The sequence below is a fragment of the uncultured Muribaculum sp. genome, from assembly GCF_910583865.1.
In the GTDB taxonomy this organism is placed as follows: Bacteria; Bacteroidota; Bacteroidia; order Bacteroidales; family Muribaculaceae; genus Muribaculum.
The window spans coordinates 1-57,671 of record NZ_CAJTYX010000017.1 but is presented as its reverse complement, the minus strand read 5'-3'; the positions used below and the strand labels follow the sequence as shown (position 1 = coordinate 57,671).

Below are 57,671 nucleotides of genomic sequence, written 5' to 3'. Positions count from 1 at the left end.
ACACCCGTGTCACCTCCGTGATTGCCGGATGCAGCTCAATCGACCAGCTCGCCGATACAATCAAGGCCATACGTGCGCCAAAATTCACCGCCGAGGAATTATCGCTTATCGACAATGCCATCGGATAGGATGACACACGTCCGCGACCTTCACATAACGGCATAAAAAAATCGTGATTCATTCACGATTCTCTGTGGGGAGCCTTTCGGCTCCCCTGTTTCTTACTGTAGAATTCGAGAGTATTGTTTACTTATACATCTCGGCGGCATTCTCGAAATACCAACGGAACACCTTCTTAAAAATATTCAACATAACACTGACTTTTTGGGGGAGTCATCGCCGATCGGCAGACACACGCCGGCGGCGGCATCCACATCCCGGCTCCTACTCCGGATTATACTTCTTGTCAGACTACATGTTCTTGCGGCTCTGAATATCCTGCCGCTACAATGTCCCCACCTCTGTGGGAGACAATTCAAATGCCCTTAGTTACGCTCCGAGATCATCGGGGTGCAGTCTCCCGTCACGCGGAAGTAGTTGTGGGCACCAAGATGACGAGTATAAGCACTTACCTCTTCTTTGAAAAATTTGATCATCTTGTTCATACCATTAAAATTTTAAATTTCCCGGAGCGGCAGTGAAGCGCTCCGACCTAAAACAATTTACTTGCCGGCTCTCCGGCGTTTTCACTTTTATATACGCTTAAACACACTGCAAAGTTAGATGAAAATCCCGAAAACATGCAACAAAACTATGTTTTTTAACATAAAAATTCCATCAATCAATTGATTGCCAGCAATATAAAATTAGCACACCAATAGCGTTAAAATTGGTGTGCTAATGTGAATATATGTATATTGTCCGTATATCGTCTGTCAGCCCTGTTCAAAAACGACCAATTAATCTCCCTCATCCGTACGGAAGGGAAGCAATGGCAATCCGGCCACATTGTACACCGAAGGCTCGGGCACATTCTTGTAGCAATATCTTACCGCCACAGGCTCCGGCACATCCTTGGAGCTCACAGCCAGACGGCATGTCTTTTCCTCGATTTCGGCAAATGCCGGATAAAATTTTTTGTCGGCACCGGCTATCTCAAATCCCGTAAGCGACGTCCACATCGGGCAAAGCCCGGAAGGCGCATCGGTCACGTTGATATAGATCTTCCCATCTTTCACTTCCATCGACTCATAGCGGGGAGAATGAGCGCCGAACCCTTTCATTCCGTAAGTATCGGTCAAAGCAAGCCACGCCAGGCGCTCCGCAGGCGTATCCTTATCCACGGGATGGATAAAATTATAGTTGCCGGCATCGAGAGTCGACGCGATACCGCTGTTCGGAATCAGCCTCAAGGCATTCGCCTGTGCCTCACGCAGCTTGGCCGCCGACACGCCATCCTCTCCTTCATATCTGAACGGGGCTATCTCCACGAAATAGAACGGCATGGACTCGCCGCCGCCCCAACGGGCACGCCAGTCTTTCACCATCGCAGCCATCAATCGGTCGTACATGTCAGCATTGTGTCGGTTGCTCTCGCCCTGATACCATAGGAAACCTCTCACCGGGAATGATGTGAACGGCGACACCTTGCCGTTGAACAGCAGGCACGGATCATTCCAGGCGTTCTCCTTGGCGTCCTCTTTAAGATGATCGTAACTATATCCGGGAAATTCCGCCATCGCCTCACGCGACATCCAAGGCTCTATACGGCTGCCACCGAGGCTCGACACTATTATGCCCACCGGCACGTCGAGCACCTCATTGATATACCGGGCGAACAGGTAGGCCACGGCGCTTGTGTTGGCAACATTCTCAGGGGTGTTGTCCCACCATTCGCCACCGACGTCTGTCTGCGCGGTCTTGGCCGATGTGCGCACCCAGTGGCCTTTCCGGCTGTCCGTAGTAAATACACGCACCGGCGTTGTAGGCTTCGCCTTGGCTATCACGCCGTTCATACCTTTCAGCGGCTGACGGTCGAATCCCTTCATGGGCATCTCCATGTTGGACTGTCCCGCGCAGAACCACACCTCACCCACAAGCACGTCCTTAAGCACTACCGGACTTCCGTCGCCATCGGAAATCCTTATATCATAAGGTCCTCCGGCTGAAGGTGTCACTATCTCCATGCTCCATAGGGAGTCATTGCCCACTTTGGCCTCGCTCCGCACACCGTTCCACGTCGGGACGGCAGTCACCTTGTCGCCGGGGATGCCCTTGCCCCACAGCTTCACGTCAGTACGCTGCTGAAGCACCATCCCGTCCGACAACACGTGGGGAAGCGTCACTCGCGCCGACATCCATGTCGATGATCCGGCGACTCCCATGGCCGCACACAGTGCGACACGACCTAATAGGCCTATAAAACCTGTTCTGATCTCCATTTTCAATAACTGTTTTCGGAAGTTGAAATTACATTTATGCAAATGTAGACTTTCCATCCCACAAATCCAAGACAAAACCAACCAAACATCTTCATTGTTAATCAAGAGACATCACACTATCAACAACACCATCAGTTCATCATATGAAGTCGAAGCCCGATTCCGCATCAAAAGCCTGCAATCGCTCCGTACAAAAGTCCCTGAAGGGATTCTCGGCGATGGGACTGCTCGTAGCCGTAGGCATAGTGTTCGGCGACATAGGCACATCGCCGCTCTACGTAATGAAAGCTATCACGGGAGTGAACCCCCATTTCACTCCCGACTACATAATAGGCGCCGTATCGTGCGTGATATGGGTGCTGACCCTACAGACCACAGTAAAATATGTCATCATTGCCCTTCGTGCCGACAACAACGGCGAGGGTGGGATACTCGCCCTCTTCTCCCTCCTCAGGCACATCCCGCGCAGGCATCTGTATCTGGTAGGGGCCATCGGCGCGGCGGCCCTTATTGCCGACGGAGTGATAACTCCGGCCATCACCGTGACCTCGGCCATCGAAGGATTGGAAATCATAGCCCCCGACATGCCCGTACTCCCGCTATCGGTGCTCATCATAATCGGTATATTCATCCTGCAGCAGTCAGGCACCGGCAAGATCGGGCGCATATTCGGCCCGTTCATGCTCGCATGGTTCATGATGCTCGCCCTGCTCGGCATAAGCAACCTCCACCACGCTCCGCGCATACTCGCCGCGTTCAATCCCTGGTATGCCATAAACCTGCTCGCCCACTACCCCCAATGGTTCCTCATACTCGGAGCCGTGTTCCTGTGCACCACCGGTGCCGAAGCCCTCTACTCCGACCTCGGCCACTGCGGGCGATGGAACATATCCGTCAGCTGGATATTCGTCAAGCTGTCACTCATAGCAAACTATCTCGGTCAGGGAGCGTGGCTGATTGCAGGAGGAGATGCCGGAAATGTCAATCCGTTCTATGGAATAATGCCGACATGGTTCACACCCATAGGCATAGTCATGTCGGCAGGAGCGGCCATCATAGCGAGCCAGGCACTTCTGAGCGGTTCCTTCACGATTTTTTCAGAGGCCATCAATCTCGATTTCTGGCCGAGGTTAAGGATAAAATATCCCTCCGACAGAAAAGGACAGCTATACATACCCTCGGTCAACTGGCTGCTCCTTGCCGGATGCCTCGTCACCGTACTCATCTTCCGCGACTCAAGCCATATGGAAGCCGCCTACGGTCTGGCAATCACCGTGACCATGCTGATGACCACCGTGCTGCTTGCCATATATCTGCGCCATAAAGGACATGCCCTGTGGGTATGCCTGCTGTTCACCATATTCTTCGGCGCTCTGGAGACCCTGTTTTTCGCCGCAAACGTCATGAAGTTCGCCCATGGCGGATGGTTCACCATCCTTATCGCCGGAATGGTGGGCATCGTGATGGCCATATGGTACAATTCCACCCGCATCCGCGACTCCTACATCGAGTTCAACGACGTGGAGAGCAAGCTTGGACTCATCGCCGACCTGAAAAACGACACGGAAGTGCCGCTCTACGCCTCCAACATAGTCTATTTCAGCCGGTCATCCGACTCAGGCAAGCTTGAGAACAAGCTACTTTACTCAATAGTGAGCCGGCAGCCCAAGAGAGCCGACCACTATTGGATAATCCATATCGAGAAATCCGACGATCCGCGCGTGCTCGACTACGCCATCGAGGAGCTGATTCCGTCCACCATGTTCTTCATCACCTTAACGGTGGGATTCCGCGTAGAGCCGAAAATAAGCCTTTACCTTCGACAGATTGTCGAGGACCTTGTCGCCGAACGGAGAATAGACCTCATCTCCACCTATCCGTCGCTCCGACGCCACGGCGTGCCGGGCGACTTCCGCTTCATAATCATCAACCGGCTCTTTTCAGAAGAAAACTCATGCCCTCGCATAGCGACCATGCTTATGCGCATGCACGACCGCCTGCGCCATATAGGCATCAGCGACCTGAAAGCAATGGGACTCGACACGTCCGGGGTGGTGATGGAAAGCGTGCCGCTCATCATATCCCCGCCGTCAGGACGCCGCATCCGGCGCTCACAGCAGATAACCGCGCGCCAGTAGCAGCTCCCTGAACCGGGAGTCCTTCTCCATGTCGACCAGCACGCGGAAGCCCTGCGCGCATATGGCTACGTCGCGCATCTCCGGACTCATCGCAAGATATCTTTGCAGCTCCTTGTCTGCCGAATTTATCCTGTACACGATATAATCCGACCGGTCCTCGCTAACAGCCGAGGCGCGCCGCTTCATCTCCTCGAAGAATTCAAGCCATATCTTCGGAGGATCCGTACACACGAAATTATATATCAGCCCTATAGTGCGGTTTATGTCGGCGATGTCACGGCAATGGCGCAAAAAAGTGGAGGGGGTGACGGCATAGCGGTTGGCCGAGACCGGCTTGGCGAAGCGGTCGAGAAGCCCGCGCATGGAGGTATTGCCGTTGCTCACGGTAATTACCAGATGACTGTCATCAAGCACGAAATCATTCACCGACGATATCTCCACAGTGTTCTCGTAACGGTCGTCAAGACCGAGCACGAAACGCCCCAGACGGGTAAGACGCCAGTACACCAGCCCTCCGAACGGACTACAGCTCACCGGTTCGCGGCTGTCATACGCCACCTCCAGACACCCCGCCGCGGCAAGCATGAACACCGTCCCCTGGATCAACGGCACGATCAGATACGCGAACCTCTCGTCAAGAGCCACACGGTGCAGCTTGCCGTCCGTTCCCGACTTGACATTTATGTCACACCGGTCAAAACCGTAATTGTCGATCAGCATCACATCGGCCTGGTTTCCGTAAAGGAGTTTGAAGAAATTGATGAATCCCTTGGCTTCCACCCAGAGTTCTCCGTCCGAATGGCGCCCGATCATGCGCATCACGGTCTTTACGATGTCATACGCGGAATAGTCAAACGGCGTATGGGCGAATTTCCCCCTAACCTGAGGCATAAGAGCCCGCCTTACAATATCAGGCACTGTGACATAGACATTATTGACGGCATACCGCCAACGCTCCGCACCCGACATCGACGACAGCGTGGAGGCATCGCGCAGGCATGTGAGAAGATTCGCCACGATACGGCCGCGTGCCATGGCCTTGTACTTGTTGCCGGCATCTTCCGGGAAAAATTCCTTAAGCTCAATAGCGGCTGACACCTTGCGAATGACAGCCATGGTGACATTGGACGAGGTGGAGTCGAACATTCCGGCGCCTGCCATCGCCTCATAGCGGGCTACTCCACGGATCGCACCATCCTCGTCGCCGAATGCCGACAACCCCTCGGGAAGCGTCTCAAGCCGGGGAAAGTCCGACGCCTCGGGAAAAAACACCGCAGCGAGATACGGGCGTATGACACCGTCTATCACAAACTCAAGTTCAGGCTTGCGTGCCCCCCAGCTCCAGCGCGACTGTTGCACCGACCATGCCGTGGGATACATCCACGAATAGCGCGCGTTGTCGACAAAAGTTTCCGACGAACCGCCAACCTTGAACGCGGCACGCACCTCGTGCTCTTTCACACTACCGTCGATCAGACACTTGCGCCACAAGGAACGCTCCTTGTCGGTAAGCTTTCCCACCAGCCACCGGATATTGCGCACGTCCGAAAGGAACACGGCCAACGCCCCCATCACGATCTTGCTCTCCTTTTCAGCTCCGCATGCCACCCTCCACAACTGCTCGTCAGTAAACAGCGGTTCGGCGCCATAGGCGCTCCAGTCGACTTTCGGCGCCGAGAGTCCCGAATCGATGAATACGAAATGAAGCAGTCGCGACGGATAGCCCGTGCGATAATGCATCAGTTCCTCAATCACAGGATCGACATACTCCTTCTTCCCCGCATATATGATTTTCTCAATAGCGGGTAACGGCAGCACTGCCTTCTGCGTATCTCTGTATCGTGCCATTCTGTGTCCGGATTTATGAGAGTATGAAATTTATGTCCTCCTGCGATATCTGCTTCGAGAGGGTCGGGTCAGCCGAGACAAGGCCGTCGAAAAGTTCCGCCTTGCGTTCCTGGAGCTGGCGTATGCGCTCCTCGATAGTATTGCGCGTTATCATAGAGTAAGACGTGACCTTCATCTTCTGCCCCATGCGGTGAAGGCGGTCGATGGCCTGCTTCTCTGCCGCGCGATTCCACCACGGTTCGTAGATGAACACCGTGTCGGCGGCGGTAAGATTCAGTCCCACGCCTCCCACCTTGAGCGTGAGCAGCAGTACACGGCACTCCGGATCGGTCTGGAAGCGCCTTATCACACTGCGCCGGTCGCCGGTCGAGCCGGTCATGGTGGCATAGTCGATGCCCAGGCGCTCCAGACGCTCGCCCACCAGCTCTATGCCGGCTATGAAGTTGAAAAACACCACGCTCTTATGCCCGTTGGCGGCTGCTTCCGAGATGGTCTCCACGAGCGGATCAAGCTTAGGCGACGTCACCGTGCCGTCGGTGAGCACGTTGGGTATGGATGCTATGCGCCGCAGCTCGCTCAAGGCCTGGAATATGACGAACTGGCTCTTCTGCACCCCATCCTGCTCTATCGACTTGTTTATAAGCCCTTGATAATAGAGGCGGCGCTCCTCGTAGAAACGCGCGTGGGCAGGCTCCATCTCGGTATAGATGGTCTGCTCCGTCAGGTCGGGAAGCTCGGTTAGCACATCACGCTTGAGCCTGCGCAGCATGAAGGGATATATCTTGCGCCGCAGGGCCGTCATGGCGTCGGCGTCAGCCTCGTTCTCTATAGGCACGGCATAACGGCGGCTGAAATCGGCGGGATCGCCGAGCATCCCCGGATTGAGGAAACGGAACAGCGAATAAAGTTCCATTATATTGTTTTCCATCGGGGTGCCGCTCAAAGCCAGGCGATGGTTGGCCTTGAGTATAGATGCCGCCTTGGCCGTCTGCGAATCCATGTTCTTTATATTCTGCGACTCGTCGAGCACCACATACTCCCAACGGCAGCGGCGCAACGTGTCGATGTCGTTTCGCAGCATCCCGTAGGTGGTGATCACCACATCGGCCTTGCATGCCTCGTCGATATCACGCTCGGCGGCATAGTAGGTATAGGTCCTGAGCCAAGGCGCGAATCGTTTTATCTCACTCTCCCAGTTGAATATAAGGCTCTTCGGCATGACTAAAAGCGATGGTGCCACATTGCGTTCCGCCTCCGTCCTCGCTCCCCCCTGCTTGCGCGGGCGGCCTCGACGGCGTGGTGCATCCTCCGGATGCGATGTCCCGTAGACCATCGTGAGAAGGGCTATCGTCTGCACTGTCTTACCAAGGCCCATGTCATCGGCCAGACACCCGCCCATGCCGTTCTCGCCCAGATAGGCCATCCATTTCACGCCTTCGAGCTGATAGGGGCGCAGCTCGGCATTCAGCCGGGTCAACGGCAATGCTCTGGAGCCAAGGGCATTGAACCCTTCAAGAAATTCACGGTAATGCTGTGGAGCCTCCCCCTCGACCCCTTCCTGTAGGAGAGCCTCTATCTCTGGGATGTCGAAATACGACACTTTTACCGCAGCCTCATCCCCTTTCCCCTCTACCTTGAATATCCTCTGTAGACGGCGCATATAGCGGTCGTCAAGTATTCCACGGTTCCCGTCGGAAAGCATCACGAAGCGCTGCTCACGATACTGGTTGAGCAGCTCGGGCAGACCAATCTTCTCGTCGCCTACGCTTACGGAGGCCTCCGTGTCGAGAAAATTTATCCCCGACGACATGCGCACCTTTATCTTCGGGAACACGGGCTGTATCTTGTATTCGCGCAGCTTCTCCGAACCTATGAGGCTGAAATCACGCAGCAGCGACGGAAGCCCGTGAAGCAGAAACGGGCCGGCGATTTCAGGCGGCACGATGAAAAACGTCCCGTCGCGGTACACGTTCTTGTAGGCGGCGCGGCTCGGTGTATAATATCGCAGCTTGCCATCCACATCGTCGGCATCGGCTTCCGCTTCATGGCGCGCATAGGGGAGCGTGCGGCATATCATCGGACGGCCGTCGGCATCATCCACGGCCACCGCCGTGAGCTGCAGCCGTCTCTGGAGGTTGAAGTCTATCCCCGGGAGCACGCGTGCGACCTCCATGTTGAGCGAGCGGTCGGCATCGACCTTTGTAAACACTATTGCGGGCACGTAGCCGACCTCATGGCTGCCCCATTCCACAGGTCGTCCGTCGAGCCACACCTCCACATTGTCGATGTATGTGAAAAACAGGCTCAGCCACTGGTTGAGGCCGGCGGCAGGTATGCGGTCAAGAAACATGCCTGTAGCATTGAAATTTTCCCCGAGGTCGGCCACGCCGCACAGTTCGTTGCCGTCAAGCACGATTTGCCTCGACAGTATCATTTCCGGCCTGACCCCGCGTGACATCCCTGCATCGTCGCCCGGCTCCTCGCCGCCGTCCGACAGCATCGTCAATACAGGCTCGAAGCGTAACGTGGCCCCGTCCTCCCCTTTTACCCGGTCGAGTGTCAGCCTGAGCCGCCACATATCCCTGCGGACAGCGACAGGCCCTCTTCCATCCACCTCTATATTGTTGCACTCCATCAGCAGTTGGCCGAGCATAGGGTAGCGCGTAAGGCTCATGTTGTTGTCGACGCCCTCCCAGCCGAGCATGAACCCGGAGCCGGAACGCACCTCTGCCATTGCGTCCAAAAGCCGTCCGGCCGCCGCCGACACTCGTCCACGATCCGGAATGGTCTCATTGCCGGCATTGTCGACAACCGAAAGATACGCTTCGGAAGCCGCGTCACCATTGCCGCGCGCGATGCTTATGCGGAACCGGAATTCATCGCTTCCTCCCATGCCCGACCGCACAATCCTCCTAACCGGCTTCAGTCCCGAAAGCCTTGACGCAAGGCCGCCCGACACCGCGCCCTCCGACACTCCGTTATAGCCGCCAATCCCTGACGCCGTATCACCGGCGGCTGTCACTACATTGCCGGACATTGCCGTATCAGCGGCCTTACGACTATCGTCAGACACCGCACTGCCATGAAGCATCGACGCGTCATCTGACGACACTACCCCGTCAAATGACATTGCCTTCTTATTTTTCTCAGCCAATTTCAACTCTTTTTTCACAGTTAGCAAACTGCAAATATAACAATTCCCCGCCAAAATCCCTTAACAAAATATTCAATATTCACAATTAAAAGACACATTAAAGTCCCACACAGGTTCCACAGATTCGGGAAAACTTTTTAATTCGTTTATCGTTAATATTTTGTAGAGTTAGAGAAAATCGCTAACTTTGCAACGTCATCGATCGAAGAACGAAAGACTTGGTTGGCCGCATTACCGTAAATGCGGTTTTTTTATACTTTGTTCTGAAGTTTATTCATGTAGTATGCGTGATTGGTTTGGTCAACACAAAAACCAGTAATTAACGCAAAATTAGGGTTGATATACTCTACCACGACCATATAGCCTTTTGCCCTATACCAGAAATATTCACGTTCTCGACCTGAGTTTTCAATATATCTGAATCGGGTGATGCGTTTGTCAGAAGCATTTTCTAATATTGGCTTAATCCAATGAACGCGTACGGCTCTCTCCGAGCGGAACTCTCTCACTGTTCTGGATATTTTACGCCTGTCCTCTTTGGCATCGCGTGTTATGACATGTACAAATTTTTCAAGCAATCCGTCAAACCAATCAGGCAATCCATCCTCATGTGAGTGACTGTATGGATAAGGCTTTATTATCAATTCAGCCCCATCGAGATTTACCTTTTGTATTAAGACATCGCTCTTAAATCTTTCATGCAATTCCAATATCTTGTCCTTGTCATCAACCGACAATTCGCAATCAAAATATGGCTGCAACATCCCTAATATATCGTTATCAGCCATTTCTTTTTTTGGGTTGAAAATCGTAAATTGCAAATTTGTTATCTCCCGGTTCCGTGCCTTCATCAAGATGATAACCTGACAATTTTTCAATAAGCTCCACGATACGCGACTTAGCCTCGCTTCCGCTAAGTCCCCTTGCCCTGTAGGTTATCGCCCCGATAATTATATCGGCAAGCTGGATAAACTGCGATTCATGTGAACGGATATTCTGCAATGATCGTATGTCGTCATCCGTCCCTATCATACTTGTCAATTCATTGTGTATGGAGGCAAGTTTGATTTTACCATTATTGTCTTTAAGATCAAGGAAAATTCGGTAAGAATCAACACTGTCGGAGTTATGGCGAATCGAAAACCTGATAAGGCGTTCTATGACAGAGTAATAAAACCTATTATACTCATTGCGGCCTAAAGAATGGGCCTGAATATTCGACTTATTCTTTATAAGCACGCTACGGAACACCATTGACGACTCAAAAAACAATCGCAAAATATCGTCATACATGGCAAGATGCGTACGGCTTACGGTATTCCATTTTAACTCATGGAGAATGCCATATTTGCGCTTTATGCACTTTATTTCAGACTTATAGGTATCAAGGTCGGCATCAGGTACAACTATTGCGCCGATGCACATGATGTCGCTATTATCAAATTGCAGATGACAACTCTCATCACAGAATATTGAATATGCCTTTTGTGGTTGTTCCATTGTTCGTATCCATAAAAAGGGTTTTACCCCCAAAAATTAACGAAATGACGGTACTTCAGAACCTGTTTAATCAATTTAATAAGCGGATTGACTTATTTAGCAAAAGTAAATTTATCAAGTGTGATAACTGTCTGTTTTAATTTTCCGCGGTTATCTATCATCGTTGTGTTTTGCCTCACAACATAGTAAGGCCACCCACCGGGCATATAATCTACCCGCATGTAGTCCTCAATCGTACCGTCTACATTGACCTGCGAATCAAAGTTTTCGTTGAACTTTTCCATAATACTGTCATTGACCATATTACCGACAACACCACCAATCATGGCTTTCAACTGATCTTGCGGTAAAATACATGTGACATCATAAATTATATGGTAGGCATCGGCATCCTTGAAAACCGACCTATAGGTAGTGTTCTCTAACTGTGTATCAGTCGCATCTTCATGCTCGGTATACTCACCGACCTCCATAGAAAGTCCATGATACATAAATAGCATTTTAAGTTCAGCCAGATAGCTCTCAACAAGGTTGTCGATATCGACATTTTTTGCATACCCTTTAACGTCGACACCCTTTTCCTTAAGAGCTTCGATTTCAGGTATTTTAGAGATTTCGTTTATCGCCTGTTTGAAAATGGATTTTGCCTGTTTCTTTATTTGTCCCCAATTATTGAATTTGGTAATTTTACCATATTCGTCGGTTTCAAAATGAATAGTTGTGCCGACTATTCTCTGAGCCACTTTCGCAGTTATCTTGTGTTTGTAATCGGCCAAAGGTATAGATGTAGTGGTGTCCGCCAAAAACTCTAAAAATGAGTAATCCATTTTATAGCCGTTTGCCGTTGAATCCACTACCGTTATGCGGACCTTGGTCGATGCAAGCCCTGTCCGCACGGTATCGGTACGGCTAATCTGCCACGAAGTTTCGTGAATCCAATATGTAAGTGTGTCGTATTTGTTGAACCAGCCTATCACATCTATGGTCGAATCCTGCGGCAAAGCTTTTTCTTGCGTCGGATTCGATTTTCCCGACACAGTCAACACACCGGTCATAACCAGTAATCCCAGCAACCAAATCAATAAATTTTTCATAAAAATGCGGAGTTCTCAAAGTTTATATAAAATGGGAGCGTGTTTTGAACAATGATTTTAGGCATCTATTTCATCATGGCCTTATGCCAATACGCGAAGTTAGGTATTTTTACTTAAATTGAACGTAAATCGGTGAAAATTCGCACTTTCTATTCAGAGAGATTGCAATGTTCCATATAAGGTTCGTTGTTGAGAATAATTTCACTAACTTTGCACTCTATGAAACGAATAAGGAACTTCTGCATAATCGCCCATATCGACCACGGCAAGAGCACTCTTGCCGACCGTCTGCTCGAATACACCCACACCATCGCCGAGAAAGACCTCCAGGCACAGGTGCTCGACGACATGGATCTCGAGCGTGAACGCGGCATTACCATCAAGAGCCATGCCATACAGATGGACTACGCCCTTGACGGAGAGCATTACACCCTCAACCTGATCGACACCCCGGGACACGTCGACTTCTCCTACGAGGTGTCGCGCTCGATTGCCGCCTGCGAGGGCGCACTTCTGATTGTCGACGCCTCGCAGGGCATACAGGCGCAGACCATCTCCAACCTCTACATGGCCCTTGAAAACGACCTTGAGATCATTCCCGTCATCAACAAGGTGGATCTCGACAGCGCCAAGCCCGACGAGGTGGAGGACCAGATCGTCGACCTGCTCGGATGCGACCCCTCCGACATAATCCGTGCCTCCGGCAAAACAGGCATCGGAGTACCGGAGATCCTGCAGGCCATCGTGGAGCGAATCCCGGCCCCGGAAGGCGATCCCGAAGCACCGTTGCAGGCCCTTATCTTCGACTCCGTATTCAACCCATTCCGAGGCATCATAGCATACTACAAGATCGTCAACGGCACAATCCGCAAGGACGACTTCGTAAAGTTCGTATCCACCGGCAAGGAGTACCATGCCGACGAAATCGGCGTGCTGAAGATGGACATGTCACCGCGCAAAGAGCTTTCAGCCGGAAACGTAGGCTACATAATATCAGGCATAAAGACATCACGCGAGGTACGTGTCGGCGACACCATCACCCACGTCGACCGCCCGTGCGAGAAAGCCATAGAGGGTTTCGAGGAGGTGAAGCCGATGGTGTTCGCCGGTGTATATCCCATCGACACCGAGGACTTCGAGAATCTGCGCAGCTCTCTGGAGAAGCTCCAGCTCAACGACGCTTCGCTGACGTTCACTCCCGAATCGTCGATGGCGCTCGGTTTCGGATTCCGCTGCGGATTCCTCGGCCTGCTCCACATGGAGATCGTGCAGGAACGCCTCGGACGCGAGTTCGACATGGATGTAATCACCACCGTGCCCAACGTGAGCTACCGAGTCTACGACAAGAAAGGCAACATGACCGAGGTACACAACCCCTCCGGACTCCCCGAGCCTACGCTCATCGACCATATCGAGGAACCATACATACGCGCCTCAATAATCACCGCCGCAGACTATATCGGCCCTATCATGACCCTCTGCCTGGGCAAGCGCGGCGAGCTGCTCAACCAGCAGTACATATCCGGCAACCGCATCGAGCTGACCTTCGACCTCCCGCTCGGCGAAATCGTCATCGACTTCTACGACAAGCTCAAATCCATCTCGAAAGGTTACGCCTCGTTCGACTACCACCTACACGACTTCCGCGAGTCGAAGCTCGTGAAGCTCGACATACTCCTCAACGGTGAAAGCGTCGACGCGCTCAGCACCCTCACCCACGTCGACAACGCAGTGACTTTCGGCCGCCGCATGTGCGAGAAACTGAAAGAACTGATTCCGCGACAGCAGTTCGACATAGCCATCCAGGCAGCCATAGGGGCCAAGATCATAGCACGCGAGACCATCAAGGCCGTGCGCAAGGATGTCACCGCCAAATGTTACGGCGGCGACATATCCCGTAAACGCAAACTACTTGAGAAGCAGAAAAAAGGCAAGAAGCGCATGAAGCAGATCGGCTCCGTCGAAGTGCCGCAGAAAGCGTTCCTCGCCGTGCTTAAACTCGACTGACAGCCGCACGTCCCCATCACCCCCGTCCCATTATGGTAATCGCAATCGCACCCGACAAGTTCAAAGGCACGCTCACATCCTTGCAGGCCGCCGAGGTCATGCGCGAGGGCGTCCTGGCCGTCCTTCCCGATGCCGACATACACATCGTGCCGATGGCCGACGGCGGCGAAGGCACAGCTGCGATCATAGGGCCGGAAATGGGATTCAAGCCGCATAAGGCCATCATTCATGCACCGTTGGAAGGATTGCCGGCCACCGAAGCCACATATTACTATAGCCCGACCGAGAAAGCCGTGCTCTTCGACTCTGCCGCAGCCATAGGCCTGTCGCTCGTCCCGCCCGACAGGCGCGACATAATGCGCGCATCCTCGGCCCCGGTAGGCGAACTGCTCGGCATTGTGCAGGAGCGCCACGAGGTAGACAACGCATTCATCGGACTCGGAGGGACAGCCACCTGCGACGCCGGACTCGGAATGGTGCTTTACATGGCCCGAAACTCGGTGCGCATGCCGCAGGTCGTAGGTCTATACGATGCCGCCGTGCCGCTCGTGGCCGCGCTCGGCATGCCGTCAGCGCTCACGTTCGCCGCCCAGAAAGGCGCCGACGCCGACGACACCGCCATGCTTGAAATCCGCCTGCGCAAAGCAATGAAGATGATGCCCGACGGCGATCCCGACACCCCCGGTGCAGGCGCTGCCGGCGGACTCGGATTCGCCCTGCTCGCAATGGGTGGGAAGCTCGCGCCGGGCGTAGAGGTCGTGGCCGGAAACCGCATCTCCGCACTGCACCCCGACCTCATCCTCACCGGAGAAGGACGCATCGACCGCCAGTCACTCATGGGCAAAGTGCTCTCCTACTTCATATCCTACCACCGCGAGACCTCCACACCCGTCATTGCCGTAGGTGGCTGCATCGATCCGCACAGCGGCATCACCGCCGACTCCGCTCCCGGCCGGGCCGGCGGCGACCTCACGGCCATGATAGCAGCCGACGCCTACGAGCCGCGCGACGTCAATCCCGTCACCCCCGAAGTCGCCGCCTGGCGCATCCGCGAAGCCATCGCCGACCGCCTCCCCGCCTTCCTCCCATCCCTTCCCCGCTGATCACCACCCTCCCGACTTGACTCCTGCATGTCTCTTCGAGAAGGTTGCAAGACTTTCAGAGGTAAGGATGCGCCCTCAGATGTCTAATATCGCTTATCAGAAGATTTCGTCATCCTGACATTTTCCGTGGCCGTCGGTATTTACCTGACGATAGATAAACCAGCTGCATATTATGCCGCACAGTAGCAACGCGACAGCCGAGATAATATTTATTGTCTGTACCGTCGACATATAAGACCCCAAGTCTACCGCATCGGAAGCATATACGGTTGTTACATAATATCGACAAAGCATTATGGCGGGAATGCAATAGAATGCGATTCTGGATTGACGATTGATGCCTGACAATCCGTAGCCTATCGCGACGAGAGATGCCGAAGTGACACATACACCGACCGTCCACCAAAACGGCATGTTATTGAGCGCCTCGAAATCTTGCTGCTCGGCAAGACCGGTCTGCCTCACATAAAGCAGATACTCGAACACATATGAACACGCCGAAACAATAAGCCCGATATTGACAATAAATGTATTCTTTTTGAAGAACATACACAGCAGCACGACAGGGACTATCGTGCATATCGCAATATTAAGGATAAAATTCTCTTGAGTGCATGCTATCGCCGATGATACTACCATCAATGCACAATAAGCAATCATCTGATAGGATTGCCCGGACATTAAAGTCATGTTTCCAAGCTTGCGATGAACAGGGGAATCGTCGGCAACAACAGCCTCGTCGACTGGGCTATCAATACTGCTCTCATTCTTCGGACTTGCATTTTTATCCACCGTGCAATAAGTGGCCGGCTCCGACAATGGCGTTGCCATAACCGTGACAAAAACCGCAGTGATGAAATACCAGAATGCTCCATACGACATCTCCAGTCCATTAACTCCAGAAAGCAAGTAGGCAACCCATGGAATCCACAGCAATATGGCCATGATCAAGACTCCTGTTCTCCGACCTTTTGTCAGGAGTCCGGTGACAAAAGAAAGTATCGGACAGAGCGAAAACAATGTGACCCAGAGAGCTGACTCACCGCTACGGTCCATAACGTCTACAAGCTTGGCGCCCGACAGCAATCCGCCTCCCCAATGTGCAAACGGCATTTCATACCACATAAGGAATGCACATGCCGAAAGTCCGCAAAGCAAGACCATTCGCCGCCATTCAGTCTTTAACACGGAACACCCTACCAGCATTAGCGACGCGACCATATATACCCAACCGGAATGGAGTGATATAAAATGACTTCGCTCTAAATCCATCGTCTCAGCCGCCATGGCAGTCACGACCATTGCGATGCCTACGAACAGATTCTCATTCTTGAGAGAGCCGGTGATATTGAGTATCATACCCACGACAGGAAGGACCAGCAATCCCGCAGCCACTACACCATAAAATTCCGGAATCTTATAGTCTATCGCGTCAATAATCGCGCCAATGCAGCCACTCGTGGTTCCATGGTATGTGTCGTACAAGAACGGGGCCAAAACGCCAAACACCAGCGCAAAAAGATAAATCCACGAAGAGTAGCCGAATTTAAATTTTTTCTTTTCCATTGAAATACATGCACTACCCTATTGGCTCTCCGAAAGAGTATTCTTTTATCGGTTCATGATATGAAAAAAGCGTGAGAGCCTTACCGTTTGCCCGTTCTGCTTTCGGAGGCTCTGGAATGCCCATCATGGTAGAACGGGCAAACCTGCAGAAGCCTCACGCAGAATATGATTATAAGCCGATGTCCACAATCGAATGCCATGGACATCGGAATATACGACATATCCGCAAGGCATCTACCGTCTGCCTCATTCTTGACCATGATTGAAATTTTCCAGATTTCCGAAAGTCAAGAAAGAGCGTCGAGTAAACGCTTTTAAAATGTGTGTGTCGGCCCTCCCGCATAGCCCTCTGACCGGGCTTCTGCAAGACGGCCTACTCTCGCAAAAGTAATAATTTTTTTCCTGAATCCCGACGAATCGCACTCAAATTTTCGGAATTTGCCGGCGCCACACGCCAAAACTGTGCATTTCTATTTGGATTCTTCGACGCCACACGCCAAAACACTTATGCGCGAGGGATGTTATAACTATTGGAACAATGTCATCCTTATTGGGACAGCCATACCGATTGCAACAACGTAACACCCTCACGCCTATGTCCTCACAACATATCGACCGTCGCCACATCGAGCCGACGCAACACGAATTCCCGGCAAAAGTGTACTACAGCGCCAAGCGCGCGCTCACCACCCACGCCTCCGGAGGCAACGTGCTCATCGGAGCCACTATCCTCGCGCTAATCGTGGCCAACATCCCCGGCATCAACACCCTCTATGCCGATTTCTGGGACCAGGAGATAAGGCTGCAGGTCGGATCGTTCAACATATTCAGCCATGGAGGACACCCGATGTCGATGCTACAGTTCATCAACGACGCCCTCATGGCCATATTCTTCTTCTCCATAGGTCTGGAAATAAAGCGCGAGGTGCTCGTGGGCGAACTCAGCTCGTTCAAGCAGGCGCTCCTACCGATCGTCGCCGCCATTGGTGGCATGGTAGTCCCGGTAGGCATTTTCTGGGCCATGGCTTCCGGGACCGACTACATCGACGGGGCAGCCATACCGATGGCCACAGACATAGCCTTCTCGCTCGGCATACTTGCCATGCTCGGATCGCGTGTGCCGCTATCGCTCAAGATATTCCTCACCACCCTCGCCGTGGTCGACGACATCGGCGGCATCATCGTCATCGCCGCGTTCTATTCTACCCATATCGAGCCTTGGTTCATCGTGGGCGGTATCGCCGCGCTCGGGCTGCTGTTCCTCGGATCGCGCCTGTCGATACAGAGCAAGATATTCTACATCGGCATCGGCACTGTGGTGTGGTACCTCTTCCTCAACTCCGGCATCCATCCCACAATAGCCGGCGTGCTGATTGCCTTCTGCATACCCGCCCGCCCCGTGTTCGCGCCCAAGAAATATGTCAGGCAGATACGCACCGCCATCGCCCACTTCAACACCGAGGACGACGAGACCCTGTCGCGCCGTTCCATCCTCGACAAGGACCAGATGGACTGGCTTAAAGAGATCGAATCCGCATCCGACAAGGTTATTTCCCCGCTCCAGGACCTGGAAGATTCGCTGCATCCCGTGGTCAGCTTCCTCATCGTGCCGCTATTCGCCTTCGCCAATGCCGGCATAGGCTTCGCCGGCCTCAGCGCCGACGCCTTCTTCAGCGGCATAAGCCTCGCCATAATCGTGGCCCTCGTGGCCGGCAAGTTCCTCGGAATATTCGCATTCTCATGGCTCACCGTAAAGACACGCCTCGCACCTATGCCCGCACAGTCCGACTGGCGCATGATCGCCGCCGTCGCAATGCTCGGCGGCATAGGCTTTACGGTGTCGCTGTTCATCGCCAACCTGTCGTTCGGCGGCGGCGTGGAGACCGGCAACGCCCTCCTCAACAATGCCAAGATAGGCATCGTGGCCGGTTCGCTCCTCGCCGGTGTCGTCGGCTTCCTCATGCTCCACCGCTTCCTCCCCAAATCCCCCGCTGAATGACTATTCAGTCAAAGCAATGGCATAAGGCATTGATTAGCAACGTAGGGACGTACCCCCGGTGCGTCCTTATCACATAGAGAATCCATGTGCATAACGGCGGACGCACCGGGGGTACGTCCCTACAAGTCGCTAATAATCACGTCGTTTTAAAAGCTATTTAAAGACAACCTCTTATAAGCTGGAACTACTCGCCCGGCAATGCCGAAAACAGAAAATCATCGACATGAGCACGTATATAGGCAAGTTCCTTATCACCAAGTTCCGGTAGTGACATATACATGTCATCTTCCTCCTTAAAATCGACAAAATCCTTTTCGTCGCTGTCACGACGAGGATCATAGAGCACACCACACCTTTTGCTGCGGTCAAACGAAAGCGCGTCGCCCATCTTGTCACAAGCGCTCTGCAACATCGCGGCATAATCATCAGCTCCGATCGCCTTCAATCCGTCGAGGGCGTCTCTCCATACTATACCTGTCGAATTGGCAAAGAACTGCCAGTGACCACCATTAGAAACCTCTGCCATATAGGCCTCTATAGCATAGATATAGCGCTGAGGAATGCTGAATCGCCCGAGAGTACGGAGGTAGACCTCATGGGAAGAATATATGTCGACCCGTATCCACACAGGGTTGATTATCATAAACGGATCGGCCTCATCAGAGCTGATATATGCGGCAGTGACATTTCTCATCTCAGAATAAGCCGGATACATCATGATCTTCGTATTTTCAATCTTTCCGGTCTTGATTTTTATCTCCTGCAAAAGCGCCAGACTTTTCAGGAACAAGAAAAAGGCTACCAGACAGATAAACAATGTCATCATGCCCCTGTCAATGAAGATGGCGTCAATTCCCACCAAGGCGATCCCAAGTATGATTACACACGTGGGGAAAGTGATTTTTAGAGGATTGAGAAAATCAGTCACAATCCTCCATACCGGCATGGGACTTGTGTCATAATCATCATAATACGACATAGAGCCCCGTACTGTTGCCATACGCCGCTGGCAGGAAAAGGCCATGTAGATCAACACTGCGGCGGCAAACAAAGTCTCAACCGTCACCTGAATGCCACGCGACATTCCGAACAGTGAATATTCCGGTTCCATCATACAAGATTTAAAATTATTCCAACGGACTCTTGATGTTGAGCAGGCGCAGGTTGTCGAACACCGTGTTCTGAGCCACCTGCTGGATATATTCGGCGACTTCGGGCGAGAGGCCTGCGTGGTAGCCCGTCTGGTAATGCTTCAGGAATATCGTGGTGAATATCACGTTGGCCGCAAGATAGCTGCCCAGACGCGACGGATGGTAGGAGTCATCCTTGTAGAGCGTGAGGTTCGGACGCTCGGCGCGCACCGTGCGCCATGCCATCCCGACAGGCGCGCAGACGCCCCCGGTCTTATATGCCATCTCAAGGTAAGTGGTGATAAGACGTTCCTGCATACCCTCGTAGGTGTTGATCATCGGGTAGTCGGGCATATCCTCACGGTAGCCGTACTTATGACCCCAGGTCATGTAGTAGACCACCTCGGCCTTCGGGTTGGTGGCCTTTATCAGCGAGTCGAGGCGCAAAGCGTTGGGATAGACCTTCTCAGCCACGTCGGCTGTAGACAGGGCCGGGTCGCTGCTCTGCTCCTGCACGACCACAAAATCCCAGTTACCTTTCTCAAGCGCCTTGTAGAGAGGCTTGTCGGCAAGATGACCCGACAAACGGCGTCCACCCTTCACAACCTTCTCCACCATAAGTTTTTCCTTGAAAAGCTTCACCTTGGCGGCAATACTGTCGACCATCTGCGGCATATCGTTATGGTACGTAAAACTGTTGCCGACGAAAAGTATCCTTACCGAATCGCGTGGAGCATCGGATTTCTTGGCCGCCGACGCCTGCACTCCGGCAATCGACAGCACAGCCATCAGGAGATAAATGATTTTTTTCATACACTATGTTTTTAAGGTTAAGAACCGATTAAAATGTAAGAATCAATGTCGCGTCCCGACCTTTTTCCTGTCCGCGATGACTGACGCACCCTACATTAAGACACGTCTTTTTGCGACAATTTACCGCTTGCGACAGCAAATATAATGCTTTCAGACAGTTTTCCACAATCCCGATTGCATTTTAGCCCGTCTTTCGTCCGCATAACCCATGTATTTTCTCCTCAATCGTTCCCATTCCGCCGGGGGAACAGTCGTCAAAGTTTGCCATAATGCGCGGATCATAATTGCATTTTTGACAATCGCTGAATTTTTGATTTAAATTTTGTTATTCCAAATAAAAGAACTAAATTTGCAGTAACATACTTACCCCGCTTCCCGTAAGAACAGCGCGCTCAGGGTAAGTTTTTATTTTTTATGACACTCCCATATTATAATCAACCGCAAATCTCGGTTGCAGAACAGATAAGGCTTCTAAAATCGGAGGGGTTGACTTTTTTCGATGAGAACAGGGCCCAGCACATCATGGAAAATATCAGTCTATTCCGAATGAAAAGCTATTTTATGCCTTTACGTCAGCCGAATTCGCGCCAGTTCAAAGAAGGAGCAAGTTTTGAAGATGCCTACTCGTTATATAAATTTGACTCGGCATTGCGAAAGATGATTTGTTCGGAACTGGAAAAATTTGAGGTATCAATCCGTACACAGTTGTCATTGATAATGGGTGACGAGGCCGGTATATACTGGTTTGAAAATCCGGCTAATTTTCGTAACACAAGCCGTCACGCCACTCTGTTGACAAATTTACAGACTGAACTACTCAGGAGCGATGATGATGCCATTGTAGGCTTTAAACAGCGTTATTCCAATAACTTCCCGCCAAGTTGGATGACATTTGAAATAAGTTCGTTTGGAACATTATCCATGATGTACAAATGGCTTAAAGCAGGTCATGCACGGCGAAAATTGGCACGTTTCTATGGACTGACTGACACGGTTATGGAATCTTGGCTACATTCAATCGTGTATATCAGGAATATTTGCGCCCATCACAGTAGATTGTGGAATCGTCGTTTGAGCATTAACGCCCTTGTACCCCGTAACACACATTTCCCATTTATAAATACCCCTCAAGATACAAAGAGGGTATATTACATATTGTCAATTATATTGTATTTCCTTCAAGCCGTAAATCCACAAAACACATTCGTTATCCGCTTCAAATCACTACTTGCCGAATACCCGAAGGTAGATATTATTGCAATGGGATTCCAAAGCGATTGGGAGGATGAAACACTATGGCAGTAATTATTGCCTACAAAGATAGCATCCTCGGGTAATTTATTCTGATACGGTTGCCACGGCTATTTGTACATGATACAGTATGAGATTCGGAGAAATTTCTTAAATTTGCAGCTGTAACCAAGAAACTCACATTTTTCGAAACGATTATGAAACGAAGAAACCTTACCTGGGCGCTCCCGCTTGCGCTCTCCGTGGCGGCAAACGCTTACGCGGAAAAAACTCCGGCACTTTCCGCTACCACCGCCCTCTCCCCCGTCATGTCGGCATCGGCATCGACATCGCAGACCACTGTGGCCCGTGCTTTCGACGGCGACAACACCACCGCATGGAACCTCGACGCCAAGGCGCTCAAGCAGCCACAATGGCTCATGCTGACCCTCGCCGACCCCGGCGACGTGCAGTCGCTCACCATCAGCCAGAAGGGCGCGACTCCCGAGCAGCTGAAACGCGCGCTCGACATCTTCGTCACCTACGACCCGATGAACCTCGGCGAACCGGTCGAGTTCACGGCAACCGCCGACAAATCCACGGGCAATACCGTACTGGCATTCCCGGCAAAATACGGCGCACATGTGCGGCTCGCCATCAAGCCCGGAGCCATCACCAAACCGCTCTCCCTCTCGGAGCTTGCCGTAGAGATCGTCAAGACTGACAACAACGTCGATGAAAAAGGCGTCGACCGGTCGTATCTCGACACCACCCTCCCCATCGACCGCCGCATAGAGATCGTGCTCGCGCAGATGACCCCGCAGGAAAAGATGGAACTCGTGCGCGAAGGCTGGGGCATACCCGGAGTGCCGCGTCTCGGCATTCCCGACATAAAGAAGGTAGAGGCTATCCACGGCTACAGCTACGGCACAGGTGCCACCATGTTCCCGCAGGTACTTGCCATGGCCGCGTCGTGGAACGCACCCCTGATGTACCGCGTCACAGAGGCCATCGGACAGGAGAGCCTTGAAGCCGGATCTATCGCGGCATGGTCACCCGTGCTCGATGTCGCCACCGACCCGCGCTGGGGACGCTGCGAGGAGAGCTTCGGTGAAGATCCCTACCTCTGCTCCGAGATGGGCAAGGCATGGGTCAACGGCTACCAGAGCAAAGGACTCATCACCACCTCCAAACATTTCGGCGCTCACGGCGCACCTCTGGGCGGACGTGACAGCCATGACGTTGGCTTCAACGAGCGTGAGATGCGCGAGGTGCACCTCGTGCCATTCCGCAACGTGTTCCGCGAGTGTAGGCCGCAGTCGGTCATGATGTCATACGGTGACTACATGGGCGTGCCCGTAGGCAAGAGCAAGGAGCTTCTCCGTGGCATCCTCCGCGACGAATGGGGCTTCGACGGCTTCATCGTCAGCGACTGCGGGGCTATCGCCAACATGACCTCGCGCAAGCACTACACCGCCGTCGACAAGGTGCAAGCCGCCAACGACGCCCTCCGCGCCGGCATAGCCACCAACTGCGGCGACACCTACAACGACAAGGCCGTGATAGCCGCAGCCGTCGATGGCACGCTCGACATGCAGGCGCTCGACGACGTGTGCCGCGACATGCTCCGCATGATGTTCCGCCAGGGACTCTTCGAACACAACCCGAGCAAGCCGCTCAACTGGGACAAGCAGTTCCCCTCATGGCAGTCGCCCGGGCATGTGGCCCTCGCCCGCGACATGTCGCGCCAGTCGATCGTGCTCCTTAAGAACGACGACAACCTGCTTCCGCTCTCCAAGTCGGTAAAGACCATCGCCGTCATCGGCCCGGGGGCCGACAACCTACAGCTCGGCGACTACTCCGGCAAGACACTCCCCGGACAGCTCAAATCGGTGCTCGACGGCATCAAGGGAGCAGTGTCCCCCTCGACCAAGGTAATCCACGCACAGGGTTGCTCGTTCACCACCGACGACGCCTCGCACCTTGACGAGGCTGTGGCCGCCGCACGCAAGGCCGACGTGGCCGTAGTGGTGCTCGGCGACTATTCGGGCCATCCCTCCATCGACGGGGAGAAGCGAGCCACCTCCGGCGAGAACAACGACCTCGCCTCGCTGCGCTTCCAGGGCATGCAGCAGGACCTGCTCGACGCCGTATGCGCCACGGGCACTCCCGTGTTGCTCGTCGCTCAGATAGGACGCCCCTACGACCTCTCGTCGGCATCCCGCCAGGCACGCGCCATACTCGTCAACTGGCTTCCCGGCCAGGAGGGCGGACTCGCCACTGCCGACGTGATATTCGGCGACTACAACCCCGCAGGACGCCTCCCCATGACATTCCCTCAGAGCGCCGCCCAGCTCCCGCTCAACTACAACTTCAAGACCTCCGGCCGCCGCTACGAATATGTCGACATGGAGTTCTACCCGCTCTACCGCTTCGGCTACGGACTCAGCTACACCACCTTCGCCTACTCCAACCTGCGCATCAACGAGCTGCCCGACGGCAACGTAGAGGTCAAGGCCGATGTGACCAACACAGGCTCGCGCGCCGGCGACGAAGTGGCGCAGCTCTACGTCACCGACATGTACGCCTCGGTCAAGACCCGCGTCATGGAGCTGAAGGGCTTCGAGCGCATATCCCTCGCGCCCGGCGCCACAAAGACAGTCACCTTCACCCTCACGCCCTACGACCTGTCGCTGCTCAACGTCGACATGGACCGCGTGGTCGAGCCGGGTGACTTCAGGATAATGGTTGGCGGCATGAGCCCCGACTTCACGGCATCCGACCGCATAAAAGACTCGCTCGGCTATCCCGAGGGACGCGGCGTGACAGGCACGCTGAACTACACACGCCCGGCTTCGGCAAGATATGAATTCGCCGTGGCCGACGTGCAGCACAACCTCGCCGACGGTTCCGACCTCGTGACCGTGAAAGTGACCAACTCCGGAAACCTCACCGACACCGGCACGCTCACCATGTATGTCGACGGCACACGCACCGGCGACACGCGCCACTACGAGCTTGACCCCTCGCAGTCAAAGACGATAACCTTCACCGTCCCCGCCTCGGCCGGCGCCGACGCCTCCTGGAAGTCGCTCAACTTCGTGTCGCGCCACAACAACCTCTCCTACACCCGCTGACCCGGGCGACTGAGGTAATAAACGCACATACCGGTGCATCCCTACGGGAGGGGAAGGCCGACTCCGGGACCACGGAACCGGTCGGAAAAGCGGGATTTCGGGGAGGCTGGGCATCGTGGCACACCCGCGCGTGACGTACCTCCTCGTGACACACCCTTGCGTGGCACACCACCCACACACCGGGCCACATTGTCCCTGCGCTCCGGGGCAGTCTTTCCACGACCTGTGACGGGTCTCCTGACATTTACCTTGATTGACGCGTCAGAAGCCACGCGGGCCGCCTCCTTGGCGGCATGGTACAGCTTCGACCGCTCACGCGAACTACGCGCGACGGCAGCCTTACGGGCGAGCCGCCGCGCTTTTTTTGCAGCTTTCTCGGCAGCTTCCAGTTCGGCGGCACGCTGCGCCTTGCGCTCACGGCGGCGCTCACGCGCACGCTCGTTGCGGCGGCGACGGCGGTCGATCTCGGCCCGGATGATTACCCATGCGCAACGGAATCCCTCATGGTCCACATAATGGAATCGCGGTTCTTTCCCCGTCTCGATATAGTCCCTGACCATACGTTCGGTCTCGTAATCCTCACAGCCCGAAACCCTCATGGCGATAAACCATAGCTTGTCAAATTTATAACGTGGTGATTTCATAATAGATAAAGATAAAAAGATTAGTAAATTCACTTATTACATCGCAAATTTACAACACGAAATTGTAGCATGCAAATTTTTCTCCCAAAAAACCGTGCCCGATAGGGACACGGCTACGTTCTTTAATTTATGAAGTCCACCCTCACGGGCAGATGTATCTTAGAAATTGGTCGCAGCCAATTCTTTTGCTATTGAATGAATAGCCTTTTGTAGTTTCAGATACTGACCTTCTCCGGCATTTGCCACTCCCGATGTGTATTTGCGCATAAGAGAAGGGTTGATTCCTGCTTTTTCGGCTACTTTCGAAATGTTGAGAAAATCAAAATACTCAAAGAATGATTTCATGTCGTAATGATAGACAAAATCAAGTTCGGTAGGGACTTTACCTTCCTCCCTTAAAACTTCTTTTATCTCCTCATAGGCCTGAAGCATATCAGCTTTTGCTTCTTGCGGAGAGTTTCCATATCCAAACAGACCGAAGTCGGGAACATCCTCTTGCATGAAGCAAGAGCACCCGCCATCCTTTGCCATTTCAAATACTATGTTCGCTTTCATCAAAGTGAAATTATTATATTCCATGAAAAGGAGGTTTTTGATGCCTCCTTTATTCTTAACAACAGTTATGCCTATTAAGTTATGAAGTAATGAGTGGGGGACTTCTCCCCCAACTCATCTTTCGGAACTCCGACTGTCAGGGCTTCTTAACCCCGGAGAGTCGACGGACACTGCGCTCGGTGGATGGTGGAACTTCCTTTGAGCCATGATGCCCAAGAGGAAATTTCTTATCCGTTATTGGCGAGAACCATATCATATGGTTGCCACCTTTCCGAATGACCCAGCATCCTGCGGCCGTCAATTCGGCCTCTAATTCTGAGTACTTCATAAAATTAAAGAACGCTTGTTGTTAACAACAATGCAAAGGTAGCGATTTTGCTCCAATATGCAAAATTTCCGGAAGGAATATTGGGCATTAACGTTGCTTCATCAAATTTCGCTTCATCAAATTTTCATTTTCTGCGGTATAAGGAGAAGCGGTGTAAAACGCCGGAAAGACTTTGGCTACAAAAGAATTAGCACTCTATTGACATTATTTGACCTAAAATTTAACACACACCGACGCATCTTATTAATATTATTTAACTTTTACCCCCCCCCCCGAATTTATATCTTTTTAATACCTTTGCCGCCGAAAGACTTATTGTCCTTTCGACACAGTATAGATAATAGGCATCGGAAATCTTTCTTTTTCTCCCGGAAATTATTCCAGATGTTACCATGATACACAGACCGTCTTATACCAGATAATGGTTTGGTCTCCAACATTTTGAGTAATTATATTCACTTTAGTTAAACCAATCTCATATTTTTAGCCAAGTGCCATGAATCTAAAGTTCATCCAACCAAAGGTGGCGGTAATGGCGTGTGCGTTATGTTGCGCACCCATGCTGTCAGCCCAGGGCAATGCCCCTGCAACTTCGGGAGCGGCCCATGCCTCTGCCGGAGCAACATCCGTGAGCGGAGAGGTTCTCGATGCCAATGGTGACCCTCTGACAGGCGTCTCGGTCTCCATCCAAGGCAAAGGGATTGTCGGAATCACCGACATCGACGGCCGCTTCAACGTAAAGGCCACACCCGGCCAGACCCTCGAATTCACCTACATCGGCTTCGCCAAGACTTCAGCCAAAGTCACCGGCCAGCCCATGACAGTGACCATGAAAGAGGAGTCAACCAACCTCAACGAGGTAGTGGTGACCGCCCTCGGCATCAAGAAAGAGTCGAAATCACTCTCCTACAACGTGCAGAAGATCGACAATGACGACATCACCCGAATTGCCGACGCCAACTTCGTCAACAACCTCGCGGGAAAGGTTGCCGGCGTGACCATCAACTCAGCCGCATCCGGAATGGGCGGCGGCACACGCGTGGTGATGCGCGGCGCCAAATCAATCTCCGGCAACAACAACGCCCTATACGTGGTCGACGGCATACCCATGCTCGACATGAGCCGCGCAGCCACCCAGCCCGAAGGCGTCTATGAAGGCGCCGCACAGACCGGCGACCCCCTGTCGGCCATCAACCCCGACGATATCGAGAACATCTCGGTGCTCTCCGGTCCCTCTGCAGCTGCCCTCTACGGCTCCGCTGCCGCCAACGGCGTGGTGATGATCACCACCAAGAAGGGACAGGAAGGGGAGACCCGCATCACCATCTCAAACAACACCACATTCCAGCGCGTGGCAGTGATGCCCGAGTTCCAGACCTCCTATGGACCGTCGGAGACAGGCAGCTACCTCAGCTGGGGTTCGAAGCTGGCAACGCGGAGCACGTTTGATCCCAAGGACTTCTTCCAGACAGGCTTCAACGTCACCAACTCCGCCTCGCTCACGACAGGCACAGCCAGGAACCAGACCTACCTGTCGATAGGAACCACCAACGCCGAGGGTGTGGTGCACAACAACAACTATTCGCGCTACAACGCCACCGTGCGCAACACCACCAAGATGGCCAACGACAAGCTCACCATGGACCTGGCTTTCAACCTCAGCCAGATCAACGAGAAGAACATGACATCGCAGGGCCTCTACTACAACCCCCTCGTGTCGCTCTACCTTTTCCCCGCAGGTGAGGACTTCTCCAAGATGCAGGCATACCAGCGCTGGAATCCCGGACGCGGACTCATGGACCAGTACTTCCCCTACACCTCGACAATGGCACTCCAGAACCCCTACTGGATAACCGAAAACATCGAGATGCCCAACAAGAAGAACCGATACACCGCTTCCGCACAGTTCCGCTACGACTTCACCGACTGGCTCAATGTCACCGCCAGGGCCAAGATCGACCGCGACAACCAGACCCGCGAGCGCAAGATGGATGCCGGCACCAACACCCAGTATGCATCGGCCTACGGTTACTACTCAAAGGAGAACATCACCAACCAGCAGGTCTATGGAGAGTTCCTCGTATCGGTCAACAAATATCTCTTCGACCGCAACATCAACCTGATGCTCAACGCCGGCGCCAACTTCGAGAATACCGACTACCAGAACGACTACTTCGGCGGCCAGCTAAAGACAGTGGCCAACATGTTCTCATGGGCCAACGTCGACTTCTCCGGCCGTGACCTCGCCCGCCAGGACGGTTTCCACCTGAAGAAGCGCGCCGTGTTCGGCACCATGCAGCTCGGCTACCAGTCGAAAGTGTATCTCGACGTGTCGGCACGCAACGACTGGTCATCGACATTCAAAGGCACGTCGACCAGCTCGTTCTTCTACCCCTCGGTAGGTATCTCCGGCATCGTCACCGATATCCTCGGCATGCAGAGCCGCATACTCAACTTCGCCAAGGTGCGTGTGTCATACTCCGAGGTGGGTAACGCTCCCGAGGTGTTCATCGCCATCCCTACCTATGAGATCAAGGACGGACAGGTGTCGACAGTGACACGCCGCCCGAACAGCAATCTCAAGCCCGAACGCACAAAGGCCTGGGAGGCAGGTCTCAACCTCGCCATGTTCGACAACAGGTTCCGTCTCGACGCCACGTTCTACTACTCGCGCACCCTCAACCAGTTCTTCGAGCGCCAGCTCGCCGCATCGACAGGCTACACCTCCGAGATCTTCAACGGAGGCCGCGTAGACAACAAGGGTATTGAGCTTACCGCACGCTTCAACAACACATGGGGCGACTTCTCATGGAGCACCTACCTCAACTACTCCATCAACCGCAACACCGTCAAGGACCTCGCATCGGACTACGTAGACCCCTACACAGGCGAGCCTGCACCTCTGACCGAGATGATCATGGCCTCCACATCGATGTACCAGACCCGTGTCACCAAGGGCGGATCTATCGGCGACATCTACGTAAACACCCTCAAGACCGACGACCACGGCTACATCCACGTCAATCCCGTAGACCAGACCGTAACCCCCGAACCGGGCACATGGAAGAAGGTCGGCAACGCCTCGCCCAAGTACAACATCGGATGGGGCAACGACTTCCGGTATAAAGGCATCAACCTCGGATTCCTCGTCACCGCACGCGTAGGAGGCATCGGCATCTCGCAGACACAGGCCGTGCTCGACTACTACGGAGCATCGAAGCAGACAGAGGATGCGCGTCTCAACGGCGGCGTCATCATCAACGGGCGTCCCATCCCCGCTCAGGACTTCTACCAGAAAGTCGGCTCACCCGGCCAGAGCGGCGGTATCGGCGCATGGTATGTCTACTCGGCCACCAACGTGCGCCTCGGCGAGCTTACCCTCGGCTACGACTTCCCCGTGCAGAAGTGGGGCGGCTTCGTGAAGGGTCTCAATGTGTCGCTCATCGGCAAGAACCTCTTCTTCTTCTACCGCAAAGCCCCCTACGACCCCGAGCTTACAGCCTCCACGGGCACCTATATGCAGGGTATCGACAACTTCATGAGCCCGAGCCTCCGCACCCTCGGTTTCTCGGTAAAAGTACAATTCTAACCCACACACCTCAATTGTAAACCAATGAAATACAACAGAATATTTCCGGTTGCCACACTTGCGCTGTCGCTTCTGGCGTCATCGTGCATCGACATGGAGGACAACATCAACCCCAACGGCGTGACCGAGGATATGATGAAGGCCGACAACCTCAAGACCGGAGCCTTCATCCAGCAGATGCAGACACGCGTCATCCTCGTGGCGCTCGGAGGCAAGCTCAGCTCCGACTACCAGATATCACGCAACCTCTCGCACGACCTTTTCGCAGGATACGCAGGCTCGACCCTCGGCAACCTCCAGAGCCACCAGCAGTACATATGGCAGGACGGTTGGATCAACTCGACATTCAACGAGGCCTACACAGGCATAATGATGCCCTGGCGCGAGGTCAGCAAGCTCGCCAAGGAGCAGGGCCGCGACGAGGTGCTCGCCATCGCCAACATAATCAAGATCGCCGGCATGTCGCAGATCACCGACACATTCGGCCCGATCCCCTACATCAAGTATGGCGAGACCGGCGACTACGACTCGCAGGAAGCCGTCTACAAATCATTCTTCCAGGAACTCGGCAAAGCCATAGACGCCTTGACGGCCTACTATACGGCAGGAGGTACCTCCGTGCTCGCACAGTATGACAAGGTGTATGGCGGAGCAACCGAAAACTGGATACGCTTCGCCAACACCCTGCGTCTGCGCCTGGCCCTCCGCGTGGTCTACGCCGACGCCGCCCTCGCACGTGCCGAGGCCGAAAAGTCGCTCCAATCGACAGCCGGATTCGTGGAGAGCGCCGCACAGCGTGCTGAGCTCCGCCAGAGCCTCGTGCAGTACGAGAACCCGCTCTACATCATAGACTATGAGTTCAACAAGGGTGACACGCGAGTAGGCGCCTCGATCGTCGAGGTAATGAAGCAACTCGGCGACCCTCGCTGCTCCGCCTACTTCACCGCTGTCGACGGGGAATACTGGGGCGTGCCCATGGGCATCACCGGCCACCTCTCCGACTACCAGGAGAAGTGTTCACACTTCAACGTGACCAAGTACAACACCCCCATCGTGTGGATGCCCGCAGCAGAGAGCTTCTTCCTGCGCGCCGAGGCCGCACTGCGCTGGGGCATAGGTGGCGACCCCAAGTCGCTCTACGAAGAGGGCATAAAGATGTCATGCTCTGAAAACGGCGTGGAGGCCGGCACTTATCTCGCCTCCAACAACACACTTTCAGGCTACTCCGACCCCGTATCGGGCTACAACTACACCTTCACCACCAACGGCCTGACACCCGCCTGGGACGATGCCGCCAACTTCGAGGGCAAGCTCGAACGCATCTCCACCCAGAAGTGGATCTCGCTCTTCCCCAACGGATCGGAAGGATGGGCGGAGGTGCGCCGCACAGGCTATCCCGACCTCATCAACGCTATCTCCAACGGCTCCAACGGCACAGTCAACTCCGACCTCGGCCCACGCCGTCTGCCGTTCTGCCTCCAGGAGCGCCAGAACAATGCCGACGGTGTGGCCGTTGGCCGTCAGCTCCTCGGTGGCGCCGACAATGCCGGCACACGTGTATGGTGGGACAAGAATCCGCGTTTCTGATCCCTAAGTCAGTAAAAAACATTAGAAAAAACAAACCGTTATGAATATCAAAATATATGGTCTCGCTACGCTGATGGCAGGGTTTGTGGCCCTAACATCATGCGACACCGATGTGGAGCGTATCGACGTGCAGAAGCCCTACACCTACGACGAAACCTACTTCCAGAATATCCGCGACTTCAAAAAGACCGACCATGAGGTAAGCTTCGCATACTATGCCGCATGGGCACCCGTGGAAGGCGCCGTGGGCTACAAGGACCCCGCCTCCATGGGCGAGCGCCTGATCGGTCTGCCCGACTCGATCGACATCGTGAACCTGTGGATGGCGGTGCCGATGCCCGACACCCACCCCGTAGCCTACCGCGACATGAAATACTGCCAGGAGAAACTCGGCACACGCTTCGTGATGCACGCCGACGCGTCCCACTACAGGCATAAGTTCACTGTCGACGGCCAGGAGTATGACATGGGTGGCAGTGCAAACGTTTCCGACGAGGTCATGGAGGCATATGCAAAATGGATCATGAAGCAGGTGAACGACGCCGGACTCAATGGCGTCGACATCGACTATGAAGGATGGAATTCCAACAATATCTTCCGCCTTGTGAAGATTCTCGGCGAACACTGGGGCCCGCAGGGAGCAAACCCCGACATGCTCCTCATCGTGGACTACTTCGGCTCACAGCCCGGGGCGGAATGCGAACCTTACTGCCACTATTTCGTGCAGCAGGCCTATTCCGACCAGACAGGTTTCCTGCGTCCATCTTCCAATTACCCTATTGAGAAGCAGATCTTCTGCGAGCAGTTCGGCAAGGGCTTCGGACCGAGCGGACACAACGGCATGCTCCTTGAGTACGCCAAGTGGGAGCCGGGCGACGGCCGTCGCAAGGGAGGTTGCGGCGTGTACTACCTCGACGACAACTTCAACTCCAACTCAGGTATCCCCTACAACGAATTCCGCCAGGCTATCCAGATAATGAATCCAGCCGTTCCCAACTAACCAATCAGTTCGTCAATAAAAAATGAAAACTACAATATTTCATCGTTCGATAATGTTTGCGGCAGCGGCCTTCGCCATGACCGCATGCAACTCCGACGGCGACAAGTTCGACTACGACAAGAACCTCGCCTACATGTCCGGCACGGAAGTCGATCCGATCAGGAAGTTCGTGGTCGAGGACACCCCCGCGTCGGAAAACGTGTCGGTATCCCTCGTCAACCCGCTCGACCACGACATCACCGTAAAGGTGGCCATCGACCCCTCGAAAGTGGATGAGTACAACCGCGCCAACCAGACGTCCTATTTCCCCATCCCCGCCGGTGCGGCACGCCTCGTCAACGAGCAGGCCGTGATACCCGCAGGGAAGTCGTTCTCCGAAGCGCTACAGGTGCAGATGACAAGCACCGAGAACTTCGAGGAAGGACGCACCTATCTCATTCCTGTGACTATCGTGGATGCCGGAGGCGTAGCTATCCTCGACGCACAGCGCACGGCATTTCTCAAGGTGGCCCGAGTGCTCCACTTCAACGCACTCGACATATCCAACCCGAGCATGTATTCCAACTTTATCTTCCCCGACGACAAGATGGTAGACATGAGCGGCGGCTTCACCTACGAGCTGAAGGTATGGGGTCTGAACTACGACCAGAACGGCAACGGAAATCCGACACGCCTCTGCTCGTTCACTTCCAAGAATGAAGCCAACTCGTCGATGCTCCGCTTTTCAGAGAACGGTAAGCCCGCACGCACCCTGCAGTGGGTATGCCCCGGCGGCAACATCGTGTCGACCTCCACATTCGACACAGAGCGCTGGTATCTCCTGACCTTCACCTTCGACGGATCGAACCTCATCATGTATATCGACGGCAACAAGGACGCAGAAGGCTCATATAGCGGCACTGATCCCGTACAATTCCAGCGTATCGAGCTTGGCATGTCGTGGGGCGGCGGCTATCCGTCGAGCCAGCGCTTCTCCGGCCGCATCTGCGAGATGCGCGTATGGAACCGTCCGCTCTCACCCGGCGAGATCAAGCTCGGCATGTGCGGCATAGACGCCAAATCCAGCGGCCTCGTCGCCTACTGGAAGATGAACGAGGGCGACGGCCATGTTTTCCATGACGCCACCGGCAACGGCTACGACATGGACTGGGCCAACACCTCTCGTGACACCAACGAGAACGGCAACCTCGAAGCTACTCCAAACGCCAAGAATGCCATAAGCTGGACCAGCGACGACAACAATAAATGCGCCGAATAAAAATGTGCCGAATAAATAACATCAACCATCGAACAACAATCATGAAAACGAAATATCTGACAGGAATACTCGCTATTGCTCTCGGAGCCATGGCGATGACCTCCTGCAACGACGATGACACCTACGATGTCTATGGCAACCCCAACAATCTCGTCTATGTCAATATTGCGGGAGACTTCCCGGAAGGGATGCCCAAGAATTCTTTCGTGTACACTATCTACCACACACCTGTAGGACCGATCGTAGCCTCCGAGCCGGGTGATATCGAGATTGACGTGATGTGCACCAAGAACGCTCCCTCCGACATGCAGGTGACACTCGAAGCAGCTCCCGACATGGCGGTGGAGGGCTACTCCACCCTACCCGCCAACTCCGGCATCAAGGTAACACTCGAATCCAGCACCCTGACAATCCCAGCCGGCAAAAACCGTTCGTCAGAGAAGGCAAAGGTCCATGTAGATTTGACCAACGCCAACTGGTCGGTCCTCACCGATAAGGCTTATCTCGTGCCTATCCGCATAGTCGCCGCATCAGGCGCACAGCCGAGCCAGTCGATGGTGGGCGCCGCCTACATAGGAGTGCTTACCGAGGTAAAGACCGGCATGCTCAATCCCGCCGCCACATCTATCGACGGTGAGGCCATCACCGACACCGATGGATGGACCGGTACCTGGAAAGCCCCGGCAGCCGGCAAGGAAGGCAGCCTTGACATGGCAAAACTTCTGGACAACAACCAATGGTCAAACGCCTACTTCGTGGCAAACCATGCCGACAAGGTGAACGAGGAGGTAATAAACACCTTCGACCTTGGAAAAGAGTACGACATCAAGGGCTTGCAGCTTAGATACTACTACATCTATTATACAATAAAAGATGCTACCCTTGAAACGAGTCTTGACGGCATCGAATATACGGATCAAGGCACATTGTCATGGAGCGAAAACGGCATCGACCGATATTTCGCCTTCTGGGCTTCTACGAAAGTGCGTTATATCCGCGTCACCACACACTCTTTCTACGGGGGTACCGGCGAAGGGACTGCATTGTCCGACCTCATACTCTACAAGTAATCAATCCATTGAGCACCGTGATGCGTAGACTCCGGCTCTCCTATCGATGGCAGCCGACCCATCCATCACGACAACATCAACGAACCATTGGTTAAACACAAACAATAGCTACTATTTCTAAGGAAGGGGGGCAGTGTCGGAAATCACCGACGTTGCCCCCTTGACTTTCACACATATATAATACATGTTAATATGATACATGCCGGAGCAAGAGACACGGGGAATTAGCTAACTTTGCAACCGGCGGGGCATGAAGCCGCGCAAACCGACCTGATTAACGCAAAAACTTACACAATCATGAATCATATCTATAAGCTACTGCTGCTCCCAACGGCCATCTTTGCGGTCACCGCCTCGACGGCCATCGGACAGACGGTGAACGGCTCGGTGACATTCGCCGAGAAAATACACGACTTCGGCGAGATTGCCGAGACCGGCGGAAAGGTCACACACCGCTTCACGTTCACCAACACAGGACGCGACACCGTGCTGCTCACCAACGCCCGCGCCGGATGCAGTTGCGTGCAGGCCAAGGTGTCGACCCGGCCGGTCTATCCCGGCAAGACGGGGCATGTCGATGTGACCTTCGACCCCGACTTCCGCCCCGGGCATTTCAGCAAAGAGGTGGTCGTGATCTCCAACGGGAAGAAATACAACCGCATATGGGTGAAGGGCGACGTGATTCCCGGCAAGCACCCCATACCAGAGCTTTACCCCTACGACTATGGGCGGGGTCTGTACATGAACTACAAGGTGCTGAACTTCGGCGGCGTGCCACAAGGCGGGTCAAAGACCCACACGCTTAAATTCGGCAACAGTTCCGACAACACGCTCAACATAGCCTTCAAGGTGGATGCGGAGTCGCCCGGCACACTCCCATTCGCGCTCACCGTGCCCGACCGCTACCTGCTGAAACCGGGCGAGGAGGGGTCTGTGCCCATCAGCGTCAAGGTGATAACTCCCATAGCCGAGACAGTGTCGGTCACCGTCACTCCAGAGGCCAACGGCTATCCGCTGCAACCGCTGACAGTCACCGTAATGCCGCAACGCCGGGACTCTTTCCTCCCGTGAAGCGAGAGCCGGAGACAATCGGCCTCATGAATATTTAACACGTGGAGGCGCGATCACTTAACCAAGTTTAACAATTACCCCCCCCGAATTTACGTCTTTTTAATACCTTTGCAGGGATTAATCCTGTGTCAGCATGACACTGATTAACGATGAATAATAACTACTACATGTCGATGGCGGTCTGTGAAGGTCGCCATCGTCGTATCTGTCTAAAATATATATGTACTCAGTGGGAATTTTTTCCTAAATTTGCAGCCGTAAACCTATCACGGAAATAAAATAAAAAACATATACCTGCAATGGCAAAAGAACTGAAGAACCTCACCAAGCGCAGTGAGGACTACTCGAAGTGGTACAACGAACTGGTTGTGAAGGCCGACCTGGCCGAGCAGAGCGCAGTGCGCGGCTGCATGGTGATCAAGCCTTACGGCTACGCCATCTGGGAGAAGATGCAGCGCTATCTCGACGACATGTTCAAGGCCACGGGGGTGAGCAACGCCTATTTCCCACTGCTGATACCCAAGTCGTTCCTGTCGCGTGAGGCCGAGCATGTCGAGGGCTTCGCCAAGGAGTGCGCCGTAGTCACCCACCACCGCCTCATGAACGCCCCCGACGGCTCGGGCGTGGTGGTCGACCCCGAAGCGCGCCTCGACGAGGAGCTTATCATACGCCCCACCTCGGAGACCATCATCTGGAACACCTACCGCAACTGGATCAACTCCTACCGCGACCTGCCCATACTGTGCAACCAGTGGTGCAACGTGCTCCGCTGGGAGATGCGCACCCGCATGTTCCTGCGCACCGCCGAATTCCTCTGGCAGGAGGGGCACACCGCCCACGCCACCGCCGAGGAGGCCGAGGCCCGCGCCGTACAGATGCTCGACGTCTATGCCGACTTCGCCGAGAAATACCTGGCCGTGCCGGTGGTGAAGGGTGTGAAGAGCGCCAACGAGCGCTTCGCCGGCGCCATCGACACCTACACCATCGAGGCCATGATGCAGGACGGCAAGGCCCTGCAGTCTGGCACGTCGCACTTCCTGGGGCAGAACTTCGCCAAGGCATTCGACGTGACCTTCGTCAACAAGGAGAACCAGCCCGAATACGTGTGGGCCACCTCGTGGGGCGTGTCGACACGCCTGATGGGAGCGCTAATCATGACCCACTCCGACGACAACGGCCTGGTGCTCCCGCCCCACATCGCACCCATCCAGGTGGTGATCGTCCCCATCTACAAGAATTCCGACCAGCTCGCCGAAATCTCGGCCCACGTCGACCCGATCATCAACCGCCTGCGCGAAATGGGCATCAGCGTCAAGTATGACGACGCCGAGAACCGCCGCCCGGGCTTCAAGTTTGCCGACTACGAGCTGAAGGGTGTGCCCGTGCGTCTGGCCGTAGGCGCGCGCGACATCGAGGAGGGCACCGTGGAGGTGATGCGCCGCGACACCCTGGAGAAGCATTCAACCCCGCTCGAAGGTATCGCCGAATATGTGGCCAAGCTGCTTGAGGAGATACAGCAGAACATCTACGACAAGGCCCTGAAGCTCCGCGAGAGCATGACGCGCCCGGTCGACACCTGGGAGCAGTTCAAGGAGGAGATCGAGAAGGGCGGCTTCCTGCTGGCCCACTGGGACGGCACCACCGAGACCGAGGAGAAGATCAAGGAGGAGACCAAGGCCACCATACGCTGCATACCTTTCGACGGCGACACCACACCGGGCACCTGCGTCTACACCGGGAAGCCTTCGGCGCGCCGCGTGATCTTTGCCCGCAACTACTAAGAGATTGTATCAGACGAGTCCGACAGGTCAGACCGGTCGGACCCGTCTGACATATATGACCAATAGGACTAATATGGCCAATAAGACTAATATGGCCAATAAGACCTATATGGTCCGTAGGACAATTTCGGCACACAGCCACGTTTTCAACAATCACACGTCTCTCCCCCCATAAATCCCTTTATGCCATGTCGACCACACTGCCACGCATTGCAATCGTAATCCCCTGCTACAACGAGGAGGAGGCCCTACCCATCACAGCACCGCGCATACTCCAGCTGCTCGACCGCATGAGCGCCGATGGGCTCGTGGCCCTCGACAGCTTCGTGATGTGCAGCAACGACGGCAGCCGCGACCGCACGTGGCAGACAATCGAGCGCCTGCACGCCGAGGACCCGCGCATAAAAGGTATATCGCTCGCACACAACCGTGGACACCAGTATGCACTGATGGCCGGACTGATGGCCGTGCGCGACATGTGCGACGCCGCCATATCGATCGACGCCGACCTCCAGGACGACCCCGAAGCCATCATCCGCATGGTGGAGGAGTTCCGCCGTGGCAAAGAGATAGTCTACGGCGTGCGGTCGAGCCGCGCCACCGACACCTGGTTCAAGCGCACCACCGCGCATGCGTTCTACTCGCTACAACACCACATGGGCCTCGACACCGTCTACGACCATGCCGACTACCGCCTGCTCAGCGCCCGCGCCCTCGACCTGCTGTCGGAGTACGGCGAGAGCAACCTCTTCCTGCGCGGCATCATCCCGCAGATCGGCCTTGACACGGCTATCGTGACCTATGAGCGCCACGAGCGCGTGGCCGGTGAGTCGAAATACCCCCTCGGCAAGATGCTGAGTTTCTCCATAGACGGCATCACTTCATTCTCCTCCAAGCCAATACGCATCATCTTCATTGTCGGCCTGATTCTGCTGCTGATCGACATAGCCGTGGCCATATGGGTGTTCGCAAGCTATTTCTCACACCGCACCATCTCCGGCTGGACGTCGCTCATCATTTCAATATGGTTCCTCGGCTCCCTCACCTTGATGGCCATCGGCATAGTGGGTGAATATGTAGGCAAAATCTACACCGAGGTCAAGCACCGCCCGCGCTACGCTATCCGCGACCGCATCCTCTAAACGACATTCTCTCCGCCTCACTCCCCCATACCACCTAACACCAATCAATGGACAAGACTCTTGCCCCCTCCGCAGGGACAGCGCGCCTCGAAGTGGTCGACGCGCTCCGCGGATTCGCCCTCATGGCGATCGTGCTGCTCCACAGCATGGAGCACTACAACCTGTTCTTCACCCCAACGTGGCAGCCGCAATGGCTCACCGACTTCGACGGCTATTTCACCTCGTTCATATGGTTCCTGCTCGCCGGGAAGGCCTACGCCACGTTCTCGCTTCTCTTCGGCTTCAGCTTCTACATCCAATTGCGCAACGCCCGCAGGCGCGGCGAGGATTTCAGGCTGCGGTTCGCATGGCGGTTGCTGCTGCTGGCGGGATTCGCACAGCTCCACGCGCTGTTCTATAACGGCGACATACTGCTTTTCTACGCCGTCTGCGGGCTGATCCTCATACCCGCCTCGTCGTGGAGCGACCGCACTATCCTCATCGTGGCGTCGGTGCTGTTGCTACAGCCCGTCGACTGGATACACATGGCTACGACGCTGATCGACCCCGGATATGTCGACACCAACTCGCGGTTCATACAGTTTGCCGCGCAGGCCGAGGCCGTGTGCCGCGACGGGAACCTCTGGCAGACCCTCGCCGACAATATCGGCAACGGGCAGCTTTACAGCAACTTCTGGCAGGTGGAGGCAGGACGCATATGCCAGACACCGGCGCTGTTCCTCCTCGGCATGTGGCTCGGGCGGAAGGAGATGTTCATACGCAGCCATGCCTCCAGGCGGTTCTGGCGCAGGGTGCTCGCATGCGCGCTCCCTGCTGTAGTGGTGCTGCAGGTGCTTAAAGACACCATCGCGCCCGGACTCGACAACGTAACATGGCAAAGCCATTTCGGCATAGCCCTCGGGCTGCCGGGCAACTTCGCACTGATGGCTTCGCTCGTGGCGCTGTTCGTGCTCTGCTGGTTCCGCGCGGGCGACCATGGATACCGGTTCCAGCGCCTGTCGATACGCTACGGACGCATGTCGCTCACCAACTACATCACCCAGTCGATAATCGGCGTGGTGCTCTTCTACAATTTCGGCCTCGGCCTCTTCCGCTACTGTGGCCCTACCCTCTCGGCAGCCATCGGCCTCGGCATCATCCTCGTGCAGGTGGCCTGGAGCCGCGCCTGGCTCTCCACCCACCGCCAAGGCCCGCTCGAAGCCCTCTGGAAAAAACTCACCTGGCTCCGCAGCTCCCGTACCGCCCCCTCCCCCGCCCGCTGATTTTATTTTGATAACTCCGATACTACTGATCAACTTTGTAACCGCCGTAACAGTTACGGCGGTTACAAAGTTTTTATGATTTACAACATGCGCGGAGGGGCGGATACGGACGAGGGGCAAACATTTCGGGGGAGAAAGGTGGAGGGATTGGAGAATGTTTCGTAACTTTGCAGCCGAAAAAAATTGAAAGAGTTCAGAAATAAAGGAAATTGAAAGAGTTCAAAAACAGCGAGTCATGATCAACAGAATACTCATCAGAATGAAGGTGGTGCAGATACTTTACTCCTACCTTCTCACACGCAGCCGGTTTGACATCATCGGCCTTCCCGACGCTCCCTCACGCGACAAGCGCTTCGCCCACTCGCTATACAACGAACTCCTGCTGCTTCTGCTCGACAATTCGGGATACAGGGTGGCATTCACCGACGACAACGTGCGCGTGTCCGCTCCCGAACGCCAGGCCTCCGGCCAAAAATACACGCGCATCGCAGCCGCCCTGGCCGCCAATGACGAACTGCGCACACTTGCCACCGCCCACCGCTCGTGGATCGAGGCTCTTGCCCCGCTCAGAGGCTCGGTAGGTGGCGCCCTGCGTGAATCGGCCATATTCAAGGAATACATGCGCAAGCGCACACCTATGGAGATCGATGACGAGGCACGTCTGTGGAAGAACCTGATGCGCACGGTGATACTCCGCGACAAGGGTATAGACACCCTCATACACGCCGACCCCGACTTCACCCTCAACGGCTACAACGAGGCACTGAGCCTGTTTGACGCCACCCTCGATGACTTCGCCGACGTGCGCAGCTCCCTGGCCGAAGCCCGCAAGGCGCTCGGAGCCTCGCTCGACAAGGCCTATGAGCTTTACCATGCGCTGCTGCAGCTGATGATCGACCTGACCCGCGCACGCGAACTGCAGCTCGACGAGGCCCGGCACAAGTATCTGCCTACCCACGACGACCTCAACCCCAACATGAAGTTCGTGGAAAACTCGTTTATCCGCGCCCTGGAGGAGAACGCCGACATGAAGGCTTACCTCACCGAGACCCCGATAAGCTGGAACGACGACCCTGTGACACTGCGCCGTCTGCTCGACAAGATTACGGCTTCGGACATATATAAGGAATACATGGCCGATCCGGTGAGCGACCTTGCAAAGGACTGCGAGGTGTGGTATGCGCTGTTCAAGAACGTGATCGCCGACAGCGACGAGCTTGCCGAAGCCATGGAGACACAATCCGTCTATTGGAACGACGACCTGGCCATCATGGGGTCGTTCGTGCTCAAGACCATCCGCCGTTTCGCCCACTGCGGAGAGAGCGGGGAAAACCTTGAGGAGCTGAGGCTGTCGCCGAAATACAAAGACATTGAGGACGAGCGCTTCGGCCCGAAGCTTTTCGACACCACCGTGGCCCATCAGGAAGAATATCGCGCGCTGATCGACTCACGCCTTGAAGGGAGCAGCTGGGAGCCTGAGCGTCTGGCATTCATGGACATCGTGATCCTTGAAACGGCCATAGCCGAACTCCTCAACTTCCCATCCGTGCCTACAGTGGTCACCGTCAACGAGTTTACGGAGATAGCCAACTACTATTCGACACCGAAAAGCGGACAGTTCGTCACCGGCATGCTATACGGTATCATCAACCAGCTCAAAAGCGAAGGCACGCTGATCAAAGAGTAGAATCAAAATTTGCTTTTACACACGGCTTATCCATATATCTGACGAAAAAATTGGCTTCGCCAACGCGAACCGGGCTGCCGATAGACATTTGCTATTTTTTTCGTCAAATATTCTTCGTATATTTGCAAATACGAAACTATAAATATTTAACACATTCATTTTATAACCATGCTTTACAGTCTCGTAGCCCTTCAGGCCGGCAGTGCCGGCGGCAATGGCGGCATCATGAATATCGGACTCATCGTCATACTCTTCGCGGTGTTCTATTTCTTCATGATACGCCCTCAGCAGAAAAAACAGAAAGAAATAAAGAAATTCCGTGAAGCCCTCACCAAAGGCGACAAGGTCATCACCGCCGGCGGCATCTACGGCAAAATCCGCAACGTAGGCACCACCACCTTCGACGTGGAGATTTCCGACGGAGTGCGCATCACCATCGACAAGAACTCCGTATATCCTTCGGCGCAGGAAGCCGGAGAGGCATCCAAGCAGGTAGAAGGACCGGCACAGAAATAAACATACAGAGGGATGGGGGCATCTCCTCCTGACCACAACTTTATTACCGGCAACAATGGCACTAAAGGAGCAGTTCCGGAAAATAACAGACAGAATCCACCTCGCAGCCACGTCAGCACGTGGTCGCGAAGTGGGTCTGTTTCTTTTATTCCTGGTGATATCCTATGTTTTCTGGCTGCTGCTCACCCTCAACAACGAGTCGCAGGAAGATATCGATGTGCCGATAACCATAGTCAACGTTCCCGACAGCGTGACGTTCATCACCGAAGTGCCTCCGGTGATAAAGGCGAGCGTGCGCGACAAGGGATCGATACTCATGCGCTACCGTTTCAACAACTCGAAAGTAATGAAAATCGAGTGGAGGGAATATGCCGGCAAGAGCAACGATAACAGATTTCTGATGGGACGCCAGGATCTCGGGGCACGCCTGCGCGATTATTTCGGGACATCATCCCAGATTGTCACCGTGGCCCCCGACTCGCTCAAGCTCATATACACTACCAACCCCGGACGGCGCGTGGCCGTGCACGTCAACGCAGATGTTCGTCCGGCTCTCGGCAACATTGTCAACGGGCCTCTGTCGCTCAACACTGACTCCGTGACGCTGTACTCCGTGACCGACCTGCCACATTCCATCAACTCGGTGGAAACGCTTCCTATCATCCGCTCGAAACTCTCCGACACCACTTCCGTAATGGTCAACATCAAACCGATCGACGGTGTACGCATCGTGCCCGACAACGTGATCGTGACCATTCCCGTGGAACCGCTGATAGCACGCAGCCAGATGGCGCCGATAGTCGTGAAAAACATGCCCGCAGGCTACGGACTTCTGACATTCCCGTCGCAGATAGAGGTGAGCTACCTGGTGCCGATGAGCGCCTACAACACCGAGCCTTACGACATAAAAGCCTACGTGGACTTCGCCGACGCACTTGCGTCCCCGACCTCAAAGATACCCGTGGCGATGTCGCTGATGCCTGAACTCTACCGCGACGTGACCATCACTCCCGACAGCGTGGAGTATATCGTGGAGCAACGGCGTCCGTGACCGCCACAACCCACGGATGCTCCGGGGGAGCATCCCTACAATATGGATGAAGCCGATTACCATGAAAACCGGCAGAAACGACAATCATAATACACATCTACACTATCAACAATAATCTAACATCATTACAAGAACTAACCCATTAAAAGCCATGAAGCTATGAAGATTACCGCTATCACAGGAGGTATCGGCAGCGGAAAGTCTGTCGTCTCCGAAATGTTACGCACACTCGGACATCCGGTCTATGACTGCGACTCAAGAGCAAAGAAACTCATGGATGCCGACGATGAAATCAAGCAGGCCATATCCTCACAGATATGCGCGGAGGCCATAACCGCCGACGGCCACATCGACCGTAAGCATCTCGCTGAAAAAGTATTTGCCGATGCCGAGCTGCTTGAGCGCCTCAACAGCATCGTCCATGGGGCCGTGCGTGCCGATTTCATCGATTGGGCCGCGAATACAGGCGCTGAGAGAGTATGGATGGAAACGGCATTGCTCTATGAGAGCGGACTCGACAAAGTAGCCACCGACGTGTGGGAGGTGACCGCGCCGGAAGAGCTCCGGATAAAGAGGGTTATGCGCCGCAACGCCATGAACGCCGGCCAGGTGAAGGCGCGCATAGAGGCCCAGCGCCGCAACGCCCATCCCGAAAGGCATCAATGCGTGGAAATGCTCGTCAATGACGGCGTGCAACCGTTGCTTCCTCAGGTCCTCGCACTACTCTGACGGCTGAAGTGCCACGCACAGTACACACGATAATCACAAGGCAGGCGGTTGCGAGGCAACCGCCTGCCTTGTGATTATATGAAAAGCATGAGTTATTAAGGCGAACCAGTTTCGTCAGACAGGTCGGACTCGTCAGACGGGTCGGACCGGTCTGACCGCATCTGACGATTTTGGCACAGCACCGTTTTGAGGGTGTCATGGATGGCTTACGAAGTCTGCATCTAATGCAAGCCAACGGGCGTTACCGGGTCGGAGTGTCGAAGAGCTTGTCCTCCTGGTCGAGTCGGAAGTCTCGGGCAAGGAGCGAGATGAAACGGGTGATCTGCGATATGGCGGCGGATGTCTCCGGCGAAATCTCCTTGCCTTGAATGCGCATAAGCAATGTGCCGTAGAGAGCGGCGAAACATGTCTCGATCTCACCGAGCTTGTTGTCGCCCTGACGGGCACGCAGCTCCACGATATAAGGCAGCGTCTTGTAGAATTCCGCCTGGTAGTCGACAAACTTCGGATCGGCCATTAGCTGACGATGAAGGTCGTCGAGTTGGATTATAGTGTTCTTGTTGAGCTGTAGATGACCGTTCTTCTCTACTCCCTCACGGCGCATCATGTCGATGAGCGATTCATACCATTCCTCAAGTTCCTTCTTTTTCTCGGGAGGGAGATCGTACCGGTCTATGATGGAGGCGCGTATCTTGTCGATATCGAATCCGTTGGCACGTATAAGATCCTCGATCTGCCACATATACAGCAGGTATTCCGCAATGTTCTCCTTACGTTTCTGGGATGCTGTGTACATATCTTCAATTGTTTTCCGGTGTACTTTCTATGTATAACAATTCAAAAACAAATTTAGCAAACTACCGGCTGACGTGCAAATATGACATTATGCCGCCCCCTGAAGTATGCCTCTTTCCTGAATTTCAAAATGAAAACAGCATAACAACGATATGAAAACGCAACGAAACCACTTGCGAAACAAAAAAATAATGTCTAATTTTGCTACGTTGGATTTTCATTACGAAATTTAACACGTAAATTACACAGACTTTCCGCAACATATAACCTTAAAACAATAAATTTATGACCTTTAAACCGACCATGGCATTCGCCTCTCTTCTGGCACTTCCGGCCATCGGCATCATCAATGCAACAGCCGAGACCGTGCATGTGTCGACACCTGCCACGTCGCTTGTGCTTAAAGCCGACAAAGGCAAAGAACTCCGTTTCTACCATTACGGAGACAAGCTTACCGACGCCGACATCAAGTCGATGCTCTCATCTTCCTCTCCGTCGGTCAACGCATATGCCCCATACGGCATGAATACCCGGCGCGAGACAGCAGTAGCTGCGGTGCACACCGACGGCAACATGACGCTCGACCTCGTGGTCGACGGCGTGGAACACGACGGCAACACCACCTCGATCAATCTCAAGGACAAATACTATCCCTTCTACGTGCGCCTCAACTACCGCACATATCCCGACGATGACATCATCGAGATGTGGAGCGAAATCTACCACGGCGAAAAGGGCACGGTCGACCTCACCCAGTATGCCTCGGGCTACATCGCCCTCCCCTATGGCGACGTGTGGAGCAGCAACCTCTTCGGCGAGTGGGCCAAGGAGGGATGGCTCGAAGAGATGCCCGTGCCCCACGGACTGAAAGTGGTGAAGTCGCGCGACGCACTTCGCCCCAACCATGCCGCCCACGGAGAGATGATGTTCTCGCTCGACGGCAAGCCGAAGGAGAAGTCGGGACGCGTGATAGGAGCGGCGCTCTGCTACCCCGGCAGCTTCAAGTTGCGCACGCTCAACGACAACAGCAACTGGATCCACTTTTTCGCAGGCATAAACGAGGAGAATTCGCCCTATAAGCTGGAGAAGGGTGAGACGTTCACCACCCCGACGCTTGCCGTCACCTACAGCGACAAGGGCCTGGGGCAGGCGAGCCGCAACTTCCACCGCTGGGGACGAGCCAACAAGCTGGCCCACGGCGACAAGCTTCGCGACGTGCTGCTCAACTCGTGGGAGGGCGTCTACTTCGACGTCAAGGAGAATGAGATGGTGCAGATGATGGAGGACATAGCGTCGCTTGGCGGCGAGCTGTTCGTGATGGACGACGGATGGTTCGGCGACAAGTATCCGCGCGACCATCGTTCGCAGGGTCTCGGCGACTGGGTGGTCAACACCACGAAACTTCCCAACGGCATCAAAGGGCTGACCGATGCCGCCAAGAAGGCAGGTGTGAAGTTCGGCATATGGATCGAGCCTGAGATGCTCGACGAAAAGAGCGAGCTATATGAGAAGCATCCGGAATATATCATAAAGGCCTCCAACCGTCCGAACGTGCGCGGTCGAGGCGACGCACAGGTGGCCCTCGACCTCGCCAATCCGAAATGCCAGGATATCGTATTCACTATAGTCGACACGCTCCTTACCAAATATCCCGAGATAGCCTACATCAAGTGGGACGCCAACAACGCCATGGCCGTACATGGCTCGCAGTATCTCCCGGCCTCAAAACAGGGCCACAACAACATAGAATACTGGCGCGGACTCACGAAGGCCCTCGACCGCATACGCGAGAAGCATCCCGACGTGGTGATCCAGGCTTGCTCCTCAGGCGGCGGACGTGTGAACTACGGCTACCTCCCCTGGTTTGACGAGTACTGGACGAGCGACAACACCGACGCGCTGCAACGCGTCTACATCCAGTGGGGCACGAGCTATTTCTTCCCGGCGATAGGCATGGGCAGCCATATCAGCGCCGCGCCCAACCATCAGACGGGACGCCGCACGTCGCTGAAATACCGCACTGACGTGGCCATGGCCGGACGCCTGGGCATGGAACTGCAGCCCAAGGACATGAGCGACGCAGAGAAGGAGCAGACACGCCGCGCCATCGCCGACTACAAGACGATACGCCCGACAGTGCAGCTCGGCGACCTCTACCGCCTGCAGTCGCCGTTCGACAAGAAGGGTGTGGCTTCGCTCATGTACGTATCCCCCGAAAAGGACCGCGCGGCATTCTTCTGGTGGAAAACAGAGTCGATGGCAGCCGAGCAGCTCCACCGAGTGCCGATGGACGGGCTCGACCCCGACAAGACCTACCGCGTGACCGAGCTGAACCGTATCGACCAGAAGGCGCTACCCTTCGAGGGCAAGACCTTCACGGGACGCGCGCTCATGTCAAACGGACTGCCGATGCCGGCGTTCCACAACGTCGACAAGGCTGACGCCACCGACTTCTCGTCGCGCGTGCTGCTGCTGGAAGCCCTCTGACGCTTGTAAGAACCAAATAAAAAAGATACAATTGCATGGACGCGGGCCTGACGGCCCGCGTCCATGCAATTGTATCTTTTGATGATATTCAGTCCCATTAAAATCGCCTAAGTTGTTAATCCCAACACATGAATATACGAATGTACTCAGATGCATCATACCTTTCCCCAAAACTCCATGTATTGCAATTGGCGTACGGTAGGGGGCATATTCCTACAAATTTGTCCGTATATTCGGATTTATTGATATCAGTTCTTGAACAAACGCACGTTTATCCTTAGGCGATATGATCAACGGAGAACGTCTATCCTTAAACGATATAGCCAATCGATCCATAGACGCTGCAGGCGATGCAAGTATTGTGTTGGTGGATTTCACTTCCACGATATCGCAAATATCATACGTCTCCTTCATCACATAAAGCATGCTTACAGTAAGCTTAGTTCCGTCTATTATATATTTGAACCCAGTAAATGTAATAATTTCAAATATTGCCACGGACATTACCAACCCTATGACAATGATATCTTTATCTGCTAAAAAAACAGGTACAATAGGTAATAGAGTCAACGACAGGACTAAAATTACCAGTCCACTATCAATCTTTGATTTGTATACTTTCATCATCAGTCTTATTTATTAACTTGGCGGATATTTCCAACTGCTTATTAATATTAAGATTTATTGTTTGCTTCATCTTGTTATCATCAATCTTAGCTTCGCTATTCTTATTACTTTCGACAATCTCTTTAAAGCCACAGACGACATCGTCCACGGCCTTATCCAGATTCTCATCTTTTAAAAATATCGAATGATCTTGCTCTTTAGAAAGCACCCATATATCAAAATCTCGACTGATATCAAGATAAGTATGAGAACTGCCTGCGACTTTAACATCGGTATATGCAGCCATTGTCGTAGCTACTACATATCCGAATCCAAACTGAGCGGTAACAATAGTAGTAAACAGAACTGTAGCACATGAAACTACCGCTGCGACAAAATAAAACAAAAAAGTAATCGCGCCCACAACGATTTCATCAATTTCGTTGTCCGCTAAATCACTCATACCAATTGATTCCAACAATTTTTTCTTATCTTCAGATGAAAGTACGCTTTCATATTCACGCAAATTTTGATTTAATAATCCTTTCTGGTACATCAGATGTATGTATCTCTTTATGTCATTATTTGATATAGCGTCAGCAATTTCCTCATCGGATAAAGCTCTAAGAATCCTTAATATAGAATCATCCATTTCAAACGCAACTTCATTGCCAGATTCCGTATCAGTAGAACGACTCCCCAAATAATGAGTTGGATTTCTTGCAAAATTTCTATCATTAACTATTTTATCTGCCAATTCCATCATATATTCACATGATGAAGTTTGTTCATCTGACAAATGTATACTTATTGCACTTATCCCATTTGTAGAAGAGACTTCATTATCGCCTATAATGACATCTTCATCATGAACATAACCTGTACACGCATTCGTCATCATACTGCTTGAAACAGTCCATATAACTATACGAGTAAAATTCCTTTTAGGGTATCTCATTTGACTACTTTTTAATATTGTTCATCTGCTTGATAAGGAAAGAGAACTTCAGCATTACAGAATAATACCGATCTCTATAATATCTCTTTGCCGCTGATAGATATTGTTTATTCGTAAATAAACATGCACAATAGAAACATGAATGTGACAACACCCGGCATTCCGGAATTTCATGTCCAAGCTTTTCCTCTAAAAACATCAATATACGATAAGGGCCATCTACAAATAGCCATATCTTCATGAAATCATCAAATTGTTGTTTATATAAAGCTTCAATTTCATGAATATGTACATCACCCAAGTCTAAGTATTTAATATATTTAACAGGCAGTCCACAACATGCATATAATCTATTTGTAGGAGATATTGTAATTGCAGAAAACAGATTCGTACATCTTTGCTTACAAGGATGAGCGATTTTTGTATATAATTTAGGCAGACTCTTCAATCCTTCTTGAGTGAATGGCATCCAGATTCCATTTGTGAATTTTAATATCCGAGCCTTATTGCTATTGATATATGGCTTTAGACCCTCATTTTTTATCAAATCACACATTTTGAAATTCCGTTCTTCTGCTGATTCAATATTTACAACAGTTATCAATTCCAAATCCAATGCGGCCTTTATCCCGTTTACTACAGATTCCAATGGAACAAATTCCAAATGCTCATCACCAGTACTGTAATTTATCTCATTCAATCCAGCTTCTTTACATAATTTAAGAATCCGTACGGCATTTTCATATGATTTAGCCCAAAAGCCATTAGTGACAACACGACAAATTAAGCCGTAATTGTTAATTAACTTAATCAGAAAAGGCAAATCTAAAAAGCTTTCTCCGCCTGTTAAAACGACAACTTTAATGCTATTAAACGTGGCTAAACTCGTTCTTATATAGCGTTCAGCATCATTATAGCTTATTTTTTCTTCCTTATTTGGATTACATTCAAAACAACAATTCAAACATGCAGAAGAACACTTGAACGTAGTGATCAATGTCAACATTGTGAGGTATATTGATTCCGAAATACTCATATCGTTTTTTTGCAAAAAAAGATATTATTTTTGCATTTTGCCCAAATTTAAATTTTATTAACTTATCTTTAATACAATCTGCGGTGCTTGTAAGTAGCGTAATGCCGGTATCAGCAAGCCGGCGTTCCACAACGTCGACAAGGCTGACGCCACCGACTTCTCGTCGCGCGTGCTGCTGCTGGAAGCCCTCTGACGCTTGTAGAAACCAAATAAAAAAGATACATTTGCATGGAAACGGGCCGGAAAGGCTCGCGTCCATGCAATTTTTTTTATAAGTTTAAGTCAGTTCATAATCCTGTCATGAAGAGAATGATCATATCAGTCCTCGGGCTATTGGCGGCGGTGTCGCTGTCGGCAAACGAGGAGGTGACGCTGCGGCTACTACAGACGAGCGACGTGCACGGCAACTTCTATCCTACTAATTTCATCACGCGCAAACCGGCCAAAGGAAGCCTCGCCAGGGTGGCCTCGGCGGTCAACGACGTGAGGACACAAGCCGGCGATGACGCTGTGATAGTGGTGGACAACGGCGACATACTCCAGGGGCAGCCGACGGTCTACTACTACAACTATGTCGATACCGTGTCGCCGCATATCGCCGCGCGGATGCTCGATTTCATCGGCTACGACGCGGGGACCATAGGCAACCACGACGTGGAGACGGGCCGCAAGGTGATGGATCGCTGGGCGGGAGAGTGCCGCATGCCGGTGCTGGGCGCGAATGTGATCAACACAGCGACGGGACAGCCACATTTCCGGCCATATACCGTGGTGGAGCGCAAGGGGATAAAGGTGGCAATACTGGGCATGATCACACCGGGCATTCCGGCGTGGCTGCCGGAGACGCTATGGAAGGGGCTGCGGTTTGACGACATGGAGGAGACCGCGCGCAAGTGGGTGCCGGTAATAATGGAGCGCGAGCATCCCGACGTGCTGGTGGGACTGTTCCATTCGGGGCAGTCGGGCAACATACTGGTCGGCCACAAAGAGAATGCGTCGCTTGAAGTGGCGCAGCGCGTGCCGGGATTCGACGTGGTGCTGATGGGCCATGACCATAGGGTCGACAAGAAATGGACGGTCAACACCGCGGGCGACAGCGTGCTGGTGATGAACCCTGCCAACAACGCCGTGCACCTTGCCGACGTGGCGATCACATTCACCCTCGACAGCCTCGGTCGCGTCGCCGGGAAGAAGATCGACGGCAGGATAGCCGACATGGACGGCTATGCGCCCGACAGCCTGTTCATGATGCAATTCTCCCCGGAGATGGCCACGGTGGAGCGATACGTCGACACCCCGATAGGGACTATGACGCGCCCCGTCACCACCCGCGACGCATACTTCGGCCCCTCGGCCTTCGTCGACCTGATCCACCGCCTGCAGCTCGACATCACCGGGGCCGACATATCGTTTGTCGCTCCCCTGAGCTACGACGCCACAATACCCGCAGGGCCTATCACGGTGGGCGACATGTTCAACCTCTACAAGTATGAGAACATGCTTTACGTGATGGACCTGACAGGAGAGGAGATAAAGAACTATCTGGAGCGCTCATACGGACTGTGGACCCAACAGATGGAATCGTCCTCCGACCATCTGCTCCTGTTCAGCGACGGCACGCGCAGCGGCGACCAGACCCACTCGAAACTCAAAAACGCGAGCTACAATTTCGACTCCGCCGCCGGGATAATCTACGAGGTGGACGTCACCAAGCCCGAGGGGGAGAAGATCCGAATACTGAAGATGGCCGACGGCGAGCCGTTCAGCCCTGAAAAGCATTACAAGGTGGCACTGAACTCCTACCGTGGCAACGGAGGTGGAGAGCTGCTGACAAAAGGCGCAGGCATACCCCACAAGGAGCTTCCGTCGCGCATCATAAGCTCGACCGACCGCGACCTGCGGCATTACCTCACGAAGTACATCAAGGCTCACGGGAAGGTAGATCCCCGACCGCTCGGCCAGTGGAAGTTCGTCCCCGAGAAGATGACCCGTACGGCAGCCCGTCGCGACCGCGCCCTCATGTTCGGCGAATGAGTGGGGCGAGGTAGCGGCCGGTGTAGCTCCCGGGGCAGGCGGCAATCTGCTCGGGAGTGCCGGTGGCCACGATGTAGCCGCCCGCCTCGCCGCCCTCCGGGCCGATGTCGATCACATGGTCGGCACACTTTATCACATCGAGGTTGTGCTCGATGATGATAACCGTGTGGCCTTGCGCGATGAGACGGTCGAAGCTGTCCATCAACTTGTTGATGTCGTTGAGATGCAGGCCGGTGGTCGGCTCGTCGAAGATGAACATGGTGGGCTGCGGCTTCTCCTGCGCAAGATAGTATGCGAGCTTCACACGCTGGTTCTCGCCGCCGGAAAGTGTCGATGACGACTGACCGAGCTTTATATAGCCGAGACCGACATCCTGCAATGGCTTCAACCGCTTGACAATCTTGCGAGTGATCGACGAGGGGTCCTCGCCGAAGAATTCCATGGCCCGGTTGACGGTCATCTCAAGTACATCGTTGATGTTATGCCCGCGATAGCGCACTTCAAGGATTTCGGGCTTGAACCGCTGGCCGTGGCACGTCTCGCACGGTATCACTATATCGGCCATGAACTGCATCTCTATCGTTACAGTCCCCTCTCCTTTACATTCCTCACATCGGCCGCCCTCGGTGTTGAACGAGAAAAACGCAGGTGTGAATCCCATCTGGCGCGCACCCTGCTGTTCGGCGAAAAGACGGCGAATCTCATCGTAAGCCTTCAGATAGGTCGCCGCATTGCTGCGCGAAGAGCGCCCTATCGGATCCTGGTCGACAAACTCGACAGCGGAGATACGCGACAGGTCGCCGCGCAATTCCTTGTGGAGGCCCGGGGCATTGCCGGCCTCGCCGAGATGACGCACCATGGCGCGCCACAGCACGTCGCGCACGAGCGTCGACTTGCCGCTGCCGCTCACACCGGTCACCACGGTCATCACACCGAGAGGGAAGCGCACGTCGACATTTTTCAGATTATGCTCGCGTGCGCCGACCACCTCTATGTAATCCCTCCAGCGGCGACGCGTCGACGGGAGGGGAACCGCCATCTCGCCGCGCAGGTATTTCACGGTGTATGATTCGCCGGAATCCGCCGGGAGGGAATCCACCGGGCCTTGATACACAATGTTGCCGCCAAGGCGGCCGGCATCCCGCCCCACGTCGATAAGATAGTCGGCGGCGCGCATGATCTCAGCATCGTGCTCCACGATGACCACGGTGTTGCCTATGCCCTGGAGGCGGCGCAACACCTCGATTAGCTTGGCCGTGTCGCGCGGATGAAGGCCGATGCTCGGCTCGTCGAGAATATATAGCGAGCCTACGAGACTGCTTCCGAGCGACGTTGCGAGGTTGATGCGCTGGCTCTCGCCTCCGGAAAGGGTCGATGACAGGCGGTCGAGCATGAGGTAGCCGAGCCCCACGTCGCAGAGAAACCCTATGCGGCTGTTTATCTCCGTGAGCAGTCGCGATGCTATACGGCTGTCGTTGTCATCAAGCACCAGAGCGGAAAACCAGCGGCGCAGCTCCCCGACAGGCATCCCCACCAGTTCTGTGATGGTGCGGCCACCGACCTTCACATACGAGGCGTCATGCTTCAGCCTTGAGCCGTGGCATTCCGGGCAGACAGTCTTGCCACGGTAGCGCGCTTTCATCACACGATATTGTATCTTATACTGGTTTTCATCTACCCAACGGAAAAATCCGTCGATGCCGTAGAACCGGCCGCGCCCGTGCCAAAGTATGTCGAGCTGGTCGGGAGTAAGCTCGCAATATGGCTTGTGGATAGGAAATCCGAGCTGAGGCGCGAGGCGGACCAGATCGCGCTTGCATTCGCTCATCTTGTCGCCTCGCCAGCACACCACCGCATCGTCATAGACCGACAGCGACGGATCGGGCACGACAAGCGCCGGGTCAATGCCTACGGTCTTGCCGAAACCCTCACACACGGGGCACGCGCCGTAGGGGTTGTTGAAGTTGAACATCAGCTCGTTCGGCTCACGGAAAACGATTCCGTCGGCCTCGAAACGCTTGGAGAAGCGGTGCACATTCACGTCGCCACCGTCGTCCCACACCATGAGCGCCATCTCGTCGCGCCCCTCGAAAAACGCCGTCTCCGCCGAATCGGCCAGACGACTCAGCTCGTCGCCGTCGTGAGCCACGGCAAGCCTGTCGACGAGCAGTAGCATCCCGTCCGGTGATGTCGGCACGTCGGATGCGGCAAGCAACTCCTCAATTTCCCGGAACCGTCCGTCAGGCAGAGTGACGACGCGCGAGTAGCCGCCCTTCATGAATATGTCGAGCTGCTGACCCATCGTGCGCCCTTCAGGCAATATTATCGGTGCGGCCACCGCCATGCGTGTGCCTTCAGGATAGGATGTTGCTGCGGCAAGCACGTCGTCGACCGTGTGCTTGCGCACCTCCTCTCCCGACACCGGGGAATACGTACGACCGATGCGCCCGAAAAGCAGGCGCATATAATCGTAGATTTCCGTAGAAGTGCCGACAGTAGAGCGTGGATTGCGCGTGTTGACCTTCTGCTCGATGGCTATGGCCGGGGGGAGTCCTCTGATGAAATCGACCTCAGGCTTGGCCATCTTCCCGAGGAACTGGCGCGCGTAGGCCGAAAGGCTCTCTACGTAACGCCGCTGCCCCTCGGCATATAATGTGTCAAAGGCAAGGCTCGACTTTCCGCTCCCGCTGACTCCGGTGATCACCACCAGACGGTTGCGCGGAATCTCGACGCTTACGTTTTTGAGATTGTTTACCCTTGCTCCTTGTATGAGAATGTTGCGTTCAGACATTGCTACCTTATGGATACAGGCCTCCGATACATGGTGCCGCCATCCGGCGGCAACCATCATATCTCAGGCCAAATTAACCCACAAAGTTACTAATAAATCGCGCTCAAAAATCCACATAAAACTTAACGCCCCCTCAAAAAGTGTTAACCACGACGTACGATATGACACCGGGATTTTACATCACAGCGGGGAGAGCAGCCCGGTGGAAGAGTCTATTATGAAACCACGCACCGACACGTCGGCGGGGACAAGCGGATGGTTGCGTACAAGGTCGACAGTCTCGTGGACAGCTCCGCCGGTGTCGTCGAATCCGTGAAGCCAGCTGTCAAGGTCTATGCCGCAATGGCGCATAAGGGAGATATGTTCCTCCGAGATGCCACGGCTGCGCATATGGCCGAGCATTTCCGATGCGTTCATGCCCTGGACTCCACATCCGGTATGGCCTATCACCATAATTTCATCGACACCCAGCTCATAGATCGCCACGAGCAACGAGCGCATGGTTGAGTCGAACGGGTTGGTAATGGTGCCTCCGGCATTCTTGATCATCTTCACATCGCCGTTCTTTATGCCCAGAGCCGCCGGAAGGAGGTGGGTGAGACGTGTGTCCATACACGTGACTATGGCAATCTTCTTGTCGGGATATTTCGAAGTGGCAAACGCTTCATATTGCTTTTCCGCAACGAAGCGGCGGTTGAATTCAAGTATTTCGTCAATCATAGAATAGAATTGATTCTGTATTATAGAATATATGGTTAAGAGTCAGTCACAGTCCCCCCGGGATTTCACCACCAGGGATTCCTATATTTTGCATTGTAATGTACGCCATCCTCGGAAAGGATAAGTTCAATGTCCTTACGATACATCCATCTGTCCCACTCCGGAGAAGCATAGTCTGGATTAACCATCATTTCTCCGTCACCGATATCAAAATCAAAGCAGAAAGGCAACCGATAATCGCCCCACATACAACGTTTGACCAATGCAGGATCATTATAGCTGCGCCATGTACCGACAAAAGTGCGGTTGAAGTATCCATCGGCATCAGCCCATGATTCGTCAATCCTGACAACATCGGGGGTATCCTTTAATGTGCACGCGTCCGCTTGTAATATACCACGTAATTCCCCGCTCCCTTTTTGCGACGCATCCTCCTTCAGCAAATACTCTGCGATTATGCTATAGGAATATGTAGAATCCATATCATGCTCAATACCGCGAAAAATCTTCTTTATCCTGATATGTCCGGTAAAATCGCACACATTAGTTTTCACTTTTGTACGCCCCCTCACCGCGTATGTGAGTGAGTCAATTTTAACCATGTCGGGATAGAAATAAACTTCTATACGACGGAAATCATCGCCGAGCACCCCGTTAGCCGGAATATTCCCTCTGAATACGTCCGGATTCAAACGAATGTCACCATCACTGAGCGATTTATCGCAATCTTCAATTGATGAATAGTCTGTCGGGGTCAGATATATTTCAAACAAGTCACTATTATCAATCCTGCTAAAGTCGAGCAGTTTACTCCTGTTACCATGATAGAACACATCTCCCAGCGCTTTTTTCGTTTTCTTGAGGGTGTACAAATCCTTGCACGCCGGATTGCCTGAGGCTTTGGCCGACAGTCCACCGAGAAAGGCAAAGGAGGCCAATAGAATCAGTATCTTACAGGATATAGACATACGCAAAATCGGAGCTAAACGCCGATTTACAGAAATCGGCCGTGATAGCGCAAAGATACGAATAAGTAGATAGCAAAAGCAAATTTTAGAGGTTGTTTAAAAACAACAGTGAAAAATACCGGGCGAAAAACAGCAACTCCATATTTTCATGATACAGGATTGAATCTATCTATTGCTTTTATTGTAAGTTTATAGATCCAATTACCATGTTTATCCATCTTGTATGGCACGATATAACCATCTTTTTCTAAGCGACTTATAAAATCCTCCATTGAGGCTTTTCCAGTGATTAACAAACAACACCGTTGTGTGAGTCAAGGTTTGCCTACAATTTGTATGGATTTTTGTATGTATATAAAAAAGCTACCGTAAATGTTTGATTTACAGCAGCTTTGGTTGCTTGATTTGCGGAAAGACAGGGGGCGTGCCTCTCCTGCCTAAATGCAGTTATATCAAATAGTTAGATATATCAGAATTTTATTAGTGCCGTTTTAGTGCCAAATATCAGCACCCGGATTTTCGGCTCTGGAGCCTGACTCCACAGGCTATCCAATCACTAATGCAAATTTAATCATTTCATCCCGGCTGTGCAAGTCCGAGAGTTCGATTTAGCAATTCCTAACAATTTGATTCACATTTCTTAAATACTGCTCGTCGGGATTTTTTCTCAATATAGACAGGCAGTAGCTTTATGTCTTTGAGTTTCGCTGTCATCTATACCGCTTTCGTTGTGCTTATCTCGACTTTCTTTTCAGATAAGGAAAGCGATGAGAGGCGGAGCGGTCTTCCATGCTGTCGGCGTTATGCCGTCAAAAGGTGAAGGTGCAGGCACTGACACCCATTGACCGCATTTCGCCTATGGGCAATGCTGAACACCGATAACGGCCATCGCCTCATGGCGGTCAT

42 protein-coding genes (1 of these 42 running past the window's edge) are annotated in these 57,671 nt (G+C 53.6%); 22 read left to right on the top strand and 20 right to left on the bottom strand.

Going from position 1 to position 57,671, the window contains the following annotated elements:
* Positions 1–128, top strand: the final stretch of a protein-coding gene (locus QZ303_RS05570; RefSeq protein ID WP_295730306.1) for an aldo/keto reductase. The gene continues 880 nt to the left of window position 1, outside the view; 128 of the gene's 1,008 nt are visible here — the last part of the coding sequence; its start codon lies off the left edge, out of view; its stop codon occupies positions 126–128.
* Positions 129–899: 771 nt separating this feature from the next.
* Here the strand turns inward: QZ303_RS05570 and QZ303_RS05565 are convergent.
* Positions 900–2,324, bottom strand: coding sequence for a sialate O-acetylesterase (locus QZ303_RS05565; RefSeq protein WP_295730333.1), 1,425 nt, complete (start codon positions 2,322–2,324; stop codon positions 900–902).
* A 200-nt stretch (positions 2,325–2,524) separates the two neighbouring features.
* Between QZ303_RS05565 and QZ303_RS05560 the strand changes: the two genes are divergently transcribed.
* Positions 2,525–4,519: a KUP/HAK/KT family potassium transporter gene (locus QZ303_RS05560; RefSeq protein ID WP_295730303.1), complete on the top strand. Its 1,995-nt coding sequence runs from the start codon at positions 2,525–2,527 to the stop codon at positions 4,517–4,519.
* On the opposite strand, the gene QZ303_RS05555 is transcribed toward QZ303_RS05560, so the two are convergent.
* From QZ303_RS05555 to QZ303_RS05535, 5 genes are all read right to left on the bottom strand, one after another.
* On the bottom strand, positions 4,493–6,367 hold the full coding sequence (locus QZ303_RS05555; protein WP_295730300.1) for a hypothetical protein: 1,875 nt from the start codon (positions 6,365–6,367) through the stop codon (positions 4,493–4,495). The genes QZ303_RS05560 and QZ303_RS05555 overlap by 27 nt on opposite strands.
* A gap of 13 nt (positions 6,368–6,380) precedes the next feature.
* A complete protein-coding gene (locus QZ303_RS05550) occupies positions 6,381–9,521 on the bottom strand; it encodes a DEAD/DEAH box helicase (RefSeq protein WP_295730298.1) in 3,141 nt (1,046 codons plus the stop codon).
* 251 nt (positions 9,522–9,772) lie between these two features.
* The gene (locus QZ303_RS05545; RefSeq protein ID WP_295730295.1) at positions 9,773–10,309 is read right to left on the bottom strand and encodes a hypothetical protein; all 537 of its coding nucleotides are present in this window, start codon (positions 10,307–10,309) and stop codon (positions 9,773–9,775) included.
* A complete protein-coding gene (locus QZ303_RS05540; RefSeq protein ID WP_295730292.1) occupies positions 10,302–11,021 on the bottom strand; it encodes a DUF3800 domain-containing protein in 720 nt (239 codons plus the stop codon). Before QZ303_RS05540 ends, QZ303_RS05545 begins: the two co-directional genes overlap by 8 nt.
* 92 nt (positions 11,022–11,113) lie before the next feature.
* On the bottom strand, positions 11,114–12,115 hold the full coding sequence (locus tag QZ303_RS05535) for a hypothetical protein (RefSeq protein ID WP_295730290.1): 1,002 nt from the start codon (positions 12,113–12,115) through the stop codon (positions 11,114–11,116).
* 219 nt (positions 12,116–12,334) lie between these two features.
* Between QZ303_RS05535 and lepA the strand changes: the two genes are divergently transcribed.
* Positions 12,335–14,122 carry a translation elongation factor 4 gene (lepA, locus tag QZ303_RS05530; RefSeq protein WP_295730287.1) on the top strand — a complete coding sequence of 596 codons (1,788 nt, stop codon included), beginning with the start codon at positions 12,335–12,337 and terminating at the stop codon, positions 14,120–14,122.
* Between the two features lie 32 nt (positions 14,123–14,154).
* Positions 14,155–15,225: a glycerate kinase gene (locus QZ303_RS05525; RefSeq protein ID WP_295730284.1), complete on the top strand. Its 1,071-nt coding sequence runs from the start codon at positions 14,155–14,157 to the stop codon at positions 15,223–15,225.
* Between the two features lie 96 nt (positions 15,226–15,321).
* Here the strand turns inward: QZ303_RS05525 and QZ303_RS05520 are convergent, their stop codons facing one another.
* Positions 15,322–16,791 (bottom strand): hypothetical protein, encoded by a 1,470-nt coding sequence (locus QZ303_RS05520; RefSeq protein ID WP_295730281.1) that lies wholly within the window; start codon positions 16,789–16,791, stop codon positions 15,322–15,324.
* Between the two features lie 595 nt (positions 16,792–17,386).
* Between QZ303_RS05520 and nhaA the strand changes: the two genes are divergently transcribed.
* Positions 17,387–18,790: a Na+/H+ antiporter NhaA gene (gene nhaA / locus QZ303_RS05515; protein WP_295730279.1), complete on the top strand. Its 1,404-nt coding sequence runs from the start codon at positions 17,387–17,389 to the stop codon at positions 18,788–18,790.
* A 184-nt stretch (positions 18,791–18,974) separates the two neighbouring features.
* On the opposite strand, the gene QZ303_RS05510 is transcribed toward nhaA, so the two are convergent.
* Positions 18,975–19,904 carry a DUF4375 domain-containing protein gene (locus tag QZ303_RS05510; protein ID WP_295730276.1) on the bottom strand — a complete coding sequence of 310 codons (930 nt, stop codon included), beginning with the start codon at positions 19,902–19,904 and terminating at the stop codon, positions 18,975–18,977.
* Between the two features lie 13 nt (positions 19,905–19,917).
* Entirely contained in the window at positions 19,918–20,733 is an 816-nt protein-coding gene (locus QZ303_RS05505; protein ID WP_295730273.1) for a DUF4886 domain-containing protein, read from the bottom strand.
* A 414-nt stretch (positions 20,734–21,147) separates the two neighbouring features.
* Between QZ303_RS05505 and QZ303_RS05500 the strand changes: the two genes are divergently transcribed.
* Both QZ303_RS05500 and QZ303_RS05495 read left to right on the top strand, forming a co-directional pair.
* Positions 21,148–22,038 carry an Abi family protein gene (locus tag QZ303_RS05500; protein WP_367268128.1) on the top strand — a complete coding sequence of 297 codons (891 nt, stop codon included), beginning with the start codon at positions 21,148–21,150 and terminating at the stop codon, positions 22,036–22,038.
* Between the two features lie 254 nt (positions 22,039–22,292).
* Complete coding sequence (locus tag QZ303_RS05495) at positions 22,293–25,100, top strand: glycoside hydrolase family 3 C-terminal domain-containing protein (RefSeq protein ID WP_295730330.1); 2,808 nt, start codon at positions 22,293–22,295, stop codon at positions 25,098–25,100.
* A 41-nt stretch (positions 25,101–25,141) separates the two neighbouring features.
* On the opposite strand, the gene QZ303_RS05490 is transcribed toward QZ303_RS05495, so the two are convergent.
* The 3 genes from QZ303_RS05490 to QZ303_RS05480 all read right to left on the bottom strand — a co-directional run bounded on the left by QZ303_RS05490 (position 25,142) and on the right by QZ303_RS05480 (position 26,627).
* The gene (locus QZ303_RS05490) at positions 25,142–25,744 is read right to left on the bottom strand and encodes a hypothetical protein (RefSeq protein ID WP_295730267.1); all 603 of its coding nucleotides are present in this window, start codon (positions 25,742–25,744) and stop codon (positions 25,142–25,144) included.
* A 159-nt stretch (positions 25,745–25,903) separates the two neighbouring features.
* Complete coding sequence (locus QZ303_RS05485) at positions 25,904–26,299, bottom strand: pilus assembly protein HicB (protein WP_295730265.1); 396 nt, start codon at positions 26,297–26,299, stop codon at positions 25,904–25,906.
* Between the two features lie 136 nt (positions 26,300–26,435).
* Entirely contained in the window at positions 26,436–26,627 is a 192-nt protein-coding gene (locus QZ303_RS05480; protein WP_295730263.1) for a type II toxin-antitoxin system HicA family toxin, read from the bottom strand.
* Positions 26,628–27,123: 496 nt separating this feature from the next.
* Here QZ303_RS05480 and QZ303_RS05475 point away from each other — a divergent pair, with 496 nt between their 5' ends.
* The 13 genes from QZ303_RS05475 to coaE all read left to right on the top strand — a co-directional run bounded on the left by QZ303_RS05475 (position 27,124) and on the right by coaE (position 44,370).
* Positions 27,124–30,216 (top strand): SusC/RagA family TonB-linked outer membrane protein, encoded by a 3,093-nt coding sequence (locus QZ303_RS05475; RefSeq protein WP_295730260.1) that lies wholly within the window; start codon positions 27,124–27,126, stop codon positions 30,214–30,216.
* A 24-nt stretch (positions 30,217–30,240) separates the two neighbouring features.
* Positions 30,241–31,803, top strand: coding sequence for a SusD/RagB family nutrient-binding outer membrane lipoprotein (locus QZ303_RS05470; protein WP_295730258.1), 1,563 nt, complete (start codon positions 30,241–30,243; stop codon positions 31,801–31,803).
* Positions 31,804–31,843: 40 nt separating this feature from the next.
* Positions 31,844–32,803, top strand: a complete 960-nt coding sequence (locus QZ303_RS05465) for a glycoside hydrolase family 18 (RefSeq protein WP_295730255.1) — start codon at positions 31,844–31,846, stop codon at positions 32,801–32,803.
* A gap of 22 nt (positions 32,804–32,825) precedes the next feature.
* Positions 32,826–34,061 carry a DUF1735 and LamG domain-containing protein gene (locus tag QZ303_RS05460; protein ID WP_295730253.1) on the top strand — a complete coding sequence of 412 codons (1,236 nt, stop codon included), beginning with the start codon at positions 32,826–32,828 and terminating at the stop codon, positions 34,059–34,061.
* 41 nt (positions 34,062–34,102) lie between these two features.
* Positions 34,103–35,131, top strand: coding sequence for a DUF1735 domain-containing protein (locus QZ303_RS05455; protein ID WP_295730250.1), 1,029 nt, complete (start codon positions 34,103–34,105; stop codon positions 35,129–35,131).
* Between the two features lie 297 nt (positions 35,132–35,428).
* Positions 35,429–36,202 carry a DUF1573 domain-containing protein gene (locus QZ303_RS05450; RefSeq protein ID WP_295730248.1) on the top strand — a complete coding sequence of 258 codons (774 nt, stop codon included), beginning with the start codon at positions 35,429–35,431 and terminating at the stop codon, positions 36,200–36,202.
* Between the two features lie 299 nt (positions 36,203–36,501).
* A complete protein-coding gene (gene proS, locus QZ303_RS05445; RefSeq protein ID WP_295730245.1) occupies positions 36,502–37,983 on the top strand; it encodes a proline--tRNA ligase in 1,482 nt (493 codons plus the stop codon).
* A gap of 188 nt (positions 37,984–38,171) precedes the next feature.
* A complete protein-coding gene (locus QZ303_RS05440) occupies positions 38,172–39,125 on the top strand; it encodes a glycosyltransferase family 2 protein (RefSeq protein WP_295730242.1) in 954 nt (317 codons plus the stop codon).
* Positions 39,126–39,172: 47 nt separating this feature from the next.
* Complete coding sequence (locus QZ303_RS05435; protein ID WP_295730239.1) at positions 39,173–40,387, top strand: DUF418 domain-containing protein; 1,215 nt, start codon at positions 39,173–39,175, stop codon at positions 40,385–40,387.
* Between the two features lie 235 nt (positions 40,388–40,622).
* Entirely contained in the window at positions 40,623–42,074 is a 1,452-nt protein-coding gene (locus QZ303_RS05430; RefSeq protein ID WP_295730236.1) for a transcription antitermination factor NusB, read from the top strand.
* A gap of 225 nt (positions 42,075–42,299) precedes the next feature.
* On the top strand, positions 42,300–42,590 hold the full coding sequence (gene yajC / locus QZ303_RS05425; RefSeq protein ID WP_295730326.1) for a preprotein translocase subunit YajC: 291 nt from the start codon (positions 42,300–42,302) through the stop codon (positions 42,588–42,590).
* Positions 42,591–42,645: 55 nt separating this feature from the next.
* A complete protein-coding gene (locus QZ303_RS05420; RefSeq protein ID WP_295730233.1) occupies positions 42,646–43,641 on the top strand; it encodes a hypothetical protein in 996 nt (331 codons plus the stop codon).
* A gap of 159 nt (positions 43,642–43,800) precedes the next feature.
* Positions 43,801–44,370 (top strand): dephospho-CoA kinase, encoded by a 570-nt coding sequence (gene coaE, locus QZ303_RS05415; RefSeq protein WP_295730230.1) that lies wholly within the window; start codon positions 43,801–43,803, stop codon positions 44,368–44,370.
* A gap of 241 nt (positions 44,371–44,611) precedes the next feature.
* Here coaE and QZ303_RS05410 read toward each other — a convergent pair whose 3' ends face one another.
* Positions 44,612–45,166 (bottom strand): DUF4924 family protein, encoded by a 555-nt coding sequence (locus QZ303_RS05410; protein WP_295730227.1) that lies wholly within the window; start codon positions 45,164–45,166, stop codon positions 44,612–44,614.
* Positions 45,167–45,468: 302 nt separating this feature from the next.
* On the opposite strand from QZ303_RS05410, the gene QZ303_RS05405 reads away from it, so the two are divergent.
* Positions 45,469–47,652 (top strand): alpha-galactosidase, encoded by a 2,184-nt coding sequence (locus QZ303_RS05405; RefSeq protein WP_295730323.1) that lies wholly within the window; start codon positions 45,469–45,471, stop codon positions 47,650–47,652.
* A gap of 213 nt (positions 47,653–47,865) precedes the next feature.
* Here the strand turns inward: QZ303_RS05405 and QZ303_RS10605 are convergent, their stop codons facing one another.
* The 4 genes from QZ303_RS10605 to QZ303_RS05390 form a co-directional block, all read right to left on the bottom strand.
* Positions 47,866–48,156 carry a PH domain-containing protein gene (locus QZ303_RS10605; RefSeq protein WP_363322818.1) on the bottom strand — a complete coding sequence of 97 codons (291 nt, stop codon included), beginning with the start codon at positions 48,154–48,156 and terminating at the stop codon, positions 47,866–47,868.
* Positions 48,157–48,250: 94 nt separating this feature from the next.
* Positions 48,251–49,216: a hypothetical protein gene (locus QZ303_RS05400; protein ID WP_295730224.1), complete on the bottom strand. Its 966-nt coding sequence runs from the start codon at positions 49,214–49,216 to the stop codon at positions 48,251–48,253.
* A 4-nt stretch (positions 49,217–49,220) separates the two neighbouring features.
* Positions 49,221–50,222 (bottom strand): hypothetical protein, encoded by a 1,002-nt coding sequence (locus tag QZ303_RS05395; protein ID WP_295730222.1) that lies wholly within the window; start codon positions 50,220–50,222, stop codon positions 49,221–49,223.
* On the bottom strand, positions 50,164–50,511 hold the full coding sequence (locus QZ303_RS05390) for a hypothetical protein (protein WP_295730218.1): 348 nt from the start codon (positions 50,509–50,511) through the stop codon (positions 50,164–50,166). The genes QZ303_RS05395 and QZ303_RS05390 overlap by 59 nt, the downstream gene beginning before the upstream one ends.
* 41 nt (positions 50,512–50,552) lie before the next feature.
* Here QZ303_RS05390 and QZ303_RS05385 point away from each other — a divergent pair, with 41 nt between their 5' ends.
* Positions 50,553–52,286, top strand: a complete 1,734-nt coding sequence (locus QZ303_RS05385; RefSeq protein WP_295730215.1) for a 5'-nucleotidase C-terminal domain-containing protein — start codon at positions 50,553–50,555, stop codon at positions 52,284–52,286.
* Here QZ303_RS05385 and uvrA read toward each other — a convergent pair.
* The 3 genes from uvrA to QZ303_RS05370 form a co-directional block, all read right to left on the bottom strand.
* Positions 52,270–55,077 carry an excinuclease ABC subunit UvrA gene (gene uvrA / locus QZ303_RS05380; protein WP_295730213.1) on the bottom strand — a complete coding sequence of 936 codons (2,808 nt, stop codon included), beginning with the start codon at positions 55,075–55,077 and terminating at the stop codon, positions 52,270–52,272. The genes QZ303_RS05385 and uvrA overlap by 17 nt on opposite strands.
* A gap of 180 nt (positions 55,078–55,257) precedes the next feature.
* The gene (locus QZ303_RS05375) at positions 55,258–55,797 is read right to left on the bottom strand and encodes a carbonic anhydrase (protein WP_295730211.1); all 540 of its coding nucleotides are present in this window, start codon (positions 55,795–55,797) and stop codon (positions 55,258–55,260) included.
* Positions 55,798–55,862: 65 nt separating this feature from the next.
* Positions 55,863–56,735, bottom strand: coding sequence for a hypothetical protein (locus QZ303_RS05370; RefSeq protein ID WP_295730209.1), 873 nt, complete (start codon positions 56,733–56,735; stop codon positions 55,863–55,865).
* Between the last annotated feature and the right edge of the window lie 936 nt (positions 56,736–57,671).

Excerpts from the sequence above, each read along its gene's own strand:
- QZ303_RS05470 (WP_295730258.1), top strand. The coding sequence starts at position 30,241 with ATGAAATACAACAGAATATTTCCGGTTGCCACACTTGCGCTGTCGCTT.
- QZ303_RS10605 (WP_363322818.1), bottom strand. The coding sequence starts at position 48,156 with ATGTCCGTGGCAATATTTGAAATTATTACATTTACTGGGTTCAAATAT.
- QZ303_RS05450 (WP_295730248.1), top strand. The coding sequence starts at position 35,429 with ATGAATCATATCTATAAGCTACTGCTGCTCCCAACGGCCATCTTTGCG.
- QZ303_RS05510 (WP_295730276.1), bottom strand. The coding sequence starts at position 19,904 with ATGATGGAACCGGAATATTCACTGTTCGGAATGTCGCGTGGCATTCAG.
- QZ303_RS05500 (WP_367268128.1), top strand. The coding sequence starts at position 21,148 with ATGACACTCCCATATTATAATCAACCGCAAATCTCGGTTGCAGAACAG.
- QZ303_RS05375 (WP_295730211.1), bottom strand. The coding sequence starts at position 55,797 with ATGATTGACGAAATACTTGAATTCAACCGCCGCTTCGTTGCGGAAAAG.
- coaE (WP_295730230.1), top strand. The coding sequence starts at position 43,801 with ATGAAGATTACCGCTATCACAGGAGGTATCGGCAGCGGAAAGTCTGTC.
- QZ303_RS05485 (WP_295730265.1), bottom strand. The coding sequence starts at position 26,299 with ATGAAAGCGAACATAGTATTTGAAATGGCAAAGGATGGCGGGTGCTCT.
- QZ303_RS05430 (WP_295730236.1), top strand. The coding sequence starts at position 40,623 with ATGATCAACAGAATACTCATCAGAATGAAGGTGGTGCAGATACTTTAC.
- QZ303_RS05495 (WP_295730330.1), top strand. The coding sequence starts at position 22,293 with ATGTCGGCATCGGCATCGACATCGCAGACCACTGTGGCCCGTGCTTTC.
- QZ303_RS05435 (WP_295730239.1), top strand. The coding sequence starts at position 39,173 with ATGGACAAGACTCTTGCCCCCTCCGCAGGGACAGCGCGCCTCGAAGTG.
- QZ303_RS05395 (WP_295730222.1), bottom strand. The coding sequence starts at position 50,222 with ATGTTGACATTGATCACTACGTTCAAGTGTTCTTCTGCATGTTTGAAT.
- QZ303_RS05560 (WP_295730303.1), top strand. The coding sequence starts at position 2,525 with ATGAAGTCGAAGCCCGATTCCGCATCAAAAGCCTGCAATCGCTCCGTA.
- QZ303_RS05525 (WP_295730284.1), top strand. The coding sequence starts at position 14,155 with ATGGTAATCGCAATCGCACCCGACAAGTTCAAAGGCACGCTCACATCC.
- QZ303_RS05555 (WP_295730300.1), bottom strand. The coding sequence starts at position 6,367 with ATGGCACGATACAGAGATACGCAGAAGGCAGTGCTGCCGTTACCCGCT.
- QZ303_RS05535 (WP_295730290.1), bottom strand. The coding sequence starts at position 12,115 with ATGAAAAATTTATTGATTTGGTTGCTGGGATTACTGGTTATGACCGGT.
- QZ303_RS05400 (WP_295730224.1), bottom strand. The coding sequence starts at position 49,216 with ATGAGATACCCTAAAAGGAATTTTACTCGTATAGTTATATGGACTGTT.
- QZ303_RS05505 (WP_295730273.1), bottom strand. The coding sequence starts at position 20,733 with ATGAAAAAAATCATTTATCTCCTGATGGCTGTGCTGTCGATTGCCGGA.
- proS (WP_295730245.1), top strand. The coding sequence starts at position 36,502 with ATGGCAAAAGAACTGAAGAACCTCACCAAGCGCAGTGAGGACTACTCG.
- QZ303_RS05520 (WP_295730281.1), bottom strand. The coding sequence starts at position 16,791 with ATGGAAAAGAAAAAATTTAAATTCGGCTACTCTTCGTGGATTTATCTT.
- QZ303_RS05565 (WP_295730333.1), bottom strand. The coding sequence starts at position 2,324 with ATGGGAGTCGCCGGATCATCGACATGGATGTCGGCGCGAGTGACGCTT.
- QZ303_RS05410 (WP_295730227.1), bottom strand. The coding sequence starts at position 45,166 with ATGTACACAGCATCCCAGAAACGTAAGGAGAACATTGCGGAATACCTG.
- QZ303_RS05480 (WP_295730263.1), bottom strand. The coding sequence starts at position 26,627 with ATGAAGTACTCAGAATTAGAGGCCGAATTGACGGCCGCAGGATGCTGG.
- lepA (WP_295730287.1), top strand. The coding sequence starts at position 12,335 with ATGAAACGAATAAGGAACTTCTGCATAATCGCCCATATCGACCACGGC.
- QZ303_RS05420 (WP_295730233.1), top strand. The coding sequence starts at position 42,646 with ATGGCACTAAAGGAGCAGTTCCGGAAAATAACAGACAGAATCCACCTC.
- QZ303_RS05405 (WP_295730323.1), top strand. The coding sequence starts at position 45,469 with ATGGCATTCGCCTCTCTTCTGGCACTTCCGGCCATCGGCATCATCAAT.
- QZ303_RS05385 (WP_295730215.1), top strand. The coding sequence starts at position 50,553 with ATGAAGAGAATGATCATATCAGTCCTCGGGCTATTGGCGGCGGTGTCG.
- yajC (WP_295730326.1), top strand. The coding sequence starts at position 42,300 with ATGAATATCGGACTCATCGTCATACTCTTCGCGGTGTTCTATTTCTTC.
- nhaA (WP_295730279.1), top strand. The coding sequence starts at position 17,387 with ATGTCCTCACAACATATCGACCGTCGCCACATCGAGCCGACGCAACAC.
- QZ303_RS05460 (WP_295730253.1), top strand. The coding sequence starts at position 32,826 with ATGAAAACTACAATATTTCATCGTTCGATAATGTTTGCGGCAGCGGCC.
- QZ303_RS05490 (WP_295730267.1), bottom strand. The coding sequence starts at position 25,744 with ATGAAATCACCACGTTATAAATTTGACAAGCTATGGTTTATCGCCATG.
- QZ303_RS05540 (WP_295730292.1), bottom strand. The coding sequence starts at position 11,021 with ATGGAACAACCACAAAAGGCATATTCAATATTCTGTGATGAGAGTTGT.
- QZ303_RS05475 (WP_295730260.1), top strand. The coding sequence starts at position 27,124 with ATGAATCTAAAGTTCATCCAACCAAAGGTGGCGGTAATGGCGTGTGCG.
- QZ303_RS05455 (WP_295730250.1), top strand. The coding sequence starts at position 34,103 with ATGAAAACGAAATATCTGACAGGAATACTCGCTATTGCTCTCGGAGCC.
- QZ303_RS05440 (WP_295730242.1), top strand. The coding sequence starts at position 38,172 with ATGTCGACCACACTGCCACGCATTGCAATCGTAATCCCCTGCTACAAC.
- QZ303_RS05390 (WP_295730218.1), bottom strand. The coding sequence starts at position 50,511 with ATGGACGCGAGCCTTTCCGGCCCGTTTCCATGCAAATGTATCTTTTTT.
- QZ303_RS05465 (WP_295730255.1), top strand. The coding sequence starts at position 31,844 with ATGAATATCAAAATATATGGTCTCGCTACGCTGATGGCAGGGTTTGTG.
- QZ303_RS05545 (WP_295730295.1), bottom strand. The coding sequence starts at position 10,309 with ATGGCTGATAACGATATATTAGGGATGTTGCAGCCATATTTTGATTGC.
- uvrA (WP_295730213.1), bottom strand. The coding sequence starts at position 55,077 with ATGTCTGAACGCAACATTCTCATACAAGGAGCAAGGGTAAACAATCTC.